58 protein-coding genes and 1 tRNA gene (1 of these 59 running past the window's edge) are annotated in these 55,310 nt (G+C 64.1%); 11 read left to right on the top strand and 48 right to left on the bottom strand.

All coding sequences use genetic code 11. The annotated features are described in order from the left end of the window. The 26 genes from secY to rpsL all read right to left on the bottom strand — a co-directional run. Positions 1-515 carry the 5' portion of a preprotein translocase subunit SecY gene (secY, locus tag J6525_RS21400; protein WP_057019546.1) on the bottom strand. The gene continues 820 nt to the left of window position 1, outside the view, so 515 of the gene's 1,335 nt are visible here — the first part of the coding sequence; it begins with the start codon at positions 513-515; its stop codon lies off the left edge, out of view. Between the two features lie 156 nt (positions 516-671). Beyond that, the gene (rplO, locus tag J6525_RS21395; RefSeq protein WP_092082428.1) at positions 672-1,157 is read right to left on the bottom strand and encodes a 50S ribosomal protein L15; all 486 of its coding nucleotides are present in this window, start codon (positions 1,155-1,157) and stop codon (positions 672-674) included. A gap of 21 nt (positions 1,158-1,178) precedes the next feature. Further along, complete coding sequence (gene rpmD, locus J6525_RS21390) at positions 1,179-1,370, bottom strand: 50S ribosomal protein L30 (RefSeq protein WP_028335461.1); 192 nt, start codon at positions 1,368-1,370, stop codon at positions 1,179-1,181. Between the two features lie 39 nt (positions 1,371-1,409). Continuing rightward, on the bottom strand, positions 1,410-1,985 hold the full coding sequence (rpsE, locus tag J6525_RS21385) for a 30S ribosomal protein S5 (protein WP_016843761.1): 576 nt from the start codon (positions 1,983-1,985) through the stop codon (positions 1,410-1,412). 58 nt (positions 1,986-2,043) lie between these two features. Continuing rightward, entirely contained in the window at positions 2,044-2,403 is a 360-nt protein-coding gene (gene rplR, locus J6525_RS21380) for a 50S ribosomal protein L18 (protein ID WP_016843760.1), read from the bottom strand. Positions 2,404-2,414: 11 nt separating this feature from the next. Next, positions 2,415-2,948, bottom strand: coding sequence for a 50S ribosomal protein L6 (gene rplF, locus J6525_RS21375; protein ID WP_092114986.1), 534 nt, complete (start codon positions 2,946-2,948; stop codon positions 2,415-2,417). Between the two features lie 14 nt (positions 2,949-2,962). After that, on the bottom strand, positions 2,963-3,361 hold the full coding sequence (rpsH, locus tag J6525_RS21370; protein ID WP_018272133.1) for a 30S ribosomal protein S8: 399 nt from the start codon (positions 3,359-3,361) through the stop codon (positions 2,963-2,965). A 15-nt stretch (positions 3,362-3,376) separates the two neighbouring features. After that, the gene (gene rpsN / locus J6525_RS21365) at positions 3,377-3,682 is read right to left on the bottom strand and encodes a 30S ribosomal protein S14 (RefSeq protein ID WP_016843757.1); all 306 of its coding nucleotides are present in this window, start codon (positions 3,680-3,682) and stop codon (positions 3,377-3,379) included. 46 nt (positions 3,683-3,728) lie between these two features. Beyond that, positions 3,729-4,286 carry a 50S ribosomal protein L5 gene (gene rplE / locus J6525_RS21360; protein ID WP_016843756.1) on the bottom strand — a complete coding sequence of 186 codons (558 nt, stop codon included), beginning with the start codon at positions 4,284-4,286 and terminating at the stop codon, positions 3,729-3,731. Then, entirely contained in the window at positions 4,279-4,593 is a 315-nt protein-coding gene (gene rplX, locus J6525_RS21355; protein WP_016843755.1) for a 50S ribosomal protein L24, read from the bottom strand. The genes rplE and rplX overlap by 8 nt, the downstream gene beginning before the upstream one ends. Beyond that, the gene (gene rplN / locus J6525_RS21350) at positions 4,593-4,961 is read right to left on the bottom strand and encodes a 50S ribosomal protein L14 (RefSeq protein WP_011473865.1); all 369 of its coding nucleotides are present in this window, start codon (positions 4,959-4,961) and stop codon (positions 4,593-4,595) included. Before rplN ends, rplX begins: the two co-directional genes overlap by 1 nt. Positions 4,962-5,036: 75 nt before the next feature. Beyond that, positions 5,037-5,285, bottom strand: coding sequence for a 30S ribosomal protein S17 (rpsQ, locus tag J6525_RS21345; protein WP_016843754.1), 249 nt, complete (start codon positions 5,283-5,285; stop codon positions 5,037-5,039). Between the two features lie 10 nt (positions 5,286-5,295). Continuing rightward, on the bottom strand, positions 5,296-5,502 hold the full coding sequence (gene rpmC, locus J6525_RS21340; protein ID WP_016843753.1) for a 50S ribosomal protein L29: 207 nt from the start codon (positions 5,500-5,502) through the stop codon (positions 5,296-5,298). Between the two features lie 5 nt (positions 5,503-5,507). After that, positions 5,508-5,921 carry a 50S ribosomal protein L16 gene (rplP, locus tag J6525_RS21335; protein ID WP_016843752.1) on the bottom strand — a complete coding sequence of 138 codons (414 nt, stop codon included), beginning with the start codon at positions 5,919-5,921 and terminating at the stop codon, positions 5,508-5,510. Positions 5,922-5,951: 30 nt separating this feature from the next. Then, positions 5,952-6,653 (bottom strand): 30S ribosomal protein S3, encoded by a 702-nt coding sequence (gene rpsC / locus J6525_RS21330; protein ID WP_016843751.1) that lies wholly within the window; start codon positions 6,651-6,653, stop codon positions 5,952-5,954. 20 nt (positions 6,654-6,673) lie between these two features. Continuing rightward, positions 6,674-7,060: a 50S ribosomal protein L22 gene (gene rplV / locus J6525_RS21325; RefSeq protein WP_016843750.1), complete on the bottom strand. Its 387-nt coding sequence runs from the start codon at positions 7,058-7,060 to the stop codon at positions 6,674-6,676. Positions 7,061-7,070: 10 nt separating this feature from the next. Then, positions 7,071-7,349 (bottom strand): 30S ribosomal protein S19, encoded by a 279-nt coding sequence (gene rpsS, locus J6525_RS21320; RefSeq protein WP_028335459.1) that lies wholly within the window; start codon positions 7,347-7,349, stop codon positions 7,071-7,073. A gap of 12 nt (positions 7,350-7,361) precedes the next feature. Further along, on the bottom strand, positions 7,362-8,195 hold the full coding sequence (gene rplB / locus J6525_RS21315; RefSeq protein WP_021081655.1) for a 50S ribosomal protein L2: 834 nt from the start codon (positions 8,193-8,195) through the stop codon (positions 7,362-7,364). 12 nt (positions 8,196-8,207) lie between these two features. After that, positions 8,208-8,507, bottom strand: coding sequence for a 50S ribosomal protein L23 (locus J6525_RS21310; protein ID WP_028339313.1), 300 nt, complete (start codon positions 8,505-8,507; stop codon positions 8,208-8,210). Further along, on the bottom strand, positions 8,504-9,124 hold the full coding sequence (gene rplD / locus J6525_RS21305) for a 50S ribosomal protein L4 (protein WP_225646163.1): 621 nt from the start codon (positions 9,122-9,124) through the stop codon (positions 8,504-8,506). Before rplD ends, J6525_RS21310 begins: the two co-directional genes overlap by 4 nt. A gap of 1 nt (position 9,125) precedes the next feature. Continuing rightward, positions 9,126-9,845: a 50S ribosomal protein L3 gene (gene rplC, locus J6525_RS21300; protein WP_075968380.1), complete on the bottom strand. Its 720-nt coding sequence runs from the start codon at positions 9,843-9,845 to the stop codon at positions 9,126-9,128. 54 nt (positions 9,846-9,899) lie between these two features. Next, complete coding sequence (rpsJ, locus tag J6525_RS21295; RefSeq protein ID WP_002712302.1) at positions 9,900-10,208, bottom strand: 30S ribosomal protein S10; 309 nt, start codon at positions 10,206-10,208, stop codon at positions 9,900-9,902. A gap of 86 nt (positions 10,209-10,294) precedes the next feature. Then, complete coding sequence (gene tuf, locus J6525_RS21290; protein ID WP_018272140.1) at positions 10,295-11,485, bottom strand: elongation factor Tu; 1,191 nt, start codon at positions 11,483-11,485, stop codon at positions 10,295-10,297. Positions 11,486-11,524: 39 nt separating this feature from the next. Continuing rightward, positions 11,525-13,597 carry an elongation factor G gene (gene fusA, locus J6525_RS21285; RefSeq protein WP_225646162.1) on the bottom strand — a complete coding sequence of 691 codons (2,073 nt, stop codon included), beginning with the start codon at positions 13,595-13,597 and terminating at the stop codon, positions 11,525-11,527. 29 nt (positions 13,598-13,626) lie between these two features. Beyond that, positions 13,627-14,097 carry a 30S ribosomal protein S7 gene (rpsG, locus tag J6525_RS21280; protein ID WP_021081660.1) on the bottom strand — a complete coding sequence of 157 codons (471 nt, stop codon included), beginning with the start codon at positions 14,095-14,097 and terminating at the stop codon, positions 13,627-13,629. Between the two features lie 15 nt (positions 14,098-14,112). Next, complete coding sequence (gene rpsL, locus J6525_RS21275; protein WP_006611834.1) at positions 14,113-14,484, bottom strand: 30S ribosomal protein S12; 372 nt, start codon at positions 14,482-14,484, stop codon at positions 14,113-14,115. A 699-nt stretch (positions 14,485-15,183) separates the two neighbouring features. On the opposite strand from rpsL, the gene J6525_RS21270 reads away from it, so the two are divergent. Beyond that, entirely contained in the window at positions 15,184-16,395 is a 1,212-nt protein-coding gene (locus tag J6525_RS21270) for an FAD-dependent oxidoreductase (RefSeq protein WP_225646161.1), read from the top strand. A 13-nt stretch (positions 16,396-16,408) separates the two neighbouring features. Here J6525_RS21270 and J6525_RS21265 read toward each other — a convergent pair whose 3' ends face one another. The 6 genes from J6525_RS21265 to rplJ all read right to left on the bottom strand — a co-directional run bounded on the left by J6525_RS21265 (position 16,409) and on the right by rplJ (position 30,757). Next, complete coding sequence (locus J6525_RS21265; RefSeq protein WP_225646160.1) at positions 16,409-18,448, bottom strand: ABC transporter ATP-binding protein; 2,040 nt, start codon at positions 18,446-18,448, stop codon at positions 16,409-16,411. Between the two features lie 226 nt (positions 18,449-18,674). Beyond that, positions 18,675-20,735, bottom strand: coding sequence for an FAD-dependent oxidoreductase (locus J6525_RS21260; RefSeq protein ID WP_225646159.1), 2,061 nt, complete (start codon positions 20,733-20,735; stop codon positions 18,675-18,677). A gap of 180 nt (positions 20,736-20,915) precedes the next feature. Further along, on the bottom strand, positions 20,916-25,118 hold the full coding sequence (gene rpoC, locus J6525_RS21255) for a DNA-directed RNA polymerase subunit beta' (RefSeq protein ID WP_057019552.1): 4,203 nt from the start codon (positions 25,116-25,118) through the stop codon (positions 20,916-20,918). A gap of 127 nt (positions 25,119-25,245) precedes the next feature. After that, positions 25,246-29,364, bottom strand: a complete 4,119-nt coding sequence (rpoB, locus tag J6525_RS21250; protein ID WP_057019553.1) for a DNA-directed RNA polymerase subunit beta — start codon at positions 29,362-29,364, stop codon at positions 25,246-25,248. A gap of 441 nt (positions 29,365-29,805) precedes the next feature. Then, a complete protein-coding gene (gene rplL / locus J6525_RS21245) occupies positions 29,806-30,186 on the bottom strand; it encodes a 50S ribosomal protein L7/L12 (protein WP_028335453.1) in 381 nt (126 codons plus the stop codon). A gap of 52 nt (positions 30,187-30,238) precedes the next feature. Beyond that, positions 30,239-30,757 carry a 50S ribosomal protein L10 gene (gene rplJ, locus J6525_RS21240; RefSeq protein WP_028335452.1) on the bottom strand — a complete coding sequence of 173 codons (519 nt, stop codon included), beginning with the start codon at positions 30,755-30,757 and terminating at the stop codon, positions 30,239-30,241. 618 nt (positions 30,758-31,375) lie between these two features. Here rplJ and J6525_RS21235 point away from each other — a divergent pair. Genes J6525_RS21235 through sigJ form a run of 3 tightly spaced genes read left to right on the top strand, consistent with a single transcriptional unit; the run spans position 31,376 to position 33,153 of the window. Next, a complete protein-coding gene (locus J6525_RS21235) occupies positions 31,376-31,753 on the top strand; it encodes a hypothetical protein (RefSeq protein ID WP_225646158.1) in 378 nt (125 codons plus the stop codon). Next, complete coding sequence (locus J6525_RS21230) at positions 31,746-32,291, top strand: hypothetical protein (RefSeq protein WP_063790155.1); 546 nt, start codon at positions 31,746-31,748, stop codon at positions 32,289-32,291. Before J6525_RS21235 ends, J6525_RS21230 begins: the two co-directional genes overlap by 8 nt. Continuing rightward, positions 32,269-33,153 carry an RNA polymerase sigma factor SigJ gene (sigJ, locus tag J6525_RS21225; protein ID WP_092082410.1) on the top strand — a complete coding sequence of 295 codons (885 nt, stop codon included), beginning with the start codon at positions 32,269-32,271 and terminating at the stop codon, positions 33,151-33,153. Before J6525_RS21230 ends, sigJ begins: the two co-directional genes overlap by 23 nt. Positions 33,154-33,161: 8 nt before the next feature. Here sigJ and J6525_RS21220 read toward each other — a convergent pair whose 3' ends face one another. The 7 genes from J6525_RS21220 to J6525_RS21190 form a co-directional block, all read right to left on the bottom strand. Then, positions 33,162-34,118, bottom strand: a complete 957-nt coding sequence (locus tag J6525_RS21220) for a 2-hydroxyacid dehydrogenase (protein ID WP_225646157.1) — start codon at positions 34,116-34,118, stop codon at positions 33,162-33,164. Between the two features lie 154 nt (positions 34,119-34,272). After that, positions 34,273-34,965 carry a 50S ribosomal protein L1 gene (gene rplA / locus J6525_RS21215; RefSeq protein WP_018272150.1) on the bottom strand — a complete coding sequence of 231 codons (693 nt, stop codon included), beginning with the start codon at positions 34,963-34,965 and terminating at the stop codon, positions 34,273-34,275. A 6-nt stretch (positions 34,966-34,971) separates the two neighbouring features. Beyond that, the gene (rplK, locus tag J6525_RS21210; RefSeq protein WP_016840552.1) at positions 34,972-35,400 is read right to left on the bottom strand and encodes a 50S ribosomal protein L11; all 429 of its coding nucleotides are present in this window, start codon (positions 35,398-35,400) and stop codon (positions 34,972-34,974) included. Between the two features lie 130 nt (positions 35,401-35,530). Next, positions 35,531-36,064 carry a transcription termination/antitermination protein NusG gene (nusG, locus tag J6525_RS21205; protein ID WP_021081670.1) on the bottom strand — a complete coding sequence of 178 codons (534 nt, stop codon included), beginning with the start codon at positions 36,062-36,064 and terminating at the stop codon, positions 35,531-35,533. A gap of 20 nt (positions 36,065-36,084) precedes the next feature. Continuing rightward, a complete protein-coding gene (secE, locus tag J6525_RS21200) occupies positions 36,085-36,276 on the bottom strand; it encodes a preprotein translocase subunit SecE (RefSeq protein WP_028335448.1) in 192 nt (63 codons plus the stop codon). A gap of 337 nt (positions 36,277-36,613) precedes the next feature. Continuing rightward, positions 36,614-37,876, bottom strand: a complete 1,263-nt coding sequence (locus J6525_RS21195; RefSeq protein WP_225646156.1) for an ATP-binding protein — start codon at positions 37,874-37,876, stop codon at positions 36,614-36,616. Between the two features lie 71 nt (positions 37,877-37,947). After that, positions 37,948-38,694 (bottom strand): response regulator, encoded by a 747-nt coding sequence (locus J6525_RS21190; protein WP_225646155.1) that lies wholly within the window; start codon positions 38,692-38,694, stop codon positions 37,948-37,950. A 204-nt stretch (positions 38,695-38,898) separates the two neighbouring features. Here J6525_RS21190 and J6525_RS21185 point away from each other — a divergent pair, with 204 nt between their 5' ends. Beyond that, positions 38,899-39,732 carry a DUF3313 domain-containing protein gene (locus J6525_RS21185; protein WP_225646154.1) on the top strand — a complete coding sequence of 278 codons (834 nt, stop codon included), beginning with the start codon at positions 38,899-38,901 and terminating at the stop codon, positions 39,730-39,732. Positions 39,733-39,737: 5 nt separating this feature from the next. On the opposite strand, the gene J6525_RS21180 is transcribed toward J6525_RS21185, so the two are convergent. Continuing rightward, positions 39,738-41,351 carry an acyl-CoA synthetase gene (locus tag J6525_RS21180; RefSeq protein ID WP_225646153.1) on the bottom strand — a complete coding sequence of 538 codons (1,614 nt, stop codon included), beginning with the start codon at positions 41,349-41,351 and terminating at the stop codon, positions 39,738-39,740. 77 nt (positions 41,352-41,428) lie between these two features. Next, positions 41,429-42,193: a FadR/GntR family transcriptional regulator gene (locus J6525_RS21175; RefSeq protein WP_225646152.1), complete on the bottom strand. Its 765-nt coding sequence runs from the start codon at positions 42,191-42,193 to the stop codon at positions 41,429-41,431. A gap of 185 nt (positions 42,194-42,378) precedes the next feature. Here J6525_RS21175 and J6525_RS21170 point away from each other — a divergent pair, with 185 nt between their 5' ends. Beyond that, the gene (locus J6525_RS21170; protein ID WP_225646151.1) at positions 42,379-43,584 is read left to right on the top strand and encodes an ABC transporter substrate-binding protein; all 1,206 of its coding nucleotides are present in this window, start codon (positions 42,379-42,381) and stop codon (positions 43,582-43,584) included. Between the two features lie 64 nt (positions 43,585-43,648). On the opposite strand, the gene J6525_RS21165 is transcribed toward J6525_RS21170, so the two are convergent. After that, positions 43,649-43,724, bottom strand: a tRNA-Trp gene (locus J6525_RS21165). A 169-nt stretch (positions 43,725-43,893) separates the two neighbouring features. Between J6525_RS21165 and J6525_RS21160 the strand changes: the two genes are divergently transcribed. Further along, positions 43,894-45,117, top strand: a complete 1,224-nt coding sequence (locus tag J6525_RS21160; protein ID WP_225646150.1) for a serine hydrolase domain-containing protein — start codon at positions 43,894-43,896, stop codon at positions 45,115-45,117. Between the two features lie 116 nt (positions 45,118-45,233). Here the strand turns inward: J6525_RS21160 and J6525_RS21155 are convergent, their stop codons facing one another. Together J6525_RS21155 and J6525_RS21150 are read right to left on the bottom strand one after the other, a co-directional pair. Further along, positions 45,234-46,001 carry an SDR family NAD(P)-dependent oxidoreductase gene (locus J6525_RS21155; protein WP_026192903.1) on the bottom strand — a complete coding sequence of 256 codons (768 nt, stop codon included), beginning with the start codon at positions 45,999-46,001 and terminating at the stop codon, positions 45,234-45,236. A 139-nt stretch (positions 46,002-46,140) separates the two neighbouring features. Continuing rightward, the gene (locus J6525_RS21150) at positions 46,141-46,848 is read right to left on the bottom strand and encodes a histidine phosphatase family protein (protein ID WP_225646149.1); all 708 of its coding nucleotides are present in this window, start codon (positions 46,846-46,848) and stop codon (positions 46,141-46,143) included. Positions 46,849-47,000: 152 nt separating this feature from the next. Between J6525_RS21150 and J6525_RS21145 the strand changes: the two genes are divergently transcribed. Both J6525_RS21145 and argE read left to right on the top strand, forming a co-directional pair. Further along, on the top strand, positions 47,001-47,786 hold the full coding sequence (locus J6525_RS21145) for an SDR family NAD(P)-dependent oxidoreductase (RefSeq protein ID WP_225646148.1): 786 nt from the start codon (positions 47,001-47,003) through the stop codon (positions 47,784-47,786). Between the two features lie 786 nt (positions 47,787-48,572). Continuing rightward, on the top strand, positions 48,573-49,742 hold the full coding sequence (gene argE, locus J6525_RS21140) for an acetylornithine deacetylase (RefSeq protein ID WP_225646147.1): 1,170 nt from the start codon (positions 48,573-48,575) through the stop codon (positions 49,740-49,742). A gap of 32 nt (positions 49,743-49,774) precedes the next feature. On the opposite strand, the gene J6525_RS21135 is transcribed toward argE, so the two are convergent. From J6525_RS21135 to J6525_RS21125, 3 genes are all read right to left on the bottom strand, one after another. Beyond that, entirely contained in the window at positions 49,775-50,689 is a 915-nt protein-coding gene (locus J6525_RS21135) for a DMT family transporter (protein ID WP_225646146.1), read from the bottom strand. A gap of 348 nt (positions 50,690-51,037) precedes the next feature. After that, positions 51,038-52,096, bottom strand: a complete 1,059-nt coding sequence (locus tag J6525_RS21130) for a phosphotransferase family protein (RefSeq protein WP_092082388.1) — start codon at positions 52,094-52,096, stop codon at positions 51,038-51,040. Between the two features lie 135 nt (positions 52,097-52,231). Then, on the bottom strand, positions 52,232-53,464 hold the full coding sequence (locus J6525_RS21125; protein ID WP_225646145.1) for an acyl-CoA dehydrogenase family protein: 1,233 nt from the start codon (positions 53,462-53,464) through the stop codon (positions 52,232-52,234). A gap of 329 nt (positions 53,465-53,793) precedes the next feature. Here J6525_RS21125 and J6525_RS21120 point away from each other — a divergent pair, with 329 nt between their 5' ends. Continuing rightward, on the top strand, positions 53,794-54,483 hold the full coding sequence (locus tag J6525_RS21120) for a TetR/AcrR family transcriptional regulator (protein WP_225646144.1): 690 nt from the start codon (positions 53,794-53,796) through the stop codon (positions 54,481-54,483). A gap of 29 nt (positions 54,484-54,512) precedes the next feature. On the opposite strand, the gene J6525_RS21115 is transcribed toward J6525_RS21120, so the two are convergent. Then, positions 54,513-54,908 carry a RidA family protein gene (locus J6525_RS21115; protein WP_176936864.1) on the bottom strand — a complete coding sequence of 132 codons (396 nt, stop codon included), beginning with the start codon at positions 54,906-54,908 and terminating at the stop codon, positions 54,513-54,515. 195 nt (positions 54,909-55,103) lie between these two features. Between J6525_RS21115 and J6525_RS21110 the strand changes: the two genes are divergently transcribed. Beyond that, on the top strand, positions 55,104-55,310 hold a 207-nt coding region (locus J6525_RS21110; RefSeq protein WP_225646143.1), incomplete at its 3' end, for a transposase.

Here is a 55,310-nt window from a genome sequence, read left to right as displayed (position 1 = left end):
AGGAACATGGTGCCGCCGGTCAGCGTGATCGCGGTCGAGATCCGGAAGAACATGCCGGGGTCGCTGACGACATTGCCGGCGCCTTCGAGGCCGATCGCGATGCCGTAGGACTGGAACAGCGCCAGGATCACTGTCAGATAGCGGGTGTACTGGTTCAGCGTCTTGCGGCCCGCCTCGCCTTCCTTCTTGAGCGCCTCGAGCTGCGGCGACACGGTGGTCAGCAGCTGCACGATGATCGATGCCGAGATGTACGGCATGATGTTCAGCGCGAAGATCGCCATGCGGTGGATGCCGCCGCCGGCGAACATGTTGAACATGCCGAGGATGCCGCCGGACTGGCTGCGGAATACCTGCTCCCAGATGTTGGGATCGATGCCGGGCAGCGGGATGTAGGTGCCGAGCCGATAAACAAGCAGCGCACCCAGGGTGAACCAGATGCGCTTCTTCAGCTCGTCGGCTTTCGCCAGCTGTCCGAAATTGAGGTTGGCGGCAAGTTGTTCGGCTGCTGAGACCATGTTTCGGCTTTCTCCCGGAGCCCCATTCGCCGGCGCCCCCAAAGAGATCAATTCCCTGGGCGCCGGCAGACACCGGACATTATCTGGTGCTCGGCCTCGATAAGTCCATCATTCGATCTGCGGATTGCCCGCGCGTCGCGGGCAATGACGCAGATGTTACGCCGCCTCGCCTTCTTCCTTGGCGGGGGCCAGGATCTTGACCGAGCCGCCGGCCTTCTCGACCGCGGCAATGGCCGACTTGGAAGCGCCGTGCACCTCGATGGTCAGCTTGGTCTTGATCTCGCCGCGGCCGAGCAGCCGCAGGCCGTCCTTGGCGCGACGCAGCACGCCGGCCTTGACCAGCGATTCGGCGTTCACCGTCGCGCTCGCATCGACCAGCTTGTTGTCGATCGCTTCCTGCAGACGGTCGAGATTGATCTCGGCGAAGTCGAGCCGGAAGATGTTGTTGAAGCCGCGCTTCGGCAGACGGCGATGCATCGGCATCTGGCCGCCTTCGAAACCCTTGATGCGGACGCCCGAACGCGCGGTCTGGCCCTTGCCGCCGCGGCCCGAGGTCTTGCCCTTGCCGGAACCGATGCCACGGCCGACACGCATGCGCTTCTTGCGCGAGCCGGCGTTGTCGGCGATATCGCTGAGCTTCATCGCCCTTCTCCTTATCTCTGCTTACTCGCCGACGACGCGGACGAGATGCTGAACCTTGCTGATCATGCCGCGAACTTCAGGGGTATCCTGCAGCTCGGCAACCCGGCCGATCTTGTTGAGCTTGAGGCCGATCAGCGTCGAACGCTGCGAGTGATGGCGGCGGATTGCGCTGCCGATCTGCTCGACCTTGATGGTCTTGCTGGCCTTGGCCATGACAGTAACTCCGAATAGCGCTTCGAGAAGCGCGCGTTGTTATTCCGCCACCACTTCGGCGTCGCCGCCGACGCGGCGCGACTGCAGGGTGGAGACCTTGATGTTGCGGCGTGCCGCCACCGAGCGCGGCGAATCCTGATGCTTCAGCGCGTCGAACGTCGCGCGAACCATGTTGTAGGGATTCGACGAGCCGATCGACTTCGCCACCACGTCCTGGATGCCGAGCGTCTCGAACACCGCGCGCATCGGGCCGCCGGCGATGATGCCGGTACCGGCCGGAGCGGCACGCAGGTAGACGCGGCCGGCGCCGTGACGGCCGGCGATGTCGTGATGCAGCGTGCGGCCTTCGCGAAGCGCGACGCGCGTCAGGTTGCGCTTCGCCGATTCGGTCGCCTTGCGGATCGCTTCCGGAACTTCGCGCGCCTTGCCGTGGCCGAACCCGACCCGGCCCTTCTGGTCGCCGATCACGACCAGCGCCGCAAAGCCGAAGCGCTTGCCGCCCTTGACGACCTTCGCCACGCGATTGATGTGGACGAGCTTGTCGACGAACTCGCTGTCGCGCTCCTCGCGCTCCCTGCTCCGTTCGCGTCCGCCGCGTTCGCGTTCACCTGCCATGGTGTTTTCCAATCTCTAGGAGGCCTTGCGCCTCTTTCCTCGTAATCGTTCGTAAAGTTTAGAAGCTCAATCCGCCTTCGCGCGCCGCATCCGCGAGCGCCTTGACGCGCCCGTGATAGATGTAGGCGCCGCGATCGAACACGACTTCCTTGACACCCTTCTGCGCCGCGCGCTCGGCGAGCAGCTTGCCGACCGCCTTTGCCGCATCGATGTCGGCGCCGGTCTTGCCGGCGTCGCGCATGGTCTTCTCCAGCGACGAGGCGGAAGCGAGCGTCTCGCCCTTCTGGTCGTCGATGACCTGGGCGTAGATGTGCTTGGACGAGCGGAACACCGACAGCCGCGGACGGCCGCCTGCCGAGCGGCGAAGCGCAAGGCGCACGCGCTGCTTGCGCCGGGCATTCGTAACCTTAAGTGACATGACCGGCTCCGTTACTTCTTCTTGCCTTCCTTGCGGAAGATGAATTCGTTGGCGTACTTCACGCCCTTGCCCTTGTAGGGCTCCGGCGGACGGTAGGCGCGGATCTCCGCGGCGACCTGGCCGACGCGCTGCGGATCGTTGCCGGTGATCGTGATCTCGGTCGGCTTCGGCACCGCGATGGTGATGCCTTCCGGGATCGCGTACACCACGTCGTGGCTGTAGCCGAGCGCGAGCTGCAGATTCTTGCCCTGCATCGCGGCGCGGTAGCCGACGCCGGTGATCTCGAGCTTCTTCTCGAAGCCCTTGGTGACGCCCTCGACGAGGTTGGCGACCTGCGCGCGCGCGGTGCCGTACATCGCCTGCGCGCGGTTGGTCTTAACGCGCGGAGCGACCTTGACCTGGCCGTTCTCGAACTTCACCTCGACGTCGTCATGCACGACGAACTGAAGCTGGCCCTTCGGCCCCTTCACCTTCACCGTCTGGCCCTCGACGCTTGCCGTCACACCCGACGGGATCGCCACCGGCCTTTTGCCGATACGTGACATCGTAAAATCCTTCCTCAGAACACCGTGAAGAGAACTTCGCCGCCCACGTTGGCGTCGCGCGCCTGGTGGTCAGCCATGATTCCCTTCGGCGTCGACAACACCGAAATGCCGAGACCGTTGTTCACGCGCGGCAGGTTCTTCACCGAGGCGTAAACGCGGCGGCCCGGCTTCGACACCCGCTCGATCTCGCGGATGACGGGCTCGCCGTCGAAATACTTCAGCTCGATCTCGAGCTCGCTGCGGCCCGAGGCATGTTCGACGCTGGCGTAGCCGCGGATGTAACCCTCGGACTTCAGCACCTCGAGCACGTTGGCGCGCATCTTCGAGCCGGGGCTCGAGACCTTGGACTTGGAGCGCATCTGCGCGTTGCGGATGCGGGTGATGAGATCGCTGATCGGATCGTGCGTAGACATTGTTCCGACCCTCCCTTACCAGCTCGACTTCACGAGGCCGGGAACCAGGCCCTTGGAGCCGAGTTCACGCAGCGCGATGCGCGAGAGCTTGTTCTTGCGATAGTTCGAGCGCGGACGCCCGGTCAGCTCGCAACGGTTGCGGATGCGCGTCGGCGACGAGTTGCGCGGCATCTCGGCGAGCTTCAGCGTCGCCGCAAAGCGCTCTTCCATCGGCTTGGTCTTGTCGGCGATGATCGCCTTCAGCTTCTCGCGGCGCGGGCCGGCGTTCTTCGCCATCCGCTTGCGCCGGTTGTTCTTCTCGACTGAACTCTTCTTTGCCATGCTTGGCTCCTGGGTATCCGCGTTTGAGTGGCTTTGGCTCAGCTACTCACTGCCGGAACGGGAAATTGAAAGCGGTCAACAAGGCACGCGCCTCGTCGTCGGTCTTGGCGGTGGTGCAGACCGTGATGTCCATGCCACGCGCTTCCGAGACCTTGTCGAAGTCGATCTCGGGGAAAATGATGTGCTCCTTGATGCCGAGCGAATAGTTGCCGCGGCCGTCGAAGCTCTTCGGGTTCAGGCCGCGGAAGTCGCGGACGCGGGGCAGCGCCACGTTCACCAAGCGGTCGATGAACTCGTACATATGGGTCTTGCGCAGCGTGACCTTGCAGCCGATCGGCTGGTTCTCACGCAGCTTGAAGGTCGCGATCGCGATCCGCGAATAGGTCACGATCGCCTTCTGGCCGGCGATCTGGGTCAGCTCGGCGGCGGCGGTCTCGGCCTTCTTGCGGTCGTTGACGGAGTCGCCCACGCCCATGTTGAGCACGACCTTGTCGAGGCGCGGCACCTGCATCACGTTGGCATAACCGAACTTCTCGGTCATCATGCCGCGGATCTTCTTGTCGTACTCCGCGCGCAGACGCGGCGTGTAAGCTGTATCAGCCATCGATCTCTGCTCCCGAGCTCTTGGCAACACGAACCTTCTTGCCATCGGCCTGAATCTTGAACCCGATGCGGGTCGGCTTTCCGTCCTTGCCGACATACGCAATGTTCGAAAGGTCGATCGGCATCTCCTTGGAGATGATGCCGCCTTCCTGGGTCTGGGTCTGCTTCTGGTGACGCTTCACCATGTTGATGCCGCGAACGAGAGCCTTGTTCTCGTCCGGACGCACCTCGAACACCTCGCCGGTGCGACCCTTGTCGCGGCCGGTGAGCACCATCACCTTGTCGCCCTTGCGGATCTTGGCAGCCATCACAGCACCTCCGGCGCGAGCGAAATGATCTTCATGTGGTTCTTGGCGCGCAGCTCGCGCGGCACCGGCCCGAAGATACGGGTGCCGACCGGCTCGGACTGATTGTTGATCAGCACGGCGGCGTTGCGGTCGAAGCGGATGACCGAACCGTCGGCGCGGCGGATGTCCTTGCGGACCCGGACCACGACGGCCTTCATCACGTCGCCCTTCTTCACCTTGCCACGCGGAATGGCTTCCTTGATCGACACAACGATAACGTCGCCCACGGTGGCATAGCGGCGCTTGGAACCTCCAAGAACCTTGATGCACATGACACGGCGTGCGCCTGAATTATCGGCCACGTCGAGGTTGGTCTGCATCTGAATCATTGATGCACCTCGTCCTCTTTCTGCGCTTCAGCGCGCTCAAAATTTCCCTGAATTCCCTCGGCCAGGCCGAAGTAATCAGGCCGTTTTCTTGTGTTCGCCCCGGACCACGGTCCAGCGCTTCAGCTTCGAGATCGGTTTCGATTCCTCGATCCAGACCATGTCGCCCGGCTTGAACTGGTTGTTCTCGTCGTGCGCGTGGTAGTTCTTGGAACGGCGGATCGTCTTCTTGTAGATCGGGTGGGTGAAGCGGCGATCGACGCGCACCACGATGGTCTTGGCTTGCTTGTCGCTGACGACCACGCCCTGCAGAGTACGTTTCGGCATAGCTGGCCCCTTACTTCTTCTTCGCGCGCTGCTGGGCAGCGATGGTCTTGATACGAGCGATATCGCGGCGGGCTTCCCGCATCCGCGAGGTGTTCTCCAGCTGCCCGGTGGCGCGCTGGAAACGCAGGTTGAAGCGCTCCTTTTTCAGGTTCAGGATCGCGTCTTCCCGCTGGTCGTCGCTCATCGCGCGAATGTCTTCAACTTTCATCTCGGCCATGGCGATTACTCCGCAATGCGCGCAACGAAGCGCGTCTTGATCGGCAGCTTGGCGGCGGCGAGCGACAGCGCTTCCTTTGCGGTCTGCACCGGCACGCCGTCGATCTCGAACATCACGCGGCCCGGCTTGATCCGGACCACCCACAATTCCGGGGCACCCTTGCCGGAGCCCATGCGGACTTCGGCGGGCTTCTTCGACACCGGCACGTCCGGGAACACGCGGATCCAGACGCGGCCGGCGCGCTTCATATGACGGGTCAGCGCGCGGCGGGCGGCTTCGATCTGACGGGCGGTGACGCGCTCAGGCTCCATCGCCTTCAGGCCGAACTGGCCGAACGCCAACGTCGCGCCAGAGGTCGCAACGCCGTGGATACGGCCCTTATGCGCCTTCCGGAACTTCGTTTTCTTAGGTTGCATCATGGCTTTAAGCCCTCAAATTCCTGCTTTGCCTCAAGCGGCGTCGCGGCGCGAACGCGGCGTGCTGTCGCCCTCGGCCATCTTCTTGTCCTGGGCCATCGGATCGTGCTCGAGGATCTCGCCCTTGAAGATCCAGACCTTGACGCCGCAGGTGCCGAAGGTCGTGAACGCGGTGGCAACGCCGTAGTCGACGTCGGCGCGCAGCGTGTGCAGCGGCACGCGACCTTCGCGGTACCACTCCATGCGCGCGATTTCGGCGCCGCCGAGACGGCCCGAGCAGTTGATGCGGATGCCGCCGGCACCGAGACGCATCGCCGACTGCACGGCGCGCTTCATGGCGCGGCGGAACGCGACGCGGCGCTCGAGCTGCTGGGCGATCGATTCAGCGACCAGGGTCGCGTCGAGCTCAGGCTTGCGGATTTCGACGATGTTGATCACGACGTCCGACGAGGTGATGTCGGCAACCTTCTTGCGCAGCTTGTCGATGTCGGCGCCCTTCTTGCCGATCACGACGCCCGGACGGGCCGAGTGGATCGTCACGCGGCACTTCTTGTGCGGACGCTCGATCACGATGCGGGCCACGGCCGCCTGCTTGAGCTCCTTGTGCAGGATCTCGCGGATCTTGACGTCCTCGTGCAGCAGCTTGCCGTATTCCTGCTTGCCGGCGAACCAACGGGAGTCCCAGGTCCGGTTGATGCCGAGACGCAGCCCGATTGGATTGATCTTTTGACCCATCGTCTTCTCCTGCGCCCTTCTTAGGCGCTTGCCTCGGCCTCGACCTGACGAACCACGATGGTCAGGTGCGAGAACGGTTTGAACACACGGCCCGAACGGCCACGGCCGCGCGGAGCAAAACGCTTCATCACGATGCCATTGCCGACATGCGCCTCGGCGACGACCAGATCGTCAACCTCGAGGTCATGGTTGTTCTCGGCGTTCGCGATCGCCGATTCCAGGCACTTCTTGACATCGACCGCGATCCGCTTGCGCGAGAACTGCAGGTCGGCGAGCGCAGCGGACGCCTTGCGGCCGCGGATCAGCTGCGCCACCAGGTTGAGCTTCTGCGGGCTGACGCGCAGCATGCGGGCGACGGCCTTGGCCTCATTGTCCGCGAGGCTACGTTCGCGCTTTGGTTTGCTCATCGGTTAATCCTCAAGCCTTCTTGGCTTTCTTGTCGCCCGAATGGCCGTGGAAGGTCCGGGTCGGCGAGAACTCGCCGAACTTGTGACCCACCATTTCCTCGTTGATTGCCACCGGCACGTGCTTGTGGCCGTTATAGACGCCGAACGTCAGGCCGACGAACTGCGGCAGGATGGTCGAGCGGCGGCTCCAGATCTTGATGACGTCGTGACGGCCGGACGAGCGCGCGGCATCTGCCTTCTTGAGCAGAGAACCCTCGACGAACGGGCCTTTCCAGACTGAACGAACCATGTCCGGCGTTCCTTACTTCTTCCGCTTGTGGCGGCTGAGGAGAATGAATTTGTTGGTCGACTTGTTGGTGCGGGTCTTCTTGCCCTTGGTCGGCTTGCCCCACGGAGTAACCGGGTGGCGACCGCCCGAGGTACGACCTTCACCACCGCCGTGCGGGTGATCGATCGGGTTCATGACGACGCCGCGGTTGTGCGGACGCCAGCCGAGCCAGCGGGTACGACCGGCCTTGCCGATCGAGATGTTCATGTGATCGGGGTTGGAGACCGCGCCGATCGTGCCGCGGCAACGGCCGTGCACCAGACGCTGCTCGCCCGAGTTCAGGCGGACGATCACATAGTCCTGGTCGCGGCCGACGATCTGGGCGTAGGTGCCGGCGGAGCGCGCCAGTTGACCGCCCTTGCCGATCTTCAGCTCGATGTTGTGCACGATCGTGCCGACCGGCATGTTGCCGAGCGGCATGACGTTGCCCGGCTTGACGTCGACATAGTTGCCGGCGACGACGGTGTCGCCCGCCGCCAGGCGCTGCGGCGCCAGGATGTAGGCCAGCTCACCGTCCTGATACTTGATCAGCGCGATGAACGCGGTGCGGTTCGGATCATACTCGAGCCGCTCCACGACCGCCGGCATGTCCACCTTGTCGCGGCGGAAGTCGACGGTGCGGTAGGCCTTCTTGTGGCCGCCGCCGCGGAAACGCACGGTGATGCGACCGGTGTTGTTGCGACCGCCGTTGCCGAGCTTGCCCTCGGTCAGGGTCTTCACCGGCTTGCCCTTGTAGAGCGCCGAACGATCGACCATGACCAGCTGGCGCTGGCCCGGCGTCGTGGGATTGTAGGTTTTCAATGCCATCGTCGTTGCGCCTTATAGTCCGGTAGTCACGTCGATGCGGTGGCCCTCTTCCAGGGTCACGATCGCGCGCTTGGTGTCCGACTGCGAGCCGAGATTGCCGCGGAATACCTTGGTCTTGCCCTTGCGAACGAGAGTGTTGACGCTCTTCACCTTGACGTCGAACAGCTTCTCGACCGCTTCCTTGATCTGCGGCTTGGTCGCCTTGCCGGCGACCTTGAACATCACCTTGTTGTGCTCGGAGGCGAGCGTCGCCTTTTCCGTCACGACGGGAGAGATGATGACGTCGTAGTGGCGCGGATCGATGTTCTTCATTTGAAGCGCGCCTCCAGCGCATCAACCGCAGCCTTGGTCAGCACCAGCTTCTGGCGGCGGAGAATGTCGTAGACGTTGATGCCCTGGATCGGCAGCACGTCGATGTTCGGAATGTTGCGGGCCGCAGTCGCGAAACCGACGTTCAGCTCCGCGCCGTCGATGATCAGCGCGTTGGTGAGCCCGAGGCCGGAGAAGTGGCCGAGCAGCGCCTTGGTCTTGGCGGCCTCGAGCTGCGCATTGTCGATCACGATCAGCCCGCCGTCCTTGGCCTTGGCCGAGAGCGCATGCTTGAGCGCGAGCGCGCGCACCTTCTTCGGCAAGTCGGTCGCATGGGAGCGAACGACCGGACCGAACGCACGGCCACCGCCGCGGAACTGCGGCACGCGGGCCGAGCCGTGACGGGCGCCGCCGGTGCCCTTCTGCTTGTACATCTTCTTGCCGGTGCGCCAGATCTCGGCGCGGCCCTTGGCCTTGTGGGTACCGGCCTGACGCTTGTTCAGCTGCCACTGCACGCAGCGCTGGATGATGTCGGCGCGCGGCTCGAGACCGAAGATCGCGTCCGAGAGCTCGACGGATCCGGCGTCCTTGCCTTCAAGGGTCGTGACTTTCAATTCCATCTCACACGCCCTCCTTCTCGGCCACAGCCTCGGCAGCTTCGCCACCTGCAACCTTGAACTTGCCGGGCTTCGGGGCGTCCTTCGGCAGCGGCTTCTTGACCGCGTCGCGCACCGAGATCCAGCCGCCCTTGGAGCCGGGAACGGCGCCTTCGACGAGGATCAGGCCGCGCTCGACGTCGGTCGAAACCACGCGCAGATTGAGCGTGGTGATGCGGTCGACGCCCATGTGACCGGGCATCTTCTTGTTCTTGAAGGTCTTGCCGGGGTCCTGACGGCCACCGGTCGAACCGATCGAACGGTGCGAGATCGACACACCGTGGGTGGCGCGCAGACCGCCGAAATTCCAGCGCTTCATGCCGCCGGCGAAGCCCTTACCGATCGAGGTGCCGGTCACGTCGACGAACTGGCCGACCACGAAATGGTCCGCCTGGATTTCCGCGCCGACCGGGATCAGCGCGTCCTCGGACACGCGGAACTCGGCGACCTTGCGCTTCGGTTCGACCTTGGCGACCGCGAACTGGCCGCGTTCGGCCTTGGGCATGTACACGGTCTTGCGGGCGCCCGAGCCAAGCTGAAGAGCGACATAGCCGTTCTTCTCGGTCGTGCGGTGGCCCAGCACCTGGCAGTTGCCCAACTTCAGCACGGTCACAGGGATATGCTCGCCGGTCTCCGTAAAGACCCGCGTCATCCCGACCTTTTGTGCGATCACTCCGGAGCGCATCGGCGTGCTTCCTGTCTTTCTGTCCGCAAGCGGCGGACGTAAAAATCCAAAACCTTAGAGCTTGATCTCGACGTCGACACCGGCGGCCAGGTCGAGCTTCATCAGCGCATCGACGGTCTGCGGGGTCGGGTCGACAATGTCGAGGAGGCGCTTGTGGGTGCGCATCTCGAATTGCTCGCGGCTCTTCTTGTCAACGTGCGGCGAACGGTTGACGGTGAACTTCTCGATGCGGGTCGGCAGCGGAATCGGTCCGCGAACCTGCGCACCGGTGCGCTTCGCCGTGTTCACGATCTCGCGGGTCGACGTATCGAGGATTCGATGGTCGAACGCCTTGAGACGGATGCGAATATTTTGGCCGTTCATTGCCGTATTCTTTCTTTAGTGAGTGGCGAGTAGCGAATAGCGAATGGAGTGACCCACTCGCTACTCGCCATTCCCTATTCGCGTAGTTACTCGATGATCGCGGCGACGACGCCGGCGCCGACGGTGCGGCCGCCTTCGCGGATCGCGAAGCGCAGCTTCTCTTCCATCGCGATCGGCACGATCAGGTGCACTTCCATCGCGATGTTGTCACCCGGCATCACCATCTCGGTGCCTTCCGGCAGGTGCACGACACCGGTCACGTCGGTGGTGCGGAAGTAGAACTGCGGACGGTAGTTGGTGAAGAACGGGGTGTGGCGACCGCCCTCTTCCTTGGTGAGGATGTAAGCCTCAGCCTTGAACTTGGTGTGCGGCTTGACCGAACCCGGCTTGCACAGCACCTGGCCACGCTCGACTTCCTCGCGCTTGGTGCCGCGGAGCAGCGCACCGATGTTGTCACCGGCCTGGCCCTGATCGAGCAGCTTGCGGAACATTTCGACGCCGGTGACGATGGTCTTCTGGGTGTCGCGGATACCGACGATCTCGATTTCCTCGCCGACCTTGATCACGCCGCGCTCGACACGGCCGGTGACGACGGTGCCGCGGCCCGAGATCGAGAACACGTCTTCAACCGGCATCAGGAACGGCTGGTCGATCGGACGCTCCGGCTGCGGGATGTACTCGTCGACGTTGCGCATCAGCTCGAGGATGGCGTCGTGACCGAGCTTCTTGTCCTTGTCTTCGAGGGCGGCGAGCGCCGAGCCCTTGATGATCGGGATCTTGTCGCCCGGGAATTCGTACTTCGAGAGCAGCTCGCGGACTTCGAGCTCGACGAGCTCGAGCAGCTCCGGATCGTCGACCATGTCGCACTTGTTGAGGAACACGACGAGCGCGGGCACGCCGACCTGGCGGGCGAGCAGGATGTGCTCGCGGGTCTGCGGCATCGGGCCGTCAGCAGCCGACACGACCAGGATCGCGCCGTCCATCTGGGCGGCACCGGTGATCATGTTCTTCACGTAGTCGGCGTGGCCGGGGCAGTCGACGTGGGCGTAGTGGCGGTTGGTCGTCTCGTACTCGACGTGAGCGGTCGAGATCGTGATGCCGCGGGCCTTCTCTTCCGGCGCCTTGTCGATCTGGTCGTAGGCGGTGAACGTCGCGCCGCCGGTTTCTGCGAGCACCTTGGTGATCGCTGCGGTCAGCGAGGTCTTGCCATGGTCGACGTGACCGATGGTGCCGATGTTGCAGTGGGGCTTGTTACGTTCGAATTTAGCTTTGGCCATTTGACTCTCCGTTCAATCGTTGACTGCCATCAACGACAATCAGGCAAACTTCTTCTGGACTTCAGCCGACACGTTCGCCGGAGCTTCGGCGTAGTGATCGAACTGCATGGTGAAGGTCGCGCGACCCTGGCTCATCGAGCGCAGGTTGTTCACGTAACCGAACATGTTCATGAGCGGCACCATCGCGTTGATGACGTTGGCGTTGCCGCGCATGTCTTGGCCCTGGATCTGGCCACGCCGGGAATTCAGGTCGCCGATGACCGAACCGGTGTAGTCTTCCGGGGTCACCACCTCGACCTTCATGATCGGCTCGAGCAGAACGGACTTGCCCTTCGTCAACGCTTCGCGGAACGCAGCCCGCGATGCGATTTCGAACGCCAGTGCCGACGAGTCGACGTCGTGATACTTGCCGTCGACCAGCTGCACCTTGACGTCCACCACCGGGAAGCCGGCAACGACACCGGAGCCCATCACGCTGTTGAGGCCCTTTTCGACGCCGGGGATGTATTCCTTCGGCACCGCACCGCCGACGATCTTCGACTCGAACTCATAGCCCTTGCCGGGCTCGTTCGGCTCGACGACGATCGACACTTCGGCGAACTGACCGGTACCGCCGGTCTGCTTCTTGTGCGTGTACTTGACTTCGGCCTTCTTGGTCACGCGTTCGCGGAACGCCACCTGCGGCGCGCCGATGTTGGCGTCGACCTTGTAGGTGCGCTTGAGAATGTCGACCTTGATGTCGAGATGCAGTTCGCCCATGCCCTTGAGAATGGTCTGGCCGGACTCCTGGTCGGTCGACACCCGGAACGACGGATCTTCCGCAGCGAGCTTGGCAAGCGCCACGCCGAGCTTTTCCTGGTCGGCCTTCGACTTCGGCTCGATCGCGATCTCGATCACCGGCTCCGGGAATTCCATCTTCTCGAGGATCACCGGCTTGTCGGGATCGCACAGCGTGTCACCGGTGCGCGCTTCCTTCAGGCCAGCCAGCGCGACGATGTCGCCGGCATAGGCTTCCTTGATGTCTTCGCGGTTGTTCGCATGCATCAGCAGCATGCGGCCGATACGCTCTTTCTTCTCGCGGGTCGAGTTCACCACGCCGGTGCCCGACTGCAGGATGCCGGAATAGATGCGGCAGAACGTGATGGTGCCGACGAAGGGGTCGTCCATGATCTTGAACGCGAGCAGCGCCAGCGGCTCCTTGTCGTCCGCCTTGCGCACGACTTCGTTGCCCTCATCATCGGTGCCCTTGATCGCGGGCACGTCGATCGGCGACGGCAGATAGTCGACGACGGCGTCGAGCAGCGGCTGCACGCCCTTGTTCTTGAACGCGGAGCCGCACAGCACCGGATAGAACGCGCCGGTCAGCACAGCCTTGCGGATCAGGCGCTTCAGGGTCGCCTCGTCCGGCTCCTTGCCGTCGAGGAAGGCAGCCAAAGCGTCGTCGTCGAGCTCGACGGCGGCTTCCACCATCTTCTCGCGATATTCCTTGGCCTGCTCGACCAGATCTTCCGGAATGTCGACATAGTCGAACTTGGCGCCGAGCGATTCATCGTTCCAGATGACGCCCTTCATCTTCACGAGGTCGACGAGACCCTTGAAGTTGTTCTCGGCACCGATCGGCAGCTGGATCGCGATCGGCTTGGCGCCGAGGCGGTCGACGATGTCGGACAGGCACTTGAAGAAGTCGGCGCCGGTCTTGTCCATCTTGTTGGCGAAGACGATGCGCGGAACCTTGTACTTGTCGCCCTGGCGCCAGACGGTCTCGGTCTGCGGCTCGACGCCCTGGTTGGAGTCGAGAACGCAAACGGCGCCGTCGAGCACGCGCAGCGAACGCTCGACTTCAATGGTGAAGTCGACGTGGCCGGGGGTGTCGATGATGTTCAGGCGCTTGCCGTTCCAGAACGCGGTGGTCGCAGCCGAGGTGATCGTGATGCCACGCTCCTGCTCCTGCTCCATCCAGTCCATCGTCGCGGCACCTTCGTGCACTTCGCCGATCTTGTGGCTCTTGCCGGTGTAATAGAGAATGCGCTCGGTGGTCGTGGTCTTACCGGCATCGATATGCGCCATGATACCGAAGTTGCGGTAGTTCTCTATGGCATGAACGCGGGGCATAGGCTGTTCCTTAGAATCCGTTATTCGCCTTACCAGCGATAGTGCGAGAAGGCGCGGTTGGCTTCCGCCATCCGGTGCACGTCTTCACGCTTCTTGACGGCGTTGCCACGATTGTTCGAGGCATCGAGCAGCTCAGCCGAGAGACGCTCCGTCATGGTCTTCTCGTTGCGCTCGCGCGCGGCCGAGATCAGCCAGCGGATGCCGAGCGCCTGACGGCGCACCGAACGGACTTCGACCGGAACCTGGTAGGTCGCGCCGCCGACGCGGCGGGAACGAACCTCGATGGTCGGCATCACGTTCTCGAGCGCCTGCTCGAACACGCCGAGCGGGGGCTGCTTGGTCTTGGCCTCGATCATGCCGAGCGCACCGTAGACGATGTTTTCGGCAACCGACTTCTTCCCGGCGTACATCACCGAGTTCATGAACTTCGTAATGATGATGTTCCCGAACTTCGGATCCGGAAGAACTTCACGCTTCTCGGCAGAATGGCGACGCGACATCTGATCGTTTCCCGCTTACTTCGGACGCTTCGCGCCGTACTTCGAACGACGCTGCTTACGGTTCTTGACGCCCTGGGTATCCAGCACGCCGCGGAGGATGTGGTAGCGCACGCCGGGCAAGTCCTTGACGCGACCGCCGCGGATCATGACCACCGAGTGCTCCTGCAGGTTATGGCCCTCACCCGGGATGTAGCCGATCACCTCGAAGCCGTTGGTCAGGCGCACCTTGGCGACCTTACGAAGCGCCGAGTTCGGCTTCTTCGGGGTCGTGGTGTAGACGCGCGTGCACACGCCGCGCTTCTGCGGCGACTGCTGCAGCGCCGGCACCTTCTTGCGCGACTTCTGCACTTCACGTGGATTTGCGATCAGCTGGTTGATCGTCGGCATGCAGCCTTCACCCTTTAGTTCGCGCGAAAACCTTGAATGGCTCCGCAAATTTCTTCTCAGGACTAGCCGTCCCGCACGGCCCGCTCGGCACGGGACAAATACCCGCGCAAAGCGAAATCGCGCCAACCACTCATCGCTGAGCGGAAAGCGCTTCGACGCCACAGAGGACCGCGATCCCGAACCGTTCAGCGTTCGCTGTTCGGTCCGCCACCGAGGTCATGCATCCGAAATCACTCTCAAGAGGACGTGCTCAAGAGAACCAATATCGTCCTGGCATTGCCTAGCTATCATCGACAGCGTTTGAGCGGCATTCGTCGAGGTTGGTGCCCGTCCGGCTCCTCAAAAAAGGACCTTCGGGTGTTCCGTTCCGACGCTGGCGTAGCTCACCGCCTGTCGTTAAGTGGGCGCCTTGTATAATCGAGAGATAGTGAAGTCAAGCAAAACGACAAGCAAAGAAACGCCTCTGGCACTTGCGGATTTCGCATTTCGCCGAGGTTCGGCGCAAGGCGAAATGTGACGGCCGACCGACCTCCCCGCGCCCTCATCCGAATCTTCGGGCGCGTGCGGAATCATATTATATCCGGGTAAAATATGAATAGAAACAACTCTCCCCAAGTTCGTCCCGAAGGCAAACTTCAAAACTAAGCCTTTATTTGCCATTCGCAGCGCAAAAATCGGGGTCACAGCCACGGAATTCCCATGCGGTACACCGACATCGCGATCATCGGCGGCGGTCTTGCGGGCTCGACCGCAGCCGCCATGCTCGGCCGTGCCGGGATACCGACGGTCCTGATCGACCCCCACCGGGTCTACCCGTTCGATTTCCGTGTCGAAAAGATCGGCGGCGACCTCCAGCTCGAGCGATTCGCCAGGACCGGCCTCGCCGAGTCGGTGCTCCGCTCGGCGACGCTGGACGGCGAGAACTGGATCGCGCGATTCGGCCGGTTGCTCGACAGGCAGCCGAGCCGGCAATACGGCATCATGTACGACGCGCTGATTGCGGCGATTCGGAACGAAATCGCCGGGCCGGCGGAATTCATCTGCGACAAGGTGATCAATGTCGCGACCAGCTCTGAGCGGCAGCGGCTCGTGCTTGCCAATGGCGAGGAGATCTCGGCGCGCCTTGTGGTGCTTGCCAACGGCCTGAACGTCGGGTTGCGCCGGATGCTCGGCATCGACCGGCTGGTCACGAGCTTCTGCCACTCGATCTCGCTCGGCTTCGATTTCGTCCCCGTCGGCCGCCCCGCCTTCCCGTTCGCGGCCATGACCTACTTCTCGGAGCGGCCGAGCGACCGCATCCCCTACATCACGCTGTTTCCGGTCGGAAACCGGATGCGCGCCAACCTCTTCACCTATCGCAAGGCCGACGATCCCTGGCTGCGGGCGATGCGGCGCAATCCGGTGGAGACGCTGAATGCCGCGCTGCCGCGGCTGCGCCGGCTCACCGGCGAGTTCGACATCGCCGGCGATATCAAGATCAGGCCCGCCGACATCTTTGTCAGCACCGGCTATCGGCAGGCCGGCGTGGTGCTGGTGGGTGATGCCTTCGCCAGCACCTGCCCCGTCACCGGCACCGGCACCGACAAGGTGTTCACCGACGTCGCCCAGCTCTGCAACGTCCACATCCCGGCCTGGCTGTCGACCGACGGCATGGGCGAGGAGAAGATCACTGCGTTCTACGACGATCCCGTCAAGACCGCCTGCGACGCCTGGTCGAACGCCAAGGCATTCAGCTTCCGCGAGGTGTCGGTCGGCAGCGGGCCCACGTGGCAGGCCCAGCGCTGGGCGCGCTTTTTCGGCTATCTCGGCCGCGGCTGGCTGCGCCGGCTGCACAACCCTGCGGCGGCGGCGTCAACGACGCAGCCGGCCAACCACTTCCGGCAACGTCCGCACGCCGCGGACCGGGCATGACGCGGCACGGGCCTCACGCCTCCTCATCCTCGTCTTCGTCCTCATCTTCATCATCGTCATCGTCATCATCCGCGTCGTCGGCGTCCTCGTCGTGATTCAGATGTCCCTGGTCGTCCCACAGCTTGCGATAGACGCCATTGCGAGCCAGCAGCTCCTCATGCGAGCCGCGTTCGATCGCCCTGCCGCCGGAGATCACGATGATCTCGTCCATCTCGACCACCGAAGTCAGGCGATGCGTCGACCAGATCATGGTGCGGCCCTCGGCGACCTTGAGCAGCGTGCGATTGATCGCAGCCTCCGTGGTCTGGTCGAGCGCCGAAGTCGCCTCGTCGAGCAGCAGCACGGACGGGTTACGGATGATCGCGCGCGCGATCGCGATGCGCTGGCGCTGGCCGCCCGACAGGGTATCGCCGCGCTCGCCGACCGGCGTGTCGTAGCGCTGCGGCAGACTCATGATGTAGCGATGGATCTCGGCCTTGCGGGCAGCGTCCTCGACCTCCGCGTCGGTCGCGCCTTCCTTGCCGAGCCGGATGTTCTCGCGGATCGACATGTTGAACAGCATGTTCTCTTGGAACACGACTGCCATGTTGGCCCGCAGCGACTCGCGCGTCACCCGCCGGATATCGACGCCGTCGACGGCGACGCGGCCCTCGTCCGGCACGTAGAGCCGCAGGATCAGGTTGATCAGCGTGCTCTTGCCGGAGCCGCTGGGACCGACGATCGCAATGCTCTTGCCGGCATTGAGCTTGAGGCTGAGATTGTCGAGCACCGGCGTCTGCGCCCCCTCATATTGGAAGGTGACGCGGTCGAAGGAGATGTCGTTGGTGATGCGCGGCAGATCCGGCGCGCCGGGACGATCGGCGCCGCGGGTCGGCTCGTCGAGCAGTTCCTGGATGTGCCGCACCGCCGCCGCCGACTGGATCGACACCGGGATGAAATGCATCAGATGGGCGATGTTGTAGGACACCTCCCAGAACGCACTCTCGAAGGTCACGAAGGTGCCGACGGTGATCTGCCCCTTGGTGGCGAGATAGGCGCCGATCGCCAGCACCACGAGGTGGAGCAGCAGCACCGCGATGGTGACGGTGCGCTCCACCATGGTCGACAGGAACATGGCTGACGCGGCCTTGGCCCGGACGTCGCGGTTGCGCATCGTGAACCAACCGAGCGCCCGGCGCTGCAGATTGAACGCCTTCACCACCGCCTGCGCGGCAACGTTCTCCTGCACGGTTCCGAGCAGCGCGGCCTCGTTCTGCTTCTGCTCGTAATTGGCCTGCACCGCCTTCGGCGTCAGGATGCGCGGCCCAATCAGGGTGATCGGAAACACCAGCAAGGCGACCACGGCAAGCTGCCAGTTCAGGAACAGCATCAGGATGATGCCCGCGACCAGCTCGAGGCCCGGCAGCGCCGCGCTGTTGGCGAAGGTCTTGACCGAGCCCTCGAACGCCGACAGATCGATCGAGAAGCGCGACAGGATCTCGCCGCGCTTGGTGCGCGCGAAATAGGCCGACGGCAGGTTCTGGACATGGTCGAACAGCCGCGTCCGCACGTCGGCGATGATGCCGGCGCCCAGCCGCGCATCCCAGCGCTCGTACCAGACCGCGATGATCGAGGTGACGATGCCGGCAACCGCGAGCACGCCGAGGATCTTGTAGAGGGCCCCGAAATCCTCCTCGCCGAGCGCGTCGTCGATCAGGAATTTCAGGCTGAGCGGCATGATGACGTTGAACAACGTCTCGACCAGCACGCCGAAGGCGACGCAGGCGAACGGCTTCCTGTAGTTCGCCAGGATCGGCCTGACGAAGCCAAAGATCGTGGAGAGCGCGCCGGCGGCTTCCTTGGCGGTGAAGACGACGAGGTCCTCGTCATCATCGTCGTCATCGAGCTCGAACTCGTCGTCCGCGTCGTCTTCCTCTTCGTCGTCAGCCGGCGCCGCGGACGGCTTCGTGGAGGCGGCCGCCGCGGGCGGACCGGACGCGGGCTTCTTCTTCAGCTCGGGATCGTCGGCCGCCGCTCTCGTCGGATCGTCTGATGCAGGAGGTCTTGGCGCCATGAAACCAACCGATGCTCCACGGCCGGCATGACCGCAAATCGAAACCGCAGCTGATAACACTGCGCCCGTAATCCTATGCGATCACGACGAATTCGGCAAAGCGTTTGGAACGGCCGACGCGCCGCGGCGCGCTCGCGCGGATTCGCGGAGCGCAGAATTGCCGCCGTTTGACAGCTGGTTGACACGAGGCCGGTCGGCTGGCGGCAAAAGCTTCCGGTCGGTCCCGCTAGTCGTCGAGGTCGGCTTCGACCTTGTCGAAGAAGGAATAGCGCAGGCTGTCGGAGTCAGCGTACCACTGCCCTGGCCCCTTGTTGGCGGCCAGCGTCAATGTCCACAGCGCATCGGTGCAGTCGCGGCGGTGCATCGACAGGTCGAAGCCGTTGCCGAAGAACAATTCCGACCACTCCCACCAGGTGCCGAGCTTCTTCACCCCGCGCAGCAGGTCGTAGCGATCGATCACTGCCGCCGCCATGTCGGAGGTCACCGACGCGAACACGACGCCGGTCTTGACCACGCGGTTGAGCTCGCGCACCCCGCGCACCACCTGCTTTTCGCCGAGATGGCACAGCGAGGTCTCGAACACGAAGTCGAACTCGTTGGCCTTGAACGGCATGTCGGCGATCGAGCCGAGCTTGTTGTACTTCTTGAGCGCCTTCGGCGTCTTGCCGTGGATGTAGCGGTTGTTCTCGATGCCCCAGGCATCGATGCCACGTTCGCGCAGCGCGCCGACCAGTTCGCCGCTGGCGGAGCCGGCGATCAGCAGCTTGTAGCCCTTCGCCCTGCCCCAGACCGTCTTGATCAGGTCCGTCAGATAGGCGGGGTCGGTGAAGTTGCGCCAGACCTCGCTGTAGGGCCCCGCGCCGCGATAATTGTTGAAATAGCTGCGGTCGATCTTGTCGGACAGCGAGCTCTCGTCCTGCGCGCGGCTACGGCGCAGCCGCATCATCTCGGTGACGATGATGTCGGTCGCGGCATCGGAGGAATCGAGCAGTCCGTTCAGCGTCGAATCGAACAGATAGTCGCCGACCACCACGATGCCGGGGTGCTCCTTCGGCTCAGGCCGGTGGTTCGTCATGACGTCGCGCACCGGCAGGCCGCCCGGCAGCGCGTTGACCGACGACAGCCAGCGATGGATCTTGCCCTCCAGGAAATGCTCGCGCGCATCGCCGAGCGAGGCCGGCAGCGACTTCAACGCGGCGTCGATCAGCTCCTGGTCGCTGAGATTGGCGAAGGCAAGCGCATCCGAGCCCGCGATCAGCCAGTTCAGCACGCCGTGCTTGCCGACATCGTGGCGCGCGCCCTCATTGTAGACGCAGCAGCCGCCGAACGCTTCCGACATGAACCAGGCGCCCGGGATCTTCTCGCCCCAGAACGGCTCGTCGAACAGGATCGAGACCCGCAGATAATGCGCGGGCCGGTCGAAATAGGCGACGTGCTTGACCATCGACTTGCGCAGCTGTTCGCCGTCCCAGTGCATGGTCGTGAGCCAGGAGTGCGGCAGGCAGACCAGCACGAGATCGAAGTCGCGCGTCTCCGGCCCCTTGCCGTTCATCATGTTGAGCTGGTAGCGGCCGCCAGCGGTCTTGCCGACCTTGAGCACACGATGGTTGAGCTGGATGTCGGCGCTGACTTCCGAGCGCAGACAATCGATCAGCTGCTCGTTGCCGTTCTGGATCGAATACAGGCCGATATAGCCGTCGACGTCCATCACGTAGTTCTTCAGCGCGTTGAGGCCGTTGGTGTTGTGGCTCTCGGTCGCGATGTCGGAACGCGCCATCACCTTGAAGAAGCGCTTCGCGGTCGCGTCCTCGACCTCCTCGTCGAGGACCTGCTCGGCGGTCTTGTAGGCCCACGGGTGTTCGTTGTCGTGGGCGCCGACGCCCTCGTAATATTCGATCGGCGACACCAGGTCGCTGCAGCGCTTGCGGAACGCCTCGATCGCGGCCGCGGTCTTCGCCCCGTACTTACGGCGCATGCCGGGAACGTCGGCGAGCAGCTCGCCGTCGAGCTGCACCTGCTCGGCATCCATCGGGATCGTCTGCAGGCCGAAATGCTGGATCAGCTCGCGCAGCGGGTCCGGCCCCGTCATCGAGTAATCATAGATCTCGGCGACGCCGGCCTCATACATCGCGGGCGCGGTGTCGAATTTGCGCGTGACGATCTTGCCGCCGAGGCGGTTCGACGCCTCGAAGATGGTAACGCGGCAGAGGTCGCCGAGTTTGCGCTTCAAATACCAGGCGCTCATCAGCCCCCCGGGGCCGCCGCCTACGATAGCCAAGTCGAGCATATGGATTCCGTCGTCTCCGGCGCGAGCCAAACAGCCGGTCTAAGTCACCCTAGCAAAGGCACTTTTTTGCCTGAAGGAAAGATGAACAAACTGCGTCCCTGCACCGCAGCAAGCAAAGAAAGCAGCAAAAAGGCCGGCTAAACGCCGGCCTTCTCGCCATACCCGTAGTCTTGCGGATGCCTATTCCGCGGGCGGCAGCGCCAGCGGCTCCGCTTCCGGAGCCGTCGGCACGATCGCCGCCTGCTGCTTCTCGCGCTCGTCGAGGATCAGCTTGTCGCGCTTGACCGCGACTTCGCGGATCCGCGCCATCGAGGCGCCGGTGCCGGCCGGGATCAGGCGGCCGACAATGACGTTCTCCTTGAGGCCCTCGAGCGGGTCCACCTTGCCGTTGACGGCAGCTTCGGTGAGCACGCGCGTGGTCTCCTGGAACGACGCCGCCGAGAAGAAGGAGCGGGTCTGCAGGCTCGCCTTGGTGATGCCGAGCAGAACCGGCGTACCCGTGGCGGGCTTCTTGCCCTCCTCCTTGGCCTTGGTGTTGAGCGCGTCGAACTCGATCTTGTCGACCTGCTCGCCCGAGATCATGTCGGTGTCGCCCTGATCGGTGACCTCGACCTTCTGCAGCATCTGACGGACAATCACCTCGATGTGCTTGTCGTTGATGAGCACGCCCTGCAACCGGTAGACCTCCTGGATTTCGTTGACCAGATAGGCAGCGAGCTCCTCGATGCCCTTGATCGCCAGGATGTCGTGCGGCGCCGGATTGCCTTCGACGATGAAATCGCCCTTTTCGACGATGTCGCCGTCCTGAAGGTGGATGTGCTTGCCCTTCGGGATCAGGTACTCGCGCGGCTCCTCGGTCTTGTCCATCGGCTCGATCGAGATGCGGCGCTTGTTCTTGTAGTCGCGGCCGAAGCGGATCGTTCCCGCGGTCTCCGCGATGATCGCCGCATCTTTCGGCTTGCGAGCCTCGAACAGTTCCGCCACCCGCGGCAGACCGCCGGTGATGTCACGCGTCTTGGCGCTCTCGGTCGAGATACGCGCCAGGATGTCGCCCGGCATCACCTTCCCGCCGGTGTCGACCGACAGAATGGCGTCGACCGACAGCATGTAGCGGGCATCGCCGCCACGCGCGAGCTTCATCACCTTGCCGTCCTTGCCCTTGACCACGATGGCCGGACGCAGGTCCGAACCGCCGCGCGTCGTGCGCCAGTCGATGACCACGCGCTTGGCGATACCGGTCGATTCGTCGAGCGTTTCCGAGATCGACTGGCCTTCGACCAGATCCTCGAAACCGATCGTGCCCTCGACCTCGCTCAGCACCGGGCGGGTATAAGGATCCCACTCGGCGATGCGCTGGCCGCGCTTGACCATATCGCCTTCGTCGACGTGCATCTTCGAACCGTACTGAATACGGTGGGTTGCACGCTCGGTGCCGTCGGCATCGACGATCGCAACGACCATGTTGCGCACCATCGCGATCAGGCTGCCTTCGCTGTTGCGGGCGATCGCCTTGTTCTTGATCACGATCTTGCCGTCGAAGTTCGATTCGACGAACGACTGCTCGTTGAGCTGCGCGGCACCGCCGATGTGGAACGTGCGCATCGTCAGCTGCGTGCCGGGCTCACCGATCGATTGTGCCGCGATGACGCCGACGGCCTCACCGTGGTTGACCGGGGTGCCGCGGGCTAGGTCGCGGCCGTAGCACTTGGCGCAGATGCCGTTGATCAGCTCGCAGGTCAGCGCCGAGCGGATCTTCACTTCCTGGATGCCGGCCTGCTGGATCGCGTCGACGTGGCTCTCCTCCATCAAGGTGTCACGCTTGATGACGACCTCGTTGGTGGCGGGATCGCGCACGTCATCGCAGGCCACGCGGCCCAGGATGCGCGAGCCGAGCGAGGCGACCACGGTGCCGGCGTCGACGATGGCGCGCATCTTGATGCCGAGCGTGGTGCCGCAGTCGGTCTGCGTGATGATGCAGTCCTGCGCGACGTCGACCAGACGGCGGGTCAGGTAACCCGAGTTCGCGGTCTTCAACGCGGTGTCCGCGAGGCCCTTGCGGGCGCCGTGGGTCGAGTTGAAGTACTCGAGCACCGACAGACCTTCCTTGAAGTTGGAAATGATCGGCGTCTCGATGATCTCGCCCGACGGCTTGGCCATCAGGCCGCGCATGCCGGCGAGCTGCCGCATCTGGGCCGGCGAACCACGCGCACCGGAGTGCGCCATCATGTAGATCGAGTTGATGTCGGCATCCGCGCCCGCCGCCGTCTTCTTGGTGGACGAGATCTCCTTCATCATCGCCTTGGCGACTTCTTCACCGGCCTTCGACCAGGCGTCGACGACCTTGTTGTACTTCTCGCCGTGGGTGATCAGGCCGTCATTGTACTGCTGCTCGAAATCCTTCGCCAGCGTACGGGTCTGATCGACGATCTTCCACTTCGACGCCGGCACGACCATGTCGTCCTTGCCGAACGAGATGCCCGCCTTGAAGGCGTTGTAGAAGCCGAGCGCCATGATTCGGTCGCAGAAGATCACCGTCTCCTTCTGACCGCAGTGCCGGTAGACCTGATCGATCACGCCGGAGATCTCGCGCTTGGTCATCAGCTTGTTGATGATGTCGTACGAGATCTTCGGGTTCTTCGGCAGCAGGTTGCCGAGCATGACGCGGCCCGCAGTGGTTTCGATCCAGCGCTTGGAGTGCTTGCCTTCCTCGTCGAGGCCTTCCCACCGGTACTTGATCTTGGTGTGGAGGTGGATGACCTTCGAATGCAGGGCGTGCTCGAGCTCGGCCATGTCGCCGAAGATCTTGCCCTCGCCGGGCAGGCCTTCGCGCATGATCGAGACGTAGTAGAGGCCGAGCACGATGTCCTGCGACGGCACGATGATCGGCTGGCCGTTCGCCGGATGCAGGATGTTGTTGGTCGACATCATCAGGACGCGCGCTTCCAGCTGCGCTTCGAGCGACAGCGGAACGTGCACGGCCATCTGGTCGCCGTCGAAGTCGGCGTTGAAGGCGGCGCAGACCAGCGGATGCAGCTGGATCGCCTTGCCCTCGATCAGCACCGGCTCGAACGCCTGGATGCCCAGGCGATGCAGCGTCGGCGCGCGGTTGAGCAGCACCGGATGCTCGCGGATCACCTCGTCGAGGATATCCCAGACCTCCGGACGCTCTTTCTCGACCAGCTTCTTGGCCTGCTTCACCGTGGTGGACAGGCCCTTGGCATCGAGCCGCGAGTAGATGAACGGCTTGAACAGCTCGAGCGCCATCTTCTTCGGCAGGCCGCACTGATGCAGGCGCAGCTCGGGACCGACCACGATCACCGAACGGCCCGAATAATCGACGCGCTTGCCGAGCAGGTTCTGGCGGAACCGGCCCTGCTTGCCCTTCAGCATGTCGGCGAGCGACTTCAGCGGACGCTTGTTGGCGCCGGTGATGACGCGCCCGCGGCGGCCGTTGTCGAACAGTGCGTCGACGGCCTCCTGCAGCATGCGCTTTTCGTTGCGGATGATGATGTCGGGCGCACGCAGCTCCATCAGCCGCTTCAGGCGGTTGTTGCGGTTGATGACGCGGCGGTACAGGTCGTTGAGGTCCGAGGTCGCAAACCGGCCGCCGTCGAGCGGCACCAGCGGACGCAGGTCCGGCGGAATCACCGGCACGACCGTCATGATCATCCATTCCGGCTTGTTGCCGGAAACGCGGAAAGCCTCGACGATCTTCAGACGCTTGGCGAGCTTCTTGTGCTTGATGTCGGAGTCGGTCTCCGCCATGTCGGCACGCAGCGTCGCCTCGAGCTTCTCGAGCTCGAGCCCCTTGAGCAGCTCGCGGATCGCCTCGGCACCGATCATGGCGGTGAAGGAATCCTGGCCGTACTCGTCCTGCGCCTTCAGATACTCGTCTTCCGACAGCAGCTGACGGTCCTTCAGCGCGGTGAGACCCGGCTCGAGCACGACGTAGTATTCAAAGTACAGGATCCGCTCGAGATCCTTCAGCGTCATGTCGAGCAGGAGGCCGATGCGCGAGGGCAGCGACTTCAGGAACCAGATGTGGGCGACCGGCGCCGCCAGCTCGATATGGCCCATGCGCTCGCGCCGGACGCGCGACAGCGTCACCTCGACCGAGCACTTCTCGCAGATGATGCCCTTGTACTTCATCCGCTTGTACTTGCCGCACAAGCACTCGTAGTCCTTGATCGGCCCGAAGATGCGCGCGCAGAACAGGCCGTCACGCTCCGGCTTGAAGGTGCGGTAGTTGATGGTCTCCGGCTTCTTGATCTCGCCGTAGGACCAGGACAGAATCTTCTCCGGAGACGCGATCGAAATCCGGATCTGGTCGAAGACCTGGGCCGGGGTCGTCGGATTGAAAAGATTCATAATCTCTTGATTCATGGTCTTCTCCTCGCGTGCCGATCGTCACCGGCAGCAAATTCGAAACTTTTATTCAGCGCGCGCCCTGCCCAACGTCCGAGCGGAGTGCGAAGGCCCGGCGCGTTTGGCGCCGGGCATGATCACAGCGTTACTCGGCCGCTTCCGACGTCGACGCCGGTCCCACCTTGGAATTGTGCAGGTCGACGTTGAGGCCGAGCGAGCGCATTTCCTTGACCAGCACGTTGAACGATTCCGGAATACCGGCCTCGAAGGTGTCGTCGCCGCGCACGATCGCCTCGTACACCTTGGTACGGCCGGCGACGTCATCCGACTTCACGGTCAGCATCTCCTGCAGCGTGTAGGCGGCGCCGTAGGCTTCCAGCGCCCAGACCTCCATTTCGCCGAAGCGCTGGCCGCCGAACTGCGCCTTGCCGCCCAGCGGCTGCTGGGTGACGAGCGAGTACGGACCGATCGAGCGCGCGTGGATCTTGTCGTCCACGAGATGGTGCAGCTTGAGCATGTAGATGTAGCCCATCGTCACCTTACGATCGAACTGATCGCCGGTACGGCCGTCATAAACGGTCGACTGGCCGGAGGCGTCGAAGCCCGCGAGCTTCAGCATCTCCTCGATGTCGGCTTCCTTGGCGCCGTCGAACACCGGCGTTGCGATCGGCACGCCGTGGCTCAGATTGCGGCCGAGTTCGACCAGCTCGTTGTCGTTCAGCGACTTGATGGTTTCATCCTCGCCGTAGATCTTCTTCAGGGTCTCGCGCAGCGGCTTGAGATCCTGCTTGTGATAATAGGCGTCGATGGTCTGCCCGATGCGCTTGCCGAGGCCGGCGCAGGCCCAACCGAGATGGGTCTCAAGGATCTGACCGACGTTCATGCGCGACGGCACGCCGAGCGGATTGAGCACGATGTCGGCGTGCGTTCCGTCCTCGAGGAACGGCATGTCCTCGATCGGAACGATCTTCGATACCACACCCTTGTTGCCGTGACGGCCGGCCATCTTGTCGCCGGGCTGGATCTTGCGCTTCACCGCGACGAAGACCTTGACCATCTTCATCACGCCGGGCGGCAGCTCGTCGCCACGCTGCAGCTTCTCGACCTTGTCGAGGAAGCGCTGCTCGAGGCCCTTCTTCGACTCGTCGTACTGCTTCCGCATGGCCTCGATCTCGGCCATCAGCTTGTCGTTCGGCGAGGCGAACAGCCACCACTGCGACTTCGGATACTCGTCGAGCACCGCGCGGGTGATCTTGGTGTCCTTCTTGAAGCCCTTCGGGCCGGCGATGCCCTGGCGGTTCTCCAGCAGCTCGGCGAGGCGGTTGTAGACGTTGCGGTCCAGAATCGCCTGCTCGTCGTCGCGGTCCTTGGCGAGACGCTCGATCTCCTCGCGCTCGATCGCCAGCGCACGCTCGTCCTTGTCGACGCCGTGGCGGTTGAACACGCGGACTTCCACGATGGTGCCCTGCACGCCCGGGGGCACGCGCAGCGAGGTGTCGCGGACGTCGGAGGCCTTCTCGCCGAAGATGGCGCGCAGCAGCTTCTCTTCCGGCGTCATCGGGCTCTCGCCCTTCGGCGTGATCTTGCCGACCAGGATGTCGCCGGCGCGGACTTCCGCACCGATGTAGACGATACCGGCTTCGTCGAGGTTCTTCAGCGCTTCTTCCGAGACGTTCGGAATGTCGCGGGTGATTTCCTCAGGACCGAGCTTGGTGTCGCGGGCCATCACCTCGAACTCCTCGATGTGAATCGAGGTGAAGACGTCGTCCTTCACGATCCGCTCGGAGAGCAGGATCGAGTCTTCGAAGTTGTAGCCGTTCCACGGCATGAACGCGACCAGCACGTTGCGGCCGAGCGCGAGCTCGCCGAGATCGGTCGACGGACCGTCGGCGATGATGTCGCCCTTCTTGACGATGTCGCCGACCTTCACCAGCGGACGCTGGTTGATGCAGGTCGACTGGTTGGAGCGCTGGTACTTCATCAGCCGGTAGATATCGACGCCCGACTTGGTCGGATCGAGATCCTCGGTGGCGCGGATCACGACGCGGGTGGCGTCGATCTGGTCGATCACGCCCGAGCGGCGCGCGGCAATCGCCGCGCCCGAGTCACGGGCGACCACGCCTTCCATGCCGGTGCCGACGAACGGCGCCTCGGCGCGAACCAGCGGCACCGCCTGGCGCTGCATGTTCGAGCCCATCAGCGCGCGGTTGGCGTCGTCGTTCTCGAGGAACGGGATCAGCGCCGCGGCGACCGAAACCAGCTGCTTCGGCGACACGTCCATGTAGTCGACCTTGTCCGGCGTCACCGGCAGCACTTCGCCAGCGTGACGGCAGACCACGAGGTCGTCGGTGAAGCGGCCCTTGGCATCGAGCGGCACGTTGGCCTGCGCGACGCGGTAGCGGCCCTCTTCCATCGCCGACAGATAGATCACCTCGTCGGTGACCCGGCCGTCCTTGATCTTGCGATAGGGCGTCTCGACGAAGCCGTACTTGTTGACGCGCGCGAACGTCGCCAGCGAGTTGATCAGGCCGATGTTCGGACCTTCCGGCGTCTCGATCGGGCAGATGCGGCCGTAATGCGTCGGATGCACGTCGCGGACTTCGAAGCCGGCACGCTCGCGGGTCAGACCGCCCGGGCCAAGCGCCGACAGGCGCCGCTTGTGGGTGATTTCCGACAGCGGGTTGGTCTGGTCCATGAACTGCGACAGCTGCGAGGAGCCGAAGAACTCGCGCACCGCGGCAGCCGCGGGCTTGGCGTTGATCAGGTCCTGCGGCATCACGGTGTCGATATCGACGCTCGACATGCGCTCCTTGATCGCACGCTCCATGCGGAGCAGGCCGATCCGGTACTGGTTCTCCATGAGCTCGCCGACCGAGCGCACCCGGCGGTTGCCGAGGTGGTCGATGTCGTCGATCTCGCCCTTGCCGTCGCGCAGGTCGACCAGCGTCTTGATGACCGCCAGGATGTCTTCCTTGCGCAGCGTGCGATGGGTATCGGGCGCATCGAGCTCGAGGCGCATGTTCATCTTGACGCGGCCGACCGCGGAGAGGTCGTAGCGCTCGGCGTCGAAGAACAGCGACTGGAACATCGCCTGCGCCGAATCCAGCGTCGGCGGCTCGCCCGGACGCATCACGCGGTAGATGTCGAACAGCGCGTCCTCGCGCGTCATGTTCTTGTCGGCAGACAGCGTGTTGCGGATGTAGGCGCCGACATTGACGTGGTCGATGTCGAGCAGCGGCAGGTCCTTGTAGCCCTGCTCGTTCAGCACCTTGAGCGACTTCTCGGTGATCTCCTCGCCGGCTTCGGCGTAGATCTCACCGGTCTTCGGGTTGACGAGATCCTCGGCGAGATAGTTGCCGACGAGTTCCTCGTCCGACATGCGCAGCGCCTTCAGGCCCTTCTCCTGAAGCTGGCGCGCCTGGCGCACGGTCAGCTTCTTGCCGGCCTCGAGCACCACCTTGCCGGTGTCGGCGTCGATCAGGTCGTTGACGGTCGAATAGCCGCGGAAGCGGTTGGCATCGAACGGCACGCGCCATCCGTCCTTGGTCCGCTTGTAGGTGATCTTCTTGTAGAAGGTCGACAGGATCTGCTCGCCGTCGAGACCGAGCGCGTACATCAGCGAGGTCACAGGCAGCTTGCGGCGGCGGTCGATGCGCGCGAACACGATGTCCTTGGCGTCGAACTCGATGTCGAGCCAGGAACCGCGATACGGAATTACGCGCGCGGCAAACAGCAGCTTGCCGGACGAATGGGTCTTGCCCTTGTCGTGGTCGAAGAACACGCCCGGCGAACGGTGCATCTGCGAGACGATGACGCGCTCGGTGCCGTTGACGACGAAGGTGCCGTTCATCGTCATGAGCGGGATATCGCCCATGTAGACGTCCTGCTCCTTGATGTCCTTCACCGACTTGGCGCCGGTTTCCTCGTCGATATCGAACACGATGAGGCGCAGCGTCACCTTGAGCGGCGCAGCGAAGGTCATGCCGCGCTGGCGGCACTCGTCGACGTCATATTTCGGCTGTTCGAACTCGTAGCGGACGAATTCGAGCATCGAAGTGCCGGAGAAATCCGAGATCGGGAACACCGAGCGGAACACCGCCTGCAGGCCCTCGTCGAGCCGACCGCCGGTCGGCTCGTCGACCATCAGGAACTGGTCATAGGACGCCTTTTGAACCTCGATGAGGTTCGGCATCTCGGCGACTTCCTTGATGTGACCGAAAAACTTGCGTACGCGTTTGCGACCGGTGAATGTCTGCTGCGCCATCGTGGCCTCTCATTTTCGTCGCCTTTGTGGGGCGAACCTTCCGGGAGCGACTGCCATCGGCCCCGGGTTGAATTTCGAATCGTCTCGAAGGAACGAAGCGCAAAGTCAGGAATTAAATCCCCGTCCCGGCCCCGACCACCTCCAAAACGCAAAACAACGCGCGGGGCGCATCACTGCACCCGCTCGTCCAAACGCTCCGCTTTACGGACTGAAAAAGCCCGAAATCTGACTGTCTCCCAACGGCTTCCGCCGAGGACCCTGCCGTCCCCGCCGCCTACCGTGTTTTTCCGCTGCCAACCCGATATGGGATGGCAATAAAGGAGATTCGAGGGTTAAGTCCACGGATCCCCACACTTTTTTGTGTCCGGCGCGCCACGCGACAACCTGTCGCACGCCGTTTGCATGGCCCGGGAGCGCCCTGCGGCGCTCCCGGATCGCGCATTACTTGAGCTCGACCTTGGCGCCAGCCTTCTCGAGCTGGGCCTTGATCTTGTCGGCCTCTTCCTTGTTGACGCCTTCCTTGACGGGCTTCGGAGCGCCTTCGACGAGGTCCTTGGCTTCCTTCAGGCCCAAGCCGGTGATGGCGCGGACTTCCTTGATGACTTCGATCTTCTTGTCGCCGGCCCCAGCCAGCACGACGGTGAAGTCAGTCTTCTCTTCAGCCGGAGCAGCGGCACCGCCACCACCAGCAGCCGGGCCAGCAACCGCAACGGCGGCAGCGGCGGACACGCCCCACTTTTCTTCGAGGAGCTTGGCGAGTTCGGCCGCTTCGAGCACGGTGAGGCTCGAGAGGTCGTCGACGATTTTCTGCAAGTCAGCCATTGTTCAGTTCCTTAGACGTTTGGTTCGAACCAGGTTTGAGATTAGCGAAGGGTCAGGCCGCTTCGCCCTTTGAGGCATGAGCCTGAATGACGCGTGCGAGCTTGGCCGCGGGCGCGTTGGAGAGCTGAGCAAGCTTGGTCGCCGGCGCCACGAGGAGGCCAACGATCTTGCCGCGCAGTTCGTCGAGCGACGGCAGTGAGGCAAGCGCCTTCACGCTGTCGACATTCAGGACGGTTTTACCCATCGAGCCGCCGAGGATGACGAACTTCTCGTTCGCCTTGGCGAATTCGATGGCAACCTTTGGCGCCGCAACCGGATCGTTCGAAGTAGCGATCACGGTCGGTCCCTTCAGCAGGGAGCCGATGGCAGCGACGTCAGTGCCTTCAAGAGCAATTTTGGCGAGACGGTTCTTCGAGACCTTCACCGACGCGCCCGCCTGCTTCATCTGCATGCGCAGCTTCTGCATCTGGGCCACGGTGAGGCCGGAATAGTGAGCAACGATCGCAACCGACGTGGTCTTGAAGACCTCGTTAAGTTGTTCGACCGACTCTTTTTTTGCCGCTCGTTCCACAGCAAGCTCTTTCCGGTTGGCGGCCTTTCCGCGAAGGCAGGGCCGCCGGGTTGCACCCATCGTCCCGCCCTAAACCTGATCCTTGGGGCGCAAGACCCTTCGGACATGCCGGGCAAGACGACATCTAGAAGCCTGCCCTCCCAGAGCCTTGCGGCCATGGGCTGTCGAGGTTCGAACCAAACCAGCCTCCCGGCCGCGAACTGATCGCGACGTGGAGGGCAAAATCCGGTCTTCACCCGTCTATGCAGGCCATGCGATTAAGCCGTTGAAAACACGAAGTTCTCGCGGGCGCCTGCAGTCTTGGACAGGATCGAGGCACTTCAGCACGCTGAAGGCCCCTGCTCTCATTCCTCTGAAGGCGATGGTTCTCCTTCCTTTCGAGCATCCTTGCGGGCATGCGGAAAGGAATGATCTCCTATCATCTCAGGTTTTCGGATTGCGAGCACGGACATGCCAGCAAGTGCCAGCACGCCCGGAAGGCGCTATGTAGCCGGTCCTGTTCTGCTTGCCAAGAGCAAATTTCAGACCAATTCGGCGACCGGCCCGGCCCAGCGAAAAATTTCTTCCCCGAGGCGTCACGCTCCAATGCCGTCGCTCGTCTGGGCGCTGGAGGCTCGCATGAAACGATGGATTGCAGGAATTCTCGCCCTCTTCAACCTCGCCAATGGGCTGGTGATGCTGTCGGCCGGTTCCCTCTGGTGGTCGCTGGTGCCCGGCGCCGCCGATACCGGTCCGTTCAACCCTCATTTGGTCCAGGACGTCGGCATTGCCTTCATCGCGGCCGGGCTCGGCCTGGCCGCGCGAGCCTTGTGGCCGGCCTGGTGGCCGGCAGCGGTCGCGGGCGCCGCGTTCCTGGCCGGCCACGGCCTGCTGCATCTCGTGATGATCGCCGGCGGCCACGACCGCCATGCCGCATCCGATCTGGTGGCGGTCGTCCTGCCCGCGGCGCTCGCCCTCTATTCCGCCCTGCCAAATCAAGGAGAACGACATGCGTAGCTTCATCGCGCGCCGCATGCTGCGCGCCTATTCCCGGCGCTACGGCTACGACACCACCTATCTCGAGATCATGCTGAAGGAATCCCCCGCCGCGTTCTTCAAATTCGCCGGCGCGATGAAGGCCGCCGCCTACCGCGCGGTCGCGCCGGTTGAGGCCTTCTATGCCGCCAAGCTCACCGGCGCGCTGGCGGAAGATTGCGGTCCCTGTGCGCAACTGGTCGTCGACATGGCGATCGGAGCCGGAATGGCGGAACAACAGGTCACCGCCGTGCTCCGTCGTGACGTTGCCGCCATGACCGCGGACACCGCGCTCGGCTTCCACTTCGCCGACGCCATCGTGCAGCGCTCGACCGACGATGACGCCTGCCGCGACGCCGTTCGCGCGCGCTGGGGCGAAAAAGGCGTGATCGACCTCGCCATGGCCCTACAAATCGGCCGCATCTTCCCCATGATGAAGCTGGCGCTGGGATATGCCAGGGAGTGTCGCCGCGTGACCGTGGCCGGCCATCAGATCGATGTCATCAAGCAGGCTGCCTGAGCGCGACCCGCTCGCGCCGTATCGGGCGCGGCTGACCGGGCTTGCCTATCGCATGCTCGGCAGCCGCGGCGATGCCGACGATGTGGTCCAGGACGCGTGGCTGCGGTTCGCCGCGGCTGACGACGTTCGCAATCCCGAGGCGTTCCTCGTCACCGTGGTGACCCGGCTTTGTCTTGACCGGCTGAAGAGCGCCCGCGCCCAGCGCGAGCTCTATGTCGGCGCCTGGTTGCCCGAGCCGGTGTTCGACGAGGCGCTGTCGGCCGAGGCGGCAACCGAGCTCGCCGACGATCTCTCCTTTGCGCTGATGCTGGCGCTCGACGCCCTGACGCCGCTCGAGCGCGCCGCGTTCCTGCTGCACGACGTGTTCGACCGGCCATTCGCGGAAGTCGCCCGCACCCTCGAGCGCAGCGAGTCGGCCTGCCGGCAGCTCGCCGCGCGCGCCCGCCGATCGGTCCGCGACAACCGCCCTGTTCCCGTCGAGCCGCCCGAAGGCCATGCACGGCTGCTGACGGCATTCTGCAAGGCCGCGGCCAGCGGCGACGTCTCCGCCCTCGCCAACCTGCTGCGCGAGGATGCCATCGCGATCACCGACGGCGGCGGCCGCAAGCTGGCGGCGCTGAAGCCGATCAAGGGGGCAGAGAAGATCGTCCGCTTCATCATCGGCATCGCCGGCAAGAACGCCGGCAGCGAGGTTCGCGTCGAACCGATGATGGTCAATGGCAGCGCGGGCGCGCTGATCTTCCTCGATGGCGAAGTCGACCACACGCTGAGCATGGCGATCGACGGCGAGACCGGCCGGATCGCGGCGATCTACATCGTCCGCAACCCGGACAAGCTGCGCCACGCGCCGCGCCGGAGCTGAAGCTCCGGTCAGGACGCCGTCGCCACCGGATAGGCGAGCGGCTTGCCGGCAAAGAACGCGTCGAGATTGGCCAGCACGCAATCCTGCATGGCGACGTGCGATTCCAGCGTGTGGCCGCCGAGATGCGGCGACAGCACCACGTTCGGCAACGCGGTCAGCGCATCGGGCGCATGCGGCTCCCTCGCGAACACGTCGAGGCCGGCACCAGCGATCACGCCGTCGGTCAACGCTGCGACCAGCGCCTTCTCGTCGATGACCGAGCCGCGCGCGATGTTGACGATGAACCCGTCGCTGCCGAGCCGGCGCAGGATGTCGGCATTGACAGCATGCTCGGTCTCGGCGCCGGCGCGGACGGCGATCAGCAGCACGCTGCACCAATCGGCGAGCGCCTCCAGCGTCGGAAAGTATTGATAGGGCACGTCGTGCTTCGAGCGGCTGAAATAGCCGACCTCGGTCTCGAAGGCGGCGACGCGGGCGGCGATCTTGCGGCCGATCTCGCCCATGCCGTAGACGCCGACCTTGCGGCCGCGCATGCCGGCCTGCGGCCGCATCATCGGCGACGGCTTTGCACCGGCCCAGTCGCCGCTCCGCACGTAATTGTCAGCCACCAGCAGCCGCCGCACCGACGCCAGCATCAAGGTCACCGCCGTGTCGGCAACGGAGGCCGCATTGGCCCCCGGGCTGTGGCCGACCGCGATGCCGCGCTTGGCGGCCGCGGCGAGATCGACGCCGTCATAACCGGTGCCGTAGCAGACGATTGCGCCGAGCTTCGGCAGCATGTCCATGGCCTCCGTGCCGAGCGCCGTGCCGCCCGCGGTGATCATGGCGCGGATATCGGCGAGCTCGGCCGCCGGGAACGCTTCATCCAATCGCTTGCCCGCCGCGTCTAGCAGCTCATAGCGCTCGCCGAAGCGGATCAGCTGGGCCTTGGGAAAGCGTGAATAGACCAGGACCTTATCGGGCATTGTTATTCTTTCTTGCGAGAGGCTTCAGATCTTGTCTTGGCGCGTTTTCTTCACGCGAACCGGTAGCCACTTCGCTCGAAAACGCTTTGGCAAAACAAAGGGCGGAACCGGTCGCCCGGTCCCGCCCCTCTTTATCTCGTCACGGCCAGAGACCTCAGCCGAGGATCGTGCCCGGCTCGACCTTCACGCCCGGGCCCATGGTGGAGGAAACCGCCACGCGCTGGATGTAGGTGCCCTTGGAGCCCGCCGGCTTCGCCTTGGAGACCGCGTCCGCGAGCGCCTTGACGTTCTCGACCAGCTTGTCCTCGGAGAACGAGGCCTTGCCGATGCCGGCCTGCACGATGCCCGCCTTCTCGACGCGGAACTCGACCGAGCCGCCCTTGGCACCCTTCACGGCGTTGGTGACGTCCATGGTCACGGTGCCGATCTTCGGGTTCGGCATCATGCCGCGCGGACCGAGCACCTTACCGAGGCGGCCGACCAGGGGCATCATGTCGGGCGTGGCGATACAACGATCGAAATCGATCGCCCCGCCCTGCACCTTCTCGACCAGGTCTTCGGCACCGACGACGTCGGCACCGGCGGCCTTGGCTTCCTCAGCCTTGGCGCCGCGCGCGAACACGCCGACGCGCAGCGTGCGGCCGGTTCCGTTCGGCAGGTTGACGACGCCGCGGACCATCTGGTCGGCGTGGCGCGGGTCGACGCCGAGATTGATCGCGATCTCGATCGTCTCGTCGAACTTCGACTTGGCGCGCTCCTTGACCATCTTGATGGCATCCGCGAGCGGATAGAGCTTCTCGCGATCGACGCCCTCGCGGGCCTTCTTCAAACGCTTTCCGATTGACATGGCCCGTTACCCCGCAACTTCCAGACCCATCGAACGGGCAGAGCCCTCGACCATCTTCATGGCCGATTCGATGGTGTCGCAATTCAAGTCCTTCATCTTCTTCTCGGCGATCTCGCGCACTTGCGCCTTGGTCACCTGGCCGGCCTTGTCACGGCCCGGCGCCTTCGATCCGGACTGGATCTTGGCGGCCTGCTTGAGGAAGTAGGACATCGGAGGGGTCTTCATCTCGAAGGTGAAGGACCGGTCCGCATAGATGGTGATGATCACCGGGATCGGGGTGTTCTTCTCTTCCTTCTGGGTCTGCGCGTTGAACGCCTTGCAGAACTCCATGATGTTGAGGCCGCGCTGACCAAGCGCGGGGCCGATCGGGGGCGAAGGATTCGCCGCACCGGCCGGGACCTGAAGCTTCAGGTATCCGGTCACTTTCTTTGCCATTTATCACTCCTGTTGTGCCGGACGGGCCGGCGGTTTCAGGTTCCGTGGTTCGGTTGAAGGGGCTGGCGACCGCCTCCTCCCTCCCACGGCCTCTCGACTTGATGCGAGGCATATACCCCGCGCCGTCCGGTCAGACCACCTTTTCGACCTGACCGAATTCCAGTTCCACGGGCGTCGCGCGGCCGAAGATCGACACCGCGACCTTGACGCGCGAGCGCGCCTCGTCGATTTCTTCCACCACGCCGGAGAACGAAGCGAACGGGCCGTCGGCCACGCGTACGTTCTCCCCGATCTCGAACGACACCGACGCCTTCGGACGCTCCACGCCCTCCTGCACCTGGTGCAGGATCCGCATCGCCTCCGCTTCCGAGATCGGCATCGGCTTGTTTTCCGCGCCGAGGAAGCCGGTCACCTTCGGGGTGTTCTTGATCAGATGGAACGCCTCGTCGGTCAGCTTCATCTTCACCAGCACATAGCCCGGGAAGAACTTGCGCTCGGCGTCGATCTTGCGGCCGCGGCGCACCTCTGTGACCTTCTCGGTCGGCACTAGAATCTGCTCGAACAGTTCTTCCAGCCCACGCTGCTTGGCCTGCTCGCGGATCGATTCCTGAACCTTCTTCTCGAAGTTCGAATAGGCGTGGACGATGTACCAGCGCTTGTCCATCAATTGAGTTCCCATGCTCATCAGTGGATGCCCAGTATCAGGGTAATCAGATAGCGGATGATCTGATCTGCGGCGAAGAAGAAGACCGAGGCCAGCGCCACCATCACGAACACCATGATGGTGGTGATGGTCGTCTCGCGGCGCGTCGGCCAGGTGACCTTGGCGGTCTCCGAGCGCACTTCCTGCAGGAATTTGAACGGGCTGAAAGCCATCGTGAGATCCGCGTCCGTCTCCGGACGATTGCAACGTTTCAAGGAATCCGAACAGCCGACCTTGCGGACCCAGCCCTCGTTTGGAAGGTTGAGCCGATAAACGAGCTCGAATGTTCGGGGAATTAGGCCGCGCCGGATATCCGCCATCTAAGCGGGCCGGCTGCGAGTGCCGGGTATCTACTGCGAGACCGGCCAAACGTCAAGATCGGCGGGGTCGGGTCCGGCTCCCGCCCGGTTCGGGCAGATCGGGCATTGGTCTCTCCAAATCAAGGGCTTAGCCGGCGCCCCGCGATCCCCTGGGGTCCTGGCGCGATCAGCGTCGTTCGTCTCGCCTCCTCTAGGCCAGGCCGGGTTTTGGCGGCAGCAGCATCGATACGAGCAGTCCGCTCGGCTCCCGCAGCCTCAACGCGATGCTGCCGCCATGGCGCTTGGCGATATCCTGCGCGATCGACAGCCCCAGCCCGAAGCCCCCCTCCTGCCGGGCGCTGTCGGCCTTGAAGAAGGGCTCGAATACCTTGTCGTGCAGCGCCGGCGGAATGCCCGGACCGTCGTCGGCCACCTCGATCTCGATGTGGCCGGCCTCCATGGGGCGAAGCGTCACCGCGACCTTGCTGCCGTGCTTGACCGCATTCTCCACGATATTGGTGACGGCGCGCGACAGCGCGCGGGGCCGGCAGGCATAAGGCAGACGCGCCGGCCCGGCATAGGATACCGCGTGGCCCATGTCGGCGAAGTCCGAACAGATGGTCTGCAGGAAGCTCGGCAGGTCGATGAACGACGCCGCCTCCGAGCGGGCATCCTCGCGCAGATACTCCAGGGTCTCGTTGATCATGCGCGTCATCTTGGCGATATCGCCCAGCATCGCCGGGCGCAGGGTGTCGTCGCCGACGCGCTCGGTACGCAGCCTGAGCCGGGTCAGCGGTGTCCGCAGGTCATGACTGATGGCGGCGAGCATGCGGGTGCGGTCGTCGAGCAGCGCTGCGATACGCGTGCGCATGTCGTTCAACGCGTCGGCGACCTGGGCGATTTCGAGCGGACCGCGCCGGCGCAGCACCTCGGGAGCCCGCGGCGAGCGGCCGAACGAGGTCGCGGCACGCGCGACGTCGGCCAGCGGCGCGATCACCCAACGCACCGCGTAGACCGACAGCAGCAGCATCGAGATCAGCACGATGATCGTCCCCCCGGCCAGCGGGCGGAGCAAAGTGGACCAAAGACCGCCTTTGACCGCAACGTCGGCCATCAGCGCGTGGCCATCGTCGAGTCTCACGATCACCTGTGACGACGAGCCTGCGGGATGGCGCAGATCCTCCATCAATTCAATTCCGGGCTCGGCAGCGAGTTGCCGGAACGCTCGCATGGAAAACGACCGCGTCTCTGCGGCTGTTCGAGGCACCAGTTCGCCCAAGGCGACGCGCCTGACGTCGAGACCGCCGCGCCTGGCTGCGGCCAGCAGTTCATCCGCGTCTGCCGGCGTCTTCGTGGAACGCACAAGCTGCGTGAGCTCCGCGACCCGCCCGGCCAGAAACTTCTGCGTGTCGGTGATCGAGGGAGAATCGAACAGATAGATGATGGTCACCGCCGCGAGCGTGATGCCGATCAATTCCGAGAGCGCGACGAGGCTCATGAGTTGCGCAGCGACGCTGCGCGGCATCAGCCGCTGCGCCCATCCCATCAGATCTGCTCGACCTCGGGCGTGAACACGTAGCCGCCGAGCCGCACCGTCTTGATCATCGAGCGGTCCTTGGGATCCGGCTCGATCTTCTGCCTGATGCGGCTGATATGAACGTCGACGCTGCGCTCGACCGATGCGATCAGGCCGCCGAAGGCCTGCTCGATCAATTGCTCGCGTGACAGCACCTGCCCAGGATTGCGGCAGAACGCCAGCAGCAGATCGAACTCGGCACTGGTCAGCGTGATCCGGACGCCCGCGGGGTCATGCAGCTCACGGGTGGTGGGGTTGATGCGCCATCCGGCAAAGGTCAGCGGACGCGGCCGTGACCGCGACGAGGCGCCGCTCTCGACGCGGCGCAGCAGCGCCCGGATGCGGGCGACCAGTTCGCGCGAATTGAACGGCTTGGTGACGTAGTCATCGGCACCGAGCTCGAGGCCGAGGATGCGGTCGATGTCCTCGCCGCGCGCGGTGACCATGATGATCGGAATCGAAGACGACATGCGCAGGCGCCGGCAGATGCTCAGCCCATCCTCGCCCGGCAGCATCACGTCGAGTACGACGAGATCAAAGCTCTCGCGCTTGAGCAGCGCATCCATCTCCACGGCCGAGCCGACCAGCACCGGCCTGAAGCCGTTGTCCTCAAGCACCTCGGCCAGCATGCGCGCGATATCGGCATCGTCCTCGACGCAGAGGATGCGTGCGTTGGTGACGGGGAAAGCCACGAGGTCGTATTCCAGGATTTGCATCACGGCATTTTAGAGGCCTCGGCCCCGGATGCGCAGTGCGCAAATATAGCGTTTTGTTAAGCCTGCACGGCCAAATGTGGCTCAAATAGGTCGCGCGGTTTCGCGAGCTACATCTGACTTAATATCTCTTAATCCCGACCCGGGCGGCCCTGCCCTATCGTGACGTGCGATCGTTCGTGGGGTGAGCGGTCGTTCGAGGGGTACATGAGAATCGAATTTCTGCCGGGCGCTGCGGTTGTGGTGGCGTTGTTGTCGGGCTGTGCCAGCGCACCGATGACGCGGGGCGGGTCACTGGCATCCTACGACAATCTCACGCCGTCCGACGGCGTGCTGGCGAAATCGCTGGTTCGCGTCAACAAGGACGAGGTCCTCGCTGCGAAGACGGTGCGGATCGTCCCGACGACCTTCTCGCAGGCAGCGTCGCCGACGCTGTCCCAGGAGCAGCGGCACCTGGTGGCCAACGCGATCGATCGTTCGCTGTGCGTCGGCCTGAGCGAGCGGCTTCAGGTCGTTGGTGCCGATCAGCCTGCGGATCTGTCCGTGCACGCGCTTGTCACCCAGGCGGCGCCCACCGACGAGGTCGCGGCGGGCACTTCCAAGGTGGTCAGCTTCCTGCCGAGCGCGCTCGGCGCAGGCGTGCCGGTGCCGGTGCCGCGGTTGCCGGTCGGGCTTGGCAGCTTGACCGTCGAAGCCGAGGTGCGCGATCAGGCCAGCCGCCAGCAGGCGGCGATGATCTGGGCCCGCGGGGCGAATTCGTTCACCAACTCACCGATGGTCTCGAGCGCCGGTGACGCCTACGATCTCGCCCCTTCCTTCAGCGACGATTTCAGCAAGCTCGTCGTCACCGGCGCAACGCCATTCGGAAAGGCGCCGGAGCTGCCATCGTTCGACAAGATTGGCGCAACGTTCGGCGGCAAGCCGAAATACGCGGCCTGCGAGGCGTTCGGCCGCAGCCCCGGCCTGGTCGGAATGGCCGCCGGCAAGCTTGGCTTGCCGCCGGAATGGTCGGACAAGGCGCCCGCGACAGCTGGCCAATAGACAGCCTAGCCGGCGAAGCTCTTCTGCACCGCCTGGTCCAGCGTGGTGCCGCCGACATAGCGCTGGCGCAGCTCGCGCTTGAGCAGCTTGCCGCTCGGATTCTTCGGCAAGGCATCCACGAAGATGACCTGCTTCGGCACCTTGAAATGGGCCATCGACGCCGCGCAATGCTTGATCACCGCATCGGCATCGAGGCTTTCGCCGGCCTTGACCACAACGATCGCGGTCACCGCCTCGATCCAGCGCGGATCGGGCAGCCCGACCACCGCGACCTCCGACACCGAAGGCAGCCGATAGATCATCTCCTCGACCTCGCGGCTCGCGACATTCTCGCCGCCGCTCTTGATCATGTCCTTCACGCGATCGACCACGGTGATGTAGCCGTCGGCATCGACGGTCGCGAGATCGCCGGAATGAAACCAGCCGCCGGCGAACGCGGCCGCAGTCTTGACCGGATCGTTGTAATAGCCTGACAACAGATGCGGCGAGCGATGCACGATCTCGCCGACCTCCCCCACCCCGACGTCGGTCATATCAGGCCTGACCACCCGCGTCTCGACATTGATCGCGGGCTTGCCGGCCGAGCCCGCCTTCGGCAGCTGGTCCTCCGGCGACAGCACGGTCGCGAGCGGCGCGATCTCGGTCTGGCCGTAGAAATTCCAGAATTTCACCTCGGGCAGCCGGCGCTGCAACTCGAGCAGCACCTCGACCGGCATGATCGAGGCGCCGTAATAGCCCTTGCGCAGGGTCGACAGGTCGGTGCGGTCGAATGCGCCCGAGCGCAGCATCGCGATCCAGATCGTCGGCGGCGCGAAGAACGAATTGATCTTGTGGGCCGCGATCAGCGCCAGGACATTGTCGGGCACCGGCTTGCCGGTAATGAGACTGGTGGCGCCGAGATAGATCGCAGGCCCCAGGAAAACGTCGAGCTGCGCGCAGTGATAGAGCGGCAGCGCGTGCAGCACCGTGTCGTCGGTCGCCATGCCGCCGTCGATGATGCAGCTGACATACTGCCACATGACGGCTTCGTGGGTGAGGATCGCGCCCTTCGGCAGCGACTCGGTGCCGCTGGTGTAGATGATCTGCGCGGGATCGCGGCTGTCCACCGACGCCTCCGGCGCCGACGCGTCGCTGTGCAGCAGGCTGTCGAACGTCGTGATGCCTTCGGGCGCGGTGGCCGGGTCCTCGCCGGGCAGCCAGATCAGGGTCTCGACCGCCGAGCCCTTGGCGGCCGCAGCGTGCGCCGTCTCCACGAAATCGGGGCCGACCGCGAGCAGCTTGGCGCCGGAATTGGCGAGGATGAAATTGATCTCGTCCGGATTGAGCATGAAGTTGATCGGCACCAGGATGGCGCCGATCCGGGCCACCGCAAAGCGTAGCGCGGCGAAGCCGTGCGAGTTGCGCGACAGCACCGCGACGCGATCGCCCTTGGCAACGCCAAGCGCAAGCAACCCTCGCCCGAGCCGATTGCAGATCGCGTCCATCTCCGCAAAGCTCCAGCTCACCGCTCCGCAGATCAGCGCGGTCTTGCCGGGGTAGCGCTTCGCCGACCGGCGCAGCAGATCGCCGATGCTGTGCTCGCGGGCGCGCTGGATGGTCGCTGCGATGTCTCCGCTCATTTGTCCCTCCCGAATGTGCTTGTTGTCTTTGTCTTGTGTTTTCGTCTTGTCTTCGTCTTATCTCGGCCGCGCCGTCGCTATTGCCGCGCGGCGTAAGCGTGTTCCATGTAGGTGTGCTCGACCGAGCGATCGAGCGAGGCGATCTTCTCGAAACCGCGCCGCCAGTCCTGCAGGTGCCGCCGCGTCCACAGCACGCCGGCCTCCTTGTCGCGCCGCTTGATCGCGTCGAGCAGATGATGGTGCGCCTCGACCAGCCGCGCGCCGCCCTCAGGCACGCCGCCCACGATCATCTCGGTGGTCGGAAAGAACAGTTGCGCGGCGGGCTCGCGCGCCAGCTGCAGCACGCGGTTCTGCGAGGCCTTGGCCATCAGCACATGGAATTCCGCATCGAGCTCGGCAAGCGCAGCGGGATTGCCGACGACAGCTGCGCTGCGCTCGAGATTGCCGGCGAGCTCGGCGATGTTCTCCTCGGTCGCGCGCTCCACCGCGCCCTCGACGCTCGCGACCTCCAGCGTCATCGAGGTCTCGAACAATTCGCGGAACGTCACCTCGTGCAGGATCAGCGCACGGGACAGTCGCGTCGCGAGCTTGTTGTAGCGCGGCAGGCAGGCCTGCAGCCGGCGGCTGGAATCGCGGCGGATCAGCCCGCCCTCCTCGAGCACGCGAATGCCTTCGCGCACCGTCGAGCGGTTGACGCCGAACTGCGCAACCAGCTGCTGCTCGGTGCCGATCAGCTCACCCGGCTTGATCCGGCCGTTGATGATCTCGCGTTCGATCGCGTCGGCGACCTTCTGATAGGCCGGCGCGACATCGATGCGCCGGAACAGCGGCGTGGTGGGCATCTTCAGCTCCCGCGGACTCCCGATTGTCGTTTGTCGGACAAAGGATAGGCGAAGGCCCTTGGGGCGTCAAATGAGCGATATCCGGCCTGATTGTCGCACCTGGGCGGCCGGAATTGACACCGGAACCGGGCAAATCTAACTTTGTCGGACAAACAGATAAGAACACCTCGGGGAGGCACACCATCATGAAATCCATCGTCACGAGTCTGTCCGCCGCCGGCCTGATCGCGGCTGTGCTGGCAGGGCCGGCGCTCGCCCAGCAGGCGCCGCTCAAGATCGGCGTGCTCACGGATTTCCAGTCGGTCTATTCGGACATCGGCGGCGCCGGCAATGTCGAGGCCACAAAGATGGCGATCGAGGAGTTCGGCGGGTCGATGTTCGGCAAGCCGATCGAGCTCGTCACCGCCGACGCCCTCAACAAGGCCGACGTCGCCGCCACCATCACCCGCAAATGGTACGAGGCCGAGAATGTCGACATGATCATCGACATGCCGACCTCGGCGACCGCGCTCGCCGGCATGGAGATGTCGAAGCAGTTCGAGAAGATCATGATCGTGACGGATGCGGCAAGCTCCGACATCACAGGCAAGTCCTGCTCGCCCTACACGTTGCACTGGACTTACGACACCTACGCCAACGCCCACACCGTCGGCAGCGCGATCGTGAAGAACGGCGGCGACACCTGGTTCTTCATCACCGCCGACTATCTGTTCGGCCATTCGATCGAACGCGACACCGGCGACGTGGTCCGCGCCGCCGGCGGCAAGGTGCTCGGCAGCGCGCGGCATCCGCTCAACACCCCGGACTTCTCGTCCTTCCTGCTGCAGGCGCAGGCCTCGAAGGCCAAGATCATCGGCATGGCCAATGGCGGCGCCGACACCATCAACACCATCAAGCAGGCCTCCGAATTCGGCATCGTCGCGGGCGAGCAGAACCTCGCGGGTATCGTGATGTTCATCTCTGACATCCACAGCCTCGGGCTGAAGCTCGCGCAGGGCCTGATCATCACCGAGGCCTACTACTGGGATCTCAACGACCGCACCCGCGCCTTCGGCAAGCGCTTCTTCGAGCGCATGAAGCGGATGCCGACGATGAACCAGGCCGCGACCTACAGCGCCACCCTGCACTACCTCAACGCGGTGAAGGCCGCCGGCACCAAGGAGACCAAGCCGGTGCTGGCCAAGATGCGCGCGACCCCGGTCCGCGACGCCTTCACTGACAACGGCGTGGTGCGCGAGGACGGCCGCATGGTGCACTCGATGTTCCTGTTCGAGGTCAAGAAGCCCGAGGAATCGAAGGCGCCGTGGGATTACTACAAGGTGCTCGCCGAAGTGCCCGGCGACCAGGCGTTCCGGCCGCTGAAGGACGGCGGCTGCCCGCTCATCAAGTAGGCAAACATGATCATGGCCGGGATCCGAGACCTCGGCCAACACCTTCAAATGATTGGGTAAAAGCTGGCAGGAGTGGCAGGGCTCGAACCTGCGACCCCCGGTTTTGGAGACCGGTGCTCTACCAATTGAGCTACACTCCTGCAGGGAACCAGCGTCGCCGCCGGTTCGCGCCGTTTCAAGCACAGGGCATGGCCGGTTTGCAAGGGCGAAGCGGTGAAGCTTCTGTTCATTGCAAAACTTCTGCGCCAGACTTCGGCGATCACCCCGTGTCGGCACCTCGCCGCAAGAATCAAGAACCAGGGAGAGACCATGAACGCCCAAACCGCCACCAAGCACGCCGCCAGCCCGACCACCGCCTCCCTCCCCCTCGCCAAGCCCGAATCGATCGGGCTGTCGAGCGTGCGGCTGCAGGCGATGTCCGACACCTTCCGCCGCGAGGTCGACAAGGGAACCGTGCCCGGCGTGACGGTGCTGGTGGCGCGGCGCGGCCAGATCGGCTGGTTCGACGCGATCGGCCGCCAAGGCCCGACCGCCTCGGCGCCGATGACCCATGACACGATCTTCCGCATCTTCTCGATGACCAAGCCGATCGTCTCGGTCGGCATCATGCAATTGCTGGAGGACGGCCACTTCCTGCTCAACGACCCCGTCGCGAAGTTCATCCCCGAATTCGCCGAGACCAAGGTCGGCGTCGACAACAACGGCAAGCTCGAGCTGGTACCCGTGCAGCGGCAGATGACGATCCAGGACCTGCTTCGCCACACGTCTGGGCTTACTTATGACCACACCGGCAACGGCCCGGTGCAGCAGCTCTACCAGCAGTCGCGGCTGCGCAGCCGCAAGATCACCAATGCCGAGCATGCCACCATGCTCGCCGGCATGCCGCTGGTCTGCCAGCCCGGCGCCGAGTGGAACTACAGCCGCTCCACCGACATCCTCGGCCGCATCATCGAGGTCGTCAGCGGCAAGACGCTCGGCGCCTACCTCGCTGAGCACATCCTCTCGCCGCTGCAGATGACCGAGACCGCCTTCCACACCGGGGAAGCCAATGCCGGCCGCCTCGCCGAGGCGTTTGCCAACGATCCCTGGACCAACGACAAGGTGCAGCTGTTCAACATGCTGGAGAAACCGGCGATGGAATCCGGCGGCGGCGGGCTGGTTTCGACCACGATGGACTATGCCCGCTTCGCGCAGATGCTGCTGAACGGCGGCTCGCTCGACGGCACCAGGATTATCGGCCGCAAGACGCTCGAATTCATGGCCTCCGATCACCTCGGCGCCGGCGTGAAGATCCAGGGCACGCTGGTGTCGCCCGGCCACAGCTTCGGCCTCGGCTTCGCGGTGCGCATGCAGCAGGGCATCGCGCCGTTCTCCGGCTCGGTCGACCAGTATTTCTGGAGCGGCATGGCCGGCACATTCTTCTGGATCGATCCGAGCGAAGACCTGATCGCGGTCTTCATGATGCAGGGCCCGGGCCAGCGCGAATATACCCGCTCGCTGGTACGCAACGGGGTGTACGCGGCGGTGGAGTAGTCCGTCATTTCGGGGCGCGAACCTAAGATGCGCAATCGCGCATCGGGGAATCTCGCGCAACAACATCGAGATTCCGGGTTCAGCCCTGCGGGCTGCCCCGGAATGACGAGTGATGCTCAGCTGATCGTCGCGCCGCCGTCGATCACGATGGTCTGGCCGGTCATGAAGTCGCCGGCGCGCGAGCCCATCATCACGGCGGCGCCCGCGATCTCGTCCGGCACGCCGATCCGCAGCAGCGGCGAGCGTGCGGTCGAGGCCTTCAGATTGTCCGGATTGTCCCACAGCGCCTTCGCGAAGTCGGTCTTGATCAGGCCGGGCGCGATGCAGTTCACGCGGATATTGTGCTTGCCGTATTCGCAGGCGAGGTTGCGCGCGAGCTGCATGTCGGCGGCCTTGGAGATCGCGTAGGCGCCGAGGATGGTCGAGCCCTTCAGGCCGCCGATCGAGGACACGATGATGATCGAGCCGTCCTTGCGCTCGATCATCTGCGGCACCACCATCGAGATCAGCCAGTTGTTGGCGACGATGTTGTTGTCGAGGATCTTGCGGAACTGATCGTCGGAGATGCCGGCGAGCGGACCGTAATACGGGTTCGACGCCGCGTTGCAGACCAGCACGTCGATCTTGCCGAAGGCGCGGTTGCTCTCGTCGACCAGGTTCTGCAGGTTCTCCTTCGACGAGATGTTGGCCGCGATCGCAACCGCGGTGCCCTTGCCGTAGCTGTCGTTGATCTCCTTCGCCACCTGCTCGCAGACGTCAGCCTTGCGCGAGGAGATCACGACCTTGGCGCCGTGCTCGGCCATGCGCTCGGCGATCGCGCGTCCGATGCCGCGCGTCGAGCCGGTGATGACGGCGACTTTTCCCTTCATGTCGAACAAGGTCATGTTTCTCTCCCTGATGTTAAGTGTTCGTCTTAGCGTCATTCCGGGGCGACGCACCAGCGTCGAACCCGGAATCTCGAGATTCCCCGATGCGCAATTGCGCATCTGCGGTCTGGTCCTTCGGACCATCCCGGAATGACGATCACGCAAGCTTGCTCGCCGGCCTGACTTCAGGCCCCGACGGCTGATGCATCGCGGCGTGGCGCGGATCGGCAATCCAGGGCTGCTGGTTCACCATCGGCAGCCGCCAGGTCGACAGACCGGCGCTTGCGATGTGATCGAGCCGCGTCACCGAGACATTATCGATATCGAACGACAGCCCCCTGTCCGGCTGGCCGCCGAGCGCCAGCCCGACCGCAGCTTTGATGACGCCGCCATGGCCGACGGCGATGATATTCCTGCCCGCTTCCGCGGCGGTGATCCGCACAATGGTGCGGCAGACGCGGGTGTAGAGATCCATGTAGCTCTCGCCGTCGGGCGCGGGCTCGTTGACGTCGGCGAACCAGGCCGTGCCCGGCGGACGGCTGGCGAGAAACGCGGCGCGGTTCATGCCCTGCCACTGGCCGAGATGCTGCTCGGCGAAGTCGCGTTCCTGCGTCATGCTTTCCGGCTTTGGAAACCCGGCAGCCCAGATCGCGTCCGCGGTCTTGTGCGTGCGCTTCAAATTGCTCGAATACCAGACCGCATCGCGCGGCAGCATCTTGGCGACCGCCTCGAACACTTCGACATCGCCGGTGTCGCAGTCGATATCCTCTTGTCCGTAGATGTTGCCGCCGTCGCTCCGCACCGGCGCGTGACGAACCCACCACCACCGCGTCACCGTCACGTCAGGCTTGTCTGGATTGGACATCGGATGAGCCCTTCAATAGTGTCCCGTCTCGCTGTACGTCACGCCGCACATCGTCTCAAGTGCTTCGGACGTTTGAAATTTTGTTTGAATTCCGTCGCGCGGCAGACGCGCCAAGGACCACCCGAACTAATCACGTGAACAGGGAGAAACTCATGGGTCGCCTCGAAGGCAAATCCGTCATCATCACCGGCGCTGGCAGCGGCATCGGCCGCGCCGCCTCGCTGCTGTTCACCAGGGAAGGCGCCAAGCTGATCGCGGTCGATCGCACCGAGGGCGTGAACGAGACCGCCAAGCTGGTGCGCGATGCCGGCGGCACCGTCGAGGCCGTCACCGCCGATGCCGGCTCGGAGAGCGACGTGAAGGCCTTCATCGAGAAGGCGGTTTCGCAGTACGGCAAGCTCGATGCGATCTGGGCCAATGCCGGCGTCAGCGGCGGCCTCGTCCCGCTCGCCGACCAGACCGTCGAACATTGGCAGGAAGTGCTGCGCGTCAATCTGATCGGCCCGTTCCTCGCGATCAAGCATTCGATTCCGCATATGACGAGGCAAGGTTCCGGTTCGATCGTCTGCACCGCGTCCGTCGCGGGCCTGAAGTCGGGTGCCAGCGGACATCCCTATGGTGCGAGCAAGGCCGGCGTCATCAGCCTGGTGCAGACCACCGCCTACTCGCTCTCCGGCACCGGCGTGCGCATCAATGCGGTGTGCCCAGGCCTGATCGAGACCGGCATGACCAAGCCGGTGTTCGATCGCGCCAAGGAGCGCGGCACCCAGGACAAGATCGGCCAGCTCAATCCGCTCAAGCGCGCCGGCCAGCCGCATGAGCTCGCCGCGATGGGATTGTTTTTGGCGAGCGATGATGCGTCCTACGTCAATGGCCAGGCCATCCCGGTCGACGGCGGCCTCACGGCATCGATGCCGTATACGGGCAAGCCGATCTAGCAAGGGCTCCAAGCCATCGTCCGCGGTGGCGCCGCATACACCAGCGTCGTCCCGGCGAAGGCCGGGACCCATACTCCGCGGCGGATGTCGTGAAAGGGACTCGTCGTTCCAGCAACGTGCAACAATGACCATTTGTGGTAATGGGTCCTGGCTTTCGCCAGGACGACAGCGAATGTGTGGCACGGTCTCCATCCGCAATCGTCGTCCCTGCGGAAAGCAGGGACCCATACTCCGCAGCCGGGGTTGTGAGCGGGACTCGTCGTTCCGACGTCGCGCAACAAGCAGCATTGGTGGTTATGGGTCCCGGCCTTCGCCGGGACGACGGCAGTGGACGGTCTCCGATTCATGATGACAAATGCGCGGTGTCATCACCTGCGCATACGCATGCGGGTGATCCAGTATTCCAGAGACCTCTGTGCTTGAGCCGAGAGGCCGCGGCGTACCGGATCGCCCGGTCCGAGTCGGGCGATGACAGCCGAGAATGGGGAACAGTTTCGCATTCTCGCGACATGAATCGTCCGAGTCTTGCCTTTCATTCCGCGCTAGGTCGGCGCAACGCGCGCGACCCGATGATAGCTCCACGAAACCCATCATCTCACCGCGCGGATATATTCGATGGGTTTCGCTTCGCTCTACCCATCCTACGCGCCTGGACCTCCAACAACCGCCGGCAATGGTCCGAATATTGCTTGGCCTCGGCAGGCTATCCAGCTGTTATACTTCGCTGGCAGGATCGCCCGCACACTCGCAGTTCCTCGCACAATCCCCCTCGCAAACGAACAGGCAATGCAAAATCAACGTCCCGACCGCATCCGCAAGCTATTGGCCGACCTCGTCGCGTTCGACACCGTCAGCGACCGCAGCAATCTGCCCCTGATCGACTACATCGAGCGCTACCTCGCCTCGCTTGGCCTTACGGGGCAACGCATCGTCGATGATACCGGGCAGAAATCCTCGTTGTGGGTCACTGTCGGCCCCGAGGACAAGGCCGGGCTGGTGCTGTCGGGGCATACCGATGTCGTGCCGGTTGTGGGACAGGACTGGAGCCACAACCCGTTCGAGCTCGTCGAGCGCGACGGCCGGCTGTACGGCCGCGGCACCACCGACATGAAGGGCTTTGTCGCCGTCTGCCTCGCGATGGTTCCCGAGATGCTCGCGGCCGATCTGAAGACGCCGATCTATCTTGCGATCTCCTATGACGAGGAGATCGGTTGCGTCGGCGTGCGGCCGATGCTGCGCGAGGTCGCGCGCAAGCCGATCAAGCCGCTCGGCTGTTTCGTCGGCGAGCCGACCCAGATGCAGGTGATCATCGGGCACAAGGGCAAGCACGGCGTGCGCGCCACGTTCCGCGGGCTTGCCCGCCACTCCTCGATTGCGCCCGACGGCGTCAACGCCATCGAATATGCCGCCGACCTGATCACCGAGATCCGCCGCCGCGCCGCGTTGCTGACCGCGGATGCCGAACAAGGCAGCCTCTACGATGTCCCGCACTCGACCCTGCTCACCAGCATCGTGCATGGCGGCGCCGCGCTGAACATCGTGCCCGACCAATGCGTGGTGGAATTCGAATGCCGCGGCATCGGCATCACCGAGTCGAGAGAAGTGACGGACGCGATCATCGCCTGGGCCAAGGCCGAGATCGAGCCGGCGATGCGCAAGCGCCATCCCGAATGCGGCATCGACTTCGAGGAGATCCTCGACTACCCCGCACTCGACACCCAGGCAGACGCCGCCATCGTCACGCTCGCCAAGCAATTTGCCGACCGCAACGACCACGCCAAGGTCGCCTTCGGCACCGAAGCCAGCTTGTTCGTCAGCATGGCGGACGTGCCGTCCGTCGTGGTCGGCCCCGGCTCGATCGCTCAGGCGCATACCCCGGACGAGTTCGTCGAGATGTCGCAGCTCGAGGCATGCGGCGCATTCGTCGCACGGCTGATCGCGCATTGCGCGAAGTGATTTGCAAATGATTGCGTAGGATCACGGATGCCTCACAACCCGTCCGGCGGTAGCCCCGGTCCCGTTGCGGCGGGACGGAGCTTGTCGCGCTTGCGCTCGCGGTAGAAGGCATAGAGGCCGGAGGCCACGATGATCGCGGCACCCGCGAGCATCGGACCGTCGGGCTTGTGGCCGAAGGCGAGATAGCCCGTCAGCATCGCCCACGGCAGCGCGGTATAGCGGAACGGCGCCACCGCCGAGATGTCGCCTGTGCGCAGCGACACGATTATGCACTGATAACCGATCAGGATCAGGACCGCGGCCAATATGAGCAGGCCGAGCGCGGTGCCGCACGGCGGCCGCCAGCCGCCGAGCGGGACAAGGACGACAGCACCCGCCGTCGTCACGGTCACGGTGGTGAGCAGCGTGATAAACACGGTCGGCAGCTCTTTCGGGATACGGCGGGTGGCGAGATCCCGCACCGCGCAGAAGCCGACCGACGCCAGCGCCAAGAGCGCAGCCTGGCTAAAGCCTTCCGCACCGGGCCGAACGATGACAAGCACGCCGATGAAGCCGGCCGCGATCGCAAGCCAGCGCCGCCAGCCGACCGGCTCGCCGAACACCAGCGCCGCACCGAGCGTGATGACCAGCGGCAGCGCCTGGAAGATCGCCGAGGCGTTGGCGAGCGGGATCTGCGCGATCGCGGAGAGATAGGTCAGCGTGCCGCCGATCTCGCCAAGAACGCGCAGCCCGACCGGCCAGATCAGCAGCACGCTGAAACTGCGCAGCGCGTCACGGTACCAGGCGAGCGCCGCGACCAGCACCATCGCAACCAGGCCGCGCACCAGCAGGATCTCGCCGATGTTGAGCTCCGCCGACACCGCCTTGGTGATGGTGTCGTTGACCGTGAAGCTGGCCATGGCCGCAGCCATGAACAGGCTGCCGCGAAGGTTCGAGGAGAGGGTCAAAATGAAAATGTCCGATCAGGACCAGGGCGGGCGTTGACGGGACTGACTTGCCAAAGCGGCAGCGCGAACTCAAGTCACAGATGGCTACAATGCGGAAACATGCCGCACCTTGCAGCGGCGGCGCGATCTTGCTCCCTCGCCCCGCTCTTGCGGGGGCGAGACGAGCGCAGCTCGCTCTTAGAGGATTGGGGTGAGGGGCTGTCGCCGCATCAACGGCGACAGATGTGTTTGCGGAGACTCCCCCTCACCCGGATCGCATCTGGCGATGCGATCCGACCTCTCCCCGCAGGCGGGGCGAGGTGAACGCAAAGCGGCGCGAACCCTGTGGGATCGCGCCGCGTTCCTGGATCAGGTTGCGCCGGCCTTCTGCGCGTATTCCCATGACGCCTGCGACAGCGGCACGGTGCGCTTGGCCGACTCGAGGGCCTTGGCATTCGCCGCGGTGCCGTCGCGAACCCGGCCCGCGATGCCCTGCGTGATGCCGGCAAGGCGGAACAGGTTGTAGGAGAAATACCAGTTCAGGTCCGGCACCGGGATGCCGGTCACGTCGCAATAGATCTGCGCCGCTTCATCCTGGCTCGGAATGTTCAATGCCTTGAGATCGGCATTGACGAGGCCCGGCATGGTCCACTGCATCAAGAGGTAGGTGAAGTCGGCCATGGGATCGCCGAGCGTCGACAATTCCCAGTCGAGCACCGCCTGCACCCGCGGCTCGGTGGCGTGGAAGATCATGTTGTCGAGGCGATAGTCGCCATGCACGATCGAGACGCGCTTCTGCTCCGGAACGGTTTTCGGCAGCCACTCGGCGAGCTTCTCGAATTCGGGAATGTGCTGCGTTTCGGAGGCGCGGTACTGCTTGGTCCAGCGATCGACCTGTCGCGCAAAATAATTGCCGGGCTTGCCGAAATCGCCGAGGCCGATCGCCTCGGGATTGAACAGATGAAGCTTGGCCAGCGTCTCGATCTTGCTGGCGAAGATCTTGCGGCGCGCGTCGGGCTCCTGGGTCGGCAGCGTCGGATCCCAGAACACCCGCCCCTCCTCCATCGACATGATGTAGAAGGCCGAGCCGATCACGGCGTCGTCGGTGCACAGCGCGTAGGCTTTCGCGACCGGGAAATTCTGCTTGCCAAGCGCCGCGATCACGCGGAACTCGCGATCGACCGCATGCGCCGACGGCAACAATTTACCGAACGGCTTGCGCCGCATCACATAGTTGCGGCCAGGGGTCTCGAGCTTGTAGGTCGGGTTGGACTGGCCACCCTTGAACTGCAGGACCGTGAGCGGCCCCTGATAGCCTTCGACGTGTTCCCTCATCCAGGCGTCGAGACTGGCCTCGTTGATACGATGGCGCTCCTCGACTTCCCTTGTGCCGGAAAATTCTTCGTCTTTCCTGACGCCGTCCGCCACGATGACGCTCCCTCAACTCGATTTTTCAAGGAGCGCGTCGGGGCGCTCCCTCAATCAGACTGGCACGCCAGCCTGATCTCTCTTTTTCATTCTGAGCACGATGTGCGCGCGAACGCCATGCGTTCCGCATCATGCTCAGTGCGACGTGTTTGCATACTTCCGAAGTTCAAGTCTGGCAATGGCGCGATTGTGCACCTCGTCCGGACCGTCGGCGAGACGAAGCGTGCGGATGTGGGCGTAGGCGCGGGCGAGCCCTGCTTCGTCGGAGACGCCGCCGCCGCCAAAGGCCTGGATCGCCTGGTCGATGATCTTGAGCGCCATGTTGGGCGCCGCGACCTTGATCATCGCTATCTCGGCCTGCGCGGTCTTGTTGCCGACCTTGTCCATCATGTCGGCGGCCTTGAGGCAGAGCAGACGGTTCATCTCGATGTCGGTGCGGGCATCGCCGATACGCTGCTCCCAGACCGAATGCTCGATGATCTTCTTGCCGAACGCGGTGCGCGAGGCGAGCCGCTTCACCATCTTCTCCAGCGCCTCTTCGGCCTGGCCGATGGTGCGCATGCAGTGATGGATGCGGCCCGGACCGAGACGGCCCTGCGCGATCTCGAAGCCGCGGCCTTCGCCGAGCAGGATGTTTTCCTTCGGCACCCGCACGTTCTCGAGCAGCACCTGGGCATGGCCGTGCGGCGCATCGTCGAAGCCGAACACCGGCAGCATCTTCTCGACCTTGATGCCGGGGGTGTCGAGCGGCACCAGGATCTGCGACTGCTGCTGATGCTTGGCGGCGTTGAAGTCGGTCTTGCCCATCAGGATCGCGATCTTGCAGCGGGGATCGCCGACGCCCGACGACCACCATTTGCGGCCGTTGATGACGTAGTGATCGCCGTCCTTCTCGATCCGGGTCTCGATGTTGGTGGCGTCGGACGAAGCAACCGCCGGCTCGGTCATCAGGAAGGCGGAGCGGATCTCGCCGTCCATCAGCGGGCGCAGCCATTTGCGCTTCTGCTCCTTGGTGCCGTAGCGGATGAACACTTCCATGTTGCCGGTATCGGGGGCGGAGCAGTTGAACACTTCGGACGCCCAGGAGATGCGACCCATCTCCTCCGACAGCAGCGCGTATTCGAGATTGGTCAATCCCGCGCCGTGGAATTCATCGTCCTCATGCGAGGACGGCGGCATGAACATGTTCCAGAGGCCTTCGGCCTTCGCCTTCTTCTTCAGGTCCTCGAGGATCGGGATCACCTTCCAGCGCGGGCCCTCGGCGTCCTGCTTGTCGTAGATCGGCACGGCCGGGCGAACATGCGTTTTCATGAAAGCCTGAACGCGCTCCAGCCATTCCTTCTGCCTGGCCGACATCGTGAAATCCATGGGACGCTCCTCGTTTCCTAGACTTGGGCCGCTGACCTGGGCCGCTGACCTGGGCCGTAGCCATTTGCCGACATTGTTGACCCCGCCTCCGCGGCTCGCAAGGGCGTTCGCGGAAGGGCGGCGGTGGTGTGCCAGAATGCTGCCCCGCGATCCGCGGATTGACATTTCCGACCGTTCAAACGATAGTTTCATACAAATGTTTGAAATGCAACCTCGCGTTCGTCATTCCGGGGCAGCCCGCAGGGCTGAACCCGGAATCCGGAAATTGTGGAGCGAGATTCCGGGTTCGATGCTGCGCATCGCCCCGGAATGACCGGAGGCTCTCAGCCATGGCCAGCGACCAGACCCGATCCGCCATTCTCGCCGCCGCCGAGCGGCTTTATGCCGACCGCGGCTTCGGCGACGTCACGCTGCGCGACATCGTCGCGGAGGCGAACGTCAACCTCGCGGCGGTGAACTATCATTTCGGCTCCAAGGACGAATTGATCGCGGAGCTGTTCGTCACCCGCAGCATCCAGACCAACCGCGAGCGCCTCAACGAACTGCGGGCGGCGGAGGAAAAAGGCGGCGGCCGCGCCTCGATCGAGGACATCATGCGCGCCCTCGTCGGCCCCACCCTGCGCGGCTGCCTCGGGCCGGATCGCGAGGGCTCGACCGCGGCGCGGTTCATGATCCGCGCCTCGATCGAATCCGTGCCGCCGATCCGCCGCATCAAGAATCGCGAGGTCGATCACTTGCGCAAGTTCGCCGCCGCGATGCGCCGCGCGATGCCGGCGAGCAGCGACACCGAGCTCTATTGGGGCCTGCACTTCGCGCTCGCGATGGCGCACCACACCATCCGCGAGAAGGAACGCCTGCTGCGGCTGTCGGAAGGCAAATGCGACCTCGACGACGTCCGCGGCATCATCGACCGCGTGGTCACGGTCTCGGTGATGGCGCTGACGTTGGGCGACGTGCCGAGCAAGCCGGCGCCGCGGCCGGTCGCGATGCACGGTCGGCTGACGCGGCAGGATCTGTGAAGCGAGGTCGCCGCTGCGGCGCTCTGCCCTTACACCATCGCGATGCAGTCGATCTCGACGTCGAACGGCCCGGTCCATTCCGGGATGCAGACGAAGATCCGCGCCGGCGGCTGGTGCGGGAAGTACCTTGCATAGACTGCATTGAAGGTTGTGAAGTGCTTTGCCGAAGTGCAGAACACGTTGCACTTCATCACATTGTCGAGCGTGGCGCCGGCCGCCTCGAGGCATTGCTTGAGCTGCTCCATGACCAGCTCGCTTTGCCGCTCGATCGACGCGCCGGCGGCGAACTCGCCGGTCGCGGGATCGAACGGCGGCAGGCCGGAGACGAACACCATGTTGCCGGCCCGGGTCACCGGCGATGCCGGCGCCTTCCAGCGCTCCAGCCAGCTCGAGATCGGTTCGACGCGGACCACTTCCCGTTTCATGATTGGCACCTTCGATGAAGGATCGATGGCGCCAATCTAGCAGGACGATGTCAATGATGCCTCGATGCTGGTCGAAGTGTACCAGCGACGGCCTCGCTGTCTCACCGTCATCCTGAGAGCCTGACTGAAAAATGGGTGAGTGATCTCAGTGGGGTGTGATTCCATCGGATTTGCAAAGATTCGAGGGAGAGCACGATGCCCTGGACCAAGATCACTCGGGAGCAATATCGGCGGGACGATCTGCGTTATGCAAGCGATATGACCGATGCGGAGTGGGCGCTGATCAGACGCCTGTTGCCGCGAGCGAACCGGCGCGGCCGGCCGCGTAAGACGGAGCTGCGTCGTGTGATCGAAGCGATCCTCTATATCGTTTCGACCGGCTGCCAGTGGCGGGCGTTGCCG

It is taken from the genome of Bradyrhizobium australafricanum (genome assembly GCF_020329495.1).
GTDB lineage: Bacteria > Pseudomonadota > Alphaproteobacteria > Rhizobiales > Xanthobacteraceae > Bradyrhizobium > Bradyrhizobium australafricanum.
The sequence above is the reverse complement of the archived record's forward strand: the minus strand, read 5'-3'. Positions and strand labels throughout refer to the sequence as shown.

Excerpts from the sequence above, each read along its gene's own strand:
- rplO (WP_092082428.1), bottom strand. The coding sequence starts at position 1,157 with ATGAAGCTCAGCGATATCGCCGACAACGCCGGCTCGCGCAAGAAGCGC.
- rpmD (WP_028335461.1), bottom strand. The coding sequence starts at position 1,370 with ATGGCCAAGGCCAGCAAGACCATCAAGGTCGAGCAGATCGGCAGCGCA.
- rpsE (WP_016843761.1), bottom strand. The coding sequence starts at position 1,985 with ATGGCAGGTGAACGCGAACGCGGCGGACGCGAACGGAGCAGGGAGCGC.
- rplR (WP_016843760.1), bottom strand. The coding sequence starts at position 2,403 with ATGTCACTTAAGGTTACGAATGCCCGGCGCAAGCAGCGCGTGCGCCTT.
- rplF (WP_092114986.1), bottom strand. The coding sequence starts at position 2,948 with ATGTCACGTATCGGCAAAAGGCCGGTGGCGATCCCGTCGGGTGTGACG.
- rpsH (WP_018272133.1), bottom strand. The coding sequence starts at position 3,361 with ATGTCTACGCACGATCCGATCAGCGATCTCATCACCCGCATCCGCAAC.
- rpsN (WP_016843757.1), bottom strand. The coding sequence starts at position 3,682 with ATGGCAAAGAAGAGTTCAGTCGAGAAGAACAACCGGCGCAAGCGGATG.
- rplE (WP_016843756.1), bottom strand. The coding sequence starts at position 4,286 with ATGGCTGATACAGCTTACACGCCGCGTCTGCGCGCGGAGTACGACAAG.
- rplX (WP_016843755.1), bottom strand. The coding sequence starts at position 4,593 with ATGGCTGCCAAGATCCGCAAGGGCGACAAGGTGATGGTGCTCACCGGC.
- rplN (WP_011473865.1), bottom strand. The coding sequence starts at position 4,961 with ATGATTCAGATGCAGACCAACCTCGACGTGGCCGATAATTCAGGCGCA.
- rpsQ (WP_016843754.1), bottom strand. The coding sequence starts at position 5,285 with ATGCCGAAACGTACTCTGCAGGGCGTGGTCGTCAGCGACAAGCAAGCC.
- rpmC (WP_016843753.1), bottom strand. The coding sequence starts at position 5,502 with ATGGCCGAGATGAAAGTTGAAGACATTCGCGCGATGAGCGACGACCAG.
- rplP (WP_016843752.1), bottom strand. The coding sequence starts at position 5,921 with ATGATGCAACCTAAGAAAACGAAGTTCCGGAAGGCGCATAAGGGCCGT.
- rpsC (WP_016843751.1), bottom strand. The coding sequence starts at position 6,653 with ATGGGTCAAAAGATCAATCCAATCGGGCTGCGTCTCGGCATCAACCGG.
- rplV (WP_016843750.1), bottom strand. The coding sequence starts at position 7,060 with ATGAGCAAACCAAAGCGCGAACGTAGCCTCGCGGACAATGAGGCCAAG.
- rpsS (WP_028335459.1), bottom strand. The coding sequence starts at position 7,349 with ATGGTTCGTTCAGTCTGGAAAGGCCCGTTCGTCGAGGGTTCTCTGCTC.
- rplB (WP_021081655.1), bottom strand. The coding sequence starts at position 8,195 with ATGGCATTGAAAACCTACAATCCCACGACGCCGGGCCAGCGCCAGCTG.
- J6525_RS21310 (WP_028339313.1), bottom strand. The coding sequence starts at position 8,507 with ATGAAGAACATCGATCCGCGCCACTACGACGTCATCATCTCTCCCGTC.
- rplD (WP_225646163.1), bottom strand. The coding sequence starts at position 9,124 with ATGGAATTGAAAGTCACGACCCTTGAAGGCAAGGACGCCGGATCCGTC.
- rplC (WP_075968380.1), bottom strand. The coding sequence starts at position 9,845 with ATGCGCTCCGGAGTGATCGCACAAAAGGTCGGGATGACGCGGGTCTTT.
- rpsJ (WP_002712302.1), bottom strand. The coding sequence starts at position 10,208 with ATGAACGGCCAAAATATTCGCATCCGTCTCAAGGCGTTCGACCATCGA.
- tuf (WP_018272140.1), bottom strand. The coding sequence starts at position 11,485 with ATGGCCAAAGCTAAATTCGAACGTAACAAGCCCCACTGCAACATCGGC.
- fusA (WP_225646162.1), bottom strand. The coding sequence starts at position 13,597 with ATGCCCCGCGTTCATGCCATAGAGAACTACCGCAACTTCGGTATCATG.
- rpsG (WP_021081660.1), bottom strand. The coding sequence starts at position 14,097 with ATGTCGCGTCGCCATTCTGCCGAGAAGCGTGAAGTTCTTCCGGATCCG.
- rpsL (WP_006611834.1), bottom strand. The coding sequence starts at position 14,484 with ATGCCGACGATCAACCAGCTGATCGCAAATCCACGTGAAGTGCAGAAG.
- J6525_RS21270 (WP_225646161.1), top strand. The coding sequence starts at position 15,184 with ATGCGGTACACCGACATCGCGATCATCGGCGGCGGTCTTGCGGGCTCG.
- J6525_RS21265 (WP_225646160.1), bottom strand. The coding sequence starts at position 18,448 with ATGGCGCCAAGACCTCCTGCATCAGACGATCCGACGAGAGCGGCGGCC.
- J6525_RS21260 (WP_225646159.1), bottom strand. The coding sequence starts at position 20,735 with ATGCTCGACTTGGCTATCGTAGGCGGCGGCCCCGGGGGGCTGATGAGC.
- rpoC (WP_057019552.1), bottom strand. The coding sequence starts at position 25,118 with ATGAATCAAGAGATTATGAATCTTTTCAATCCGACGACCCCGGCCCAG.
- rpoB (WP_057019553.1), bottom strand. The coding sequence starts at position 29,364 with ATGGCGCAGCAGACATTCACCGGTCGCAAACGCGTACGCAAGTTTTTC.
- rplL (WP_028335453.1), bottom strand. The coding sequence starts at position 30,186 with ATGGCTGACTTGCAGAAAATCGTCGACGACCTCTCGAGCCTCACCGTG.
- J6525_RS21235 (WP_225646158.1), top strand. The coding sequence starts at position 31,376 with ATGAAACGATGGATTGCAGGAATTCTCGCCCTCTTCAACCTCGCCAAT.
- J6525_RS21230 (WP_063790155.1), top strand. The coding sequence starts at position 31,746 with ATGCGTAGCTTCATCGCGCGCCGCATGCTGCGCGCCTATTCCCGGCGC.
- sigJ (WP_092082410.1), top strand. The coding sequence starts at position 32,269 with ATGTCATCAAGCAGGCTGCCTGAGCGCGACCCGCTCGCGCCGTATCGG.
- J6525_RS21220 (WP_225646157.1), bottom strand. The coding sequence starts at position 34,118 with ATGCCCGATAAGGTCCTGGTCTATTCACGCTTTCCCAAGGCCCAGCTG.
- rplA (WP_018272150.1), bottom strand. The coding sequence starts at position 34,965 with ATGTCAATCGGAAAGCGTTTGAAGAAGGCCCGCGAGGGCGTCGATCGC.
- rplK (WP_016840552.1), bottom strand. The coding sequence starts at position 35,400 with ATGGCAAAGAAAGTGACCGGATACCTGAAGCTTCAGGTCCCGGCCGGT.
- nusG (WP_021081670.1), bottom strand. The coding sequence starts at position 36,064 with ATGGACAAGCGCTGGTACATCGTCCACGCCTATTCGAACTTCGAGAAG.
- secE (WP_028335448.1), bottom strand. The coding sequence starts at position 36,276 with ATGGCTTTCAGCCCGTTCAAATTCCTGCAGGAAGTGCGCTCGGAGACC.
- J6525_RS21190 (WP_225646155.1), bottom strand. The coding sequence starts at position 38,694 with ATGCAAATCCTGGAATACGACCTCGTGGCTTTCCCCGTCACCAACGCA.
- J6525_RS21185 (WP_225646154.1), top strand. The coding sequence starts at position 38,899 with ATGAGAATCGAATTTCTGCCGGGCGCTGCGGTTGTGGTGGCGTTGTTG.
- J6525_RS21180 (WP_225646153.1), bottom strand. The coding sequence starts at position 41,351 with ATGAGCGGAGACATCGCAGCGACCATCCAGCGCGCCCGCGAGCACAGC.
- J6525_RS21175 (WP_225646152.1), bottom strand. The coding sequence starts at position 42,193 with ATGCCCACCACGCCGCTGTTCCGGCGCATCGATGTCGCGCCGGCCTAT.
- J6525_RS21170 (WP_225646151.1), top strand. The coding sequence starts at position 42,379 with ATGAAATCCATCGTCACGAGTCTGTCCGCCGCCGGCCTGATCGCGGCT.
- J6525_RS21160 (WP_225646150.1), top strand. The coding sequence starts at position 43,894 with ATGAACGCCCAAACCGCCACCAAGCACGCCGCCAGCCCGACCACCGCC.
- J6525_RS21155 (WP_026192903.1), bottom strand. The coding sequence starts at position 46,001 with ATGACCTTGTTCGACATGAAGGGAAAAGTCGCCGTCATCACCGGCTCG.
- J6525_RS21150 (WP_225646149.1), bottom strand. The coding sequence starts at position 46,848 with ATGTCCAATCCAGACAAGCCTGACGTGACGGTGACGCGGTGGTGGTGG.
- J6525_RS21145 (WP_225646148.1), top strand. The coding sequence starts at position 47,001 with ATGGGTCGCCTCGAAGGCAAATCCGTCATCATCACCGGCGCTGGCAGC.
- argE (WP_225646147.1), top strand. The coding sequence starts at position 48,573 with ATGCAAAATCAACGTCCCGACCGCATCCGCAAGCTATTGGCCGACCTC.
- J6525_RS21125 (WP_225646145.1), bottom strand. The coding sequence starts at position 53,464 with ATGGATTTCACGATGTCGGCCAGGCAGAAGGAATGGCTGGAGCGCGTT.
- J6525_RS21120 (WP_225646144.1), top strand. The coding sequence starts at position 53,794 with ATGGCCAGCGACCAGACCCGATCCGCCATTCTCGCCGCCGCCGAGCGG.
- J6525_RS21115 (WP_176936864.1), bottom strand. The coding sequence starts at position 54,908 with ATGAAACGGGAAGTGGTCCGCGTCGAACCGATCTCGAGCTGGCTGGAG.